This window comes from Streptomyces sp. NPDC091682 (assembly GCF_044756625.1).
Lineage (GTDB): Bacteria > Actinomycetota > Actinomycetes > Streptomycetales > Streptomycetaceae > Streptomyces.
Map to the genome: position 1 here is coordinate 1 of NZ_JBIVTH010000032.1, position 54,702 is coordinate 54,702.

At 71.2% G+C, this 54,702-nt stretch carries 57 protein-coding genes and 1 tRNA gene (1 of these 58 only partly in view); 31 read left to right on the plus strand and 27 right to left on the minus strand.

The window, feature by feature from the left end; all coding sequences use genetic code 11:
- The 4 genes from acs to ACIQK6_RS39385 all read left to right on the plus strand — a co-directional run.
- The coding region (gene acs, locus ACIQK6_RS39370) for an acetate--CoA ligase (RefSeq protein ID WP_402697254.1) at positions 1–1,368 on the plus strand (1,368 nt) is incomplete at its 5' end.
- Between the two features lie 243 nt (positions 1,369–1,611).
- The gene (nhaA, locus tag ACIQK6_RS39375) at positions 1,612–3,045 is read left to right on the plus strand and encodes a Na+/H+ antiporter NhaA (RefSeq protein ID WP_329099893.1); all 1,434 of its coding nucleotides are present in this window, start codon (positions 1,612–1,614) and stop codon (positions 3,043–3,045) included.
- 60 nt (positions 3,046–3,105) lie between these two features.
- Positions 3,106–3,564 (plus strand): phage holin family protein, encoded by a 459-nt coding sequence (locus tag ACIQK6_RS39380; RefSeq protein ID WP_329099894.1) that lies wholly within the window; start codon positions 3,106–3,108, stop codon positions 3,562–3,564.
- Complete coding sequence (locus ACIQK6_RS39385; protein ID WP_329099896.1) at positions 3,561–4,520, plus strand: alpha/beta hydrolase; 960 nt, start codon at positions 3,561–3,563, stop codon at positions 4,518–4,520. Before ACIQK6_RS39380 ends, ACIQK6_RS39385 begins: the two co-directional genes overlap by 4 nt.
- A gap of 380 nt (positions 4,521–4,900) precedes the next feature.
- Here ACIQK6_RS39385 and ACIQK6_RS39390 read toward each other — a convergent pair whose 3' ends face one another.
- The 3 genes from ACIQK6_RS39390 to nth form a co-directional block, all read right to left on the minus strand.
- Positions 4,901–6,103, minus strand: a complete 1,203-nt coding sequence (locus tag ACIQK6_RS39390; RefSeq protein WP_329099897.1) for a MarP family serine protease — start codon at positions 6,101–6,103, stop codon at positions 4,901–4,903.
- A 13-nt stretch (positions 6,104–6,116) separates the two neighbouring features.
- Positions 6,117–6,839 (minus strand): CoA pyrophosphatase, encoded by a 723-nt coding sequence (locus ACIQK6_RS39395; RefSeq protein ID WP_329099898.1) that lies wholly within the window; start codon positions 6,837–6,839, stop codon positions 6,117–6,119.
- Positions 6,840–7,038: 199 nt separating this feature from the next.
- Entirely contained in the window at positions 7,039–7,887 is an 849-nt protein-coding gene (gene nth / locus ACIQK6_RS39400; protein WP_329099899.1) for an endonuclease III, read from the minus strand.
- Between the two features lie 269 nt (positions 7,888–8,156).
- Between nth and ACIQK6_RS39405 the strand changes: the two genes are divergently transcribed.
- Both ACIQK6_RS39405 and ACIQK6_RS39410 read left to right on the plus strand, forming a co-directional pair.
- Complete coding sequence (locus ACIQK6_RS39405) at positions 8,157–8,831, plus strand: Crp/Fnr family transcriptional regulator (RefSeq protein ID WP_003981529.1); 675 nt, start codon at positions 8,157–8,159, stop codon at positions 8,829–8,831.
- A gap of 198 nt (positions 8,832–9,029) precedes the next feature.
- Positions 9,030–9,836, plus strand: a complete 807-nt coding sequence (locus ACIQK6_RS39410; protein WP_329099900.1) for a nucleotidyltransferase domain-containing protein — start codon at positions 9,030–9,032, stop codon at positions 9,834–9,836.
- A 28-nt stretch (positions 9,837–9,864) separates the two neighbouring features.
- On the opposite strand, the gene ACIQK6_RS39415 is transcribed toward ACIQK6_RS39410, so the two are convergent.
- The 5 genes from ACIQK6_RS39415 to ACIQK6_RS39435 form a co-directional block, all read right to left on the minus strand.
- Positions 9,865–10,164, minus strand: coding sequence for a hypothetical protein (locus tag ACIQK6_RS39415; RefSeq protein ID WP_402697259.1), 300 nt, complete (start codon positions 10,162–10,164; stop codon positions 9,865–9,867).
- Positions 10,161–11,006 (minus strand): MBL fold metallo-hydrolase, encoded by an 846-nt coding sequence (locus ACIQK6_RS39420; RefSeq protein WP_329099904.1) that lies wholly within the window; start codon positions 11,004–11,006, stop codon positions 10,161–10,163. Before ACIQK6_RS39420 ends, ACIQK6_RS39415 begins: the two co-directional genes overlap by 4 nt.
- Entirely contained in the window at positions 11,003–11,956 is a 954-nt protein-coding gene (locus ACIQK6_RS39425; protein WP_402697261.1) for an NUDIX hydrolase, read from the minus strand. The genes ACIQK6_RS39420 and ACIQK6_RS39425 overlap by 4 nt, the downstream gene beginning before the upstream one ends.
- Positions 11,957–12,166: 210 nt before the next feature.
- On the minus strand, positions 12,167–12,637 hold the full coding sequence (locus ACIQK6_RS39430; RefSeq protein ID WP_329099906.1) for a RidA family protein: 471 nt from the start codon (positions 12,635–12,637) through the stop codon (positions 12,167–12,169).
- Positions 12,634–12,795, minus strand: coding sequence for a DUF4177 domain-containing protein (locus ACIQK6_RS39435; protein ID WP_007264966.1), 162 nt, complete (start codon positions 12,793–12,795; stop codon positions 12,634–12,636). The genes ACIQK6_RS39430 and ACIQK6_RS39435 overlap by 4 nt, the downstream gene beginning before the upstream one ends.
- 241 nt (positions 12,796–13,036) lie before the next feature.
- On the opposite strand from ACIQK6_RS39435, the gene ACIQK6_RS39440 reads away from it, so the two are divergent.
- Together ACIQK6_RS39440 and ACIQK6_RS39445 are read left to right on the plus strand one after the other, a co-directional pair.
- Entirely contained in the window at positions 13,037–14,020 is a 984-nt protein-coding gene (locus ACIQK6_RS39440) for an ArsA-related P-loop ATPase (protein ID WP_329099907.1), read from the plus strand.
- 23 nt (positions 14,021–14,043) lie between these two features.
- On the plus strand, positions 14,044–15,384 hold the full coding sequence (locus tag ACIQK6_RS39445) for an ArsA family ATPase (protein ID WP_329099908.1): 1,341 nt from the start codon (positions 14,044–14,046) through the stop codon (positions 15,382–15,384).
- 29 nt (positions 15,385–15,413) lie between these two features.
- On the opposite strand, the gene ACIQK6_RS39450 is transcribed toward ACIQK6_RS39445, so the two are convergent.
- Positions 15,414–15,764 carry a WhiB family transcriptional regulator gene (locus tag ACIQK6_RS39450; protein WP_030009547.1) on the minus strand — a complete coding sequence of 117 codons (351 nt, stop codon included), beginning with the start codon at positions 15,762–15,764 and terminating at the stop codon, positions 15,414–15,416.
- Positions 15,765–16,149: 385 nt separating this feature from the next.
- On the opposite strand from ACIQK6_RS39450, the gene ACIQK6_RS39455 reads away from it, so the two are divergent.
- Positions 16,150–18,471: a transglycosylase domain-containing protein gene (locus ACIQK6_RS39455; protein WP_329099909.1), complete on the plus strand. Its 2,322-nt coding sequence runs from the start codon at positions 16,150–16,152 to the stop codon at positions 18,469–18,471.
- An 86-nt stretch (positions 18,472–18,557) separates the two neighbouring features.
- On the opposite strand, the gene ACIQK6_RS39460 is transcribed toward ACIQK6_RS39455, so the two are convergent.
- Positions 18,558–19,019 (minus strand): GatB/YqeY domain-containing protein, encoded by a 462-nt coding sequence (locus ACIQK6_RS39460; protein WP_030009270.1) that lies wholly within the window; start codon positions 19,017–19,019, stop codon positions 18,558–18,560.
- A 68-nt stretch (positions 19,020–19,087) separates the two neighbouring features.
- Here ACIQK6_RS39460 and ACIQK6_RS39465 point away from each other — a divergent pair, with 68 nt between their 5' ends.
- The 3 genes from ACIQK6_RS39465 to ACIQK6_RS39475 all read left to right on the plus strand — a co-directional run bounded on the left by ACIQK6_RS39465 (position 19,088) and on the right by ACIQK6_RS39475 (position 21,288).
- Positions 19,088–20,026, plus strand: coding sequence for a metallophosphoesterase (locus tag ACIQK6_RS39465; protein WP_329099910.1), 939 nt, complete (start codon positions 19,088–19,090; stop codon positions 20,024–20,026).
- 248 nt (positions 20,027–20,274) lie between these two features.
- Positions 20,275–20,348 (plus strand) — tRNA-Pro (locus ACIQK6_RS39470).
- 346 nt (positions 20,349–20,694) lie between these two features.
- Positions 20,695–21,288 (plus strand): DUF4352 domain-containing protein, encoded by a 594-nt coding sequence (locus ACIQK6_RS39475; RefSeq protein WP_329099911.1) that lies wholly within the window; start codon positions 20,695–20,697, stop codon positions 21,286–21,288.
- A 36-nt stretch (positions 21,289–21,324) separates the two neighbouring features.
- Here the strand turns inward: ACIQK6_RS39475 and ACIQK6_RS39480 are convergent, their stop codons facing one another.
- The 5 genes from ACIQK6_RS39480 to ACIQK6_RS39500 form a co-directional block, all read right to left on the minus strand.
- On the minus strand, positions 21,325–21,603 hold the full coding sequence (locus ACIQK6_RS39480; protein ID WP_189743857.1) for a hypothetical protein: 279 nt from the start codon (positions 21,601–21,603) through the stop codon (positions 21,325–21,327).
- Positions 21,604–21,659: 56 nt separating this feature from the next.
- Positions 21,660–22,175, minus strand: coding sequence for a DUF5956 family protein (locus tag ACIQK6_RS39485; protein ID WP_329099912.1), 516 nt, complete (start codon positions 22,173–22,175; stop codon positions 21,660–21,662).
- Positions 22,176–22,245: 70 nt separating this feature from the next.
- On the minus strand, positions 22,246–22,842 hold the full coding sequence (locus tag ACIQK6_RS39490; RefSeq protein ID WP_329099913.1) for an HD domain-containing protein: 597 nt from the start codon (positions 22,840–22,842) through the stop codon (positions 22,246–22,248).
- Between the two features lie 6 nt (positions 22,843–22,848).
- Entirely contained in the window at positions 22,849–24,150 is a 1,302-nt protein-coding gene (gene codA / locus ACIQK6_RS39495; protein WP_329099914.1) for a cytosine deaminase, read from the minus strand.
- Positions 24,151–24,186: 36 nt separating this feature from the next.
- Positions 24,187–24,354: a hypothetical protein gene (locus ACIQK6_RS39500; RefSeq protein ID WP_301368538.1), complete on the minus strand. Its 168-nt coding sequence runs from the start codon at positions 24,352–24,354 to the stop codon at positions 24,187–24,189.
- Positions 24,355–24,465: 111 nt separating this feature from the next.
- Here ACIQK6_RS39500 and ACIQK6_RS39505 point away from each other — a divergent pair, with 111 nt between their 5' ends.
- Both ACIQK6_RS39505 and ACIQK6_RS39510 read left to right on the plus strand, forming a co-directional pair.
- Positions 24,466–26,271, plus strand: coding sequence for a prolyl oligopeptidase family serine peptidase (locus ACIQK6_RS39505; RefSeq protein WP_329099915.1), 1,806 nt, complete (start codon positions 24,466–24,468; stop codon positions 26,269–26,271).
- A gap of 43 nt (positions 26,272–26,314) precedes the next feature.
- A complete protein-coding gene (locus ACIQK6_RS39510; RefSeq protein ID WP_329099916.1) occupies positions 26,315–27,079 on the plus strand; it encodes an SURF1 family protein in 765 nt (254 codons plus the stop codon).
- A gap of 95 nt (positions 27,080–27,174) precedes the next feature.
- Here ACIQK6_RS39510 and ACIQK6_RS39515 read toward each other — a convergent pair whose 3' ends face one another.
- From ACIQK6_RS39515 to ACIQK6_RS39545, 7 genes are all read right to left on the minus strand, one after another.
- Positions 27,175–28,260, minus strand: a complete 1,086-nt coding sequence (locus tag ACIQK6_RS39515; RefSeq protein ID WP_402697266.1) for a hypothetical protein — start codon at positions 28,258–28,260, stop codon at positions 27,175–27,177.
- Positions 28,257–28,856 carry a SigE family RNA polymerase sigma factor gene (locus ACIQK6_RS39520; RefSeq protein ID WP_402697267.1) on the minus strand — a complete coding sequence of 200 codons (600 nt, stop codon included), beginning with the start codon at positions 28,854–28,856 and terminating at the stop codon, positions 28,257–28,259. Before ACIQK6_RS39520 ends, ACIQK6_RS39515 begins: the two co-directional genes overlap by 4 nt.
- Positions 28,857–29,210: 354 nt before the next feature.
- On the minus strand, positions 29,211–30,284 hold the full coding sequence (locus tag ACIQK6_RS39525) for an aspartate-semialdehyde dehydrogenase (protein ID WP_329099918.1): 1,074 nt from the start codon (positions 30,282–30,284) through the stop codon (positions 29,211–29,213).
- Complete coding sequence (locus tag ACIQK6_RS39530; protein WP_030755832.1) at positions 30,281–31,555, minus strand: aspartate kinase; 1,275 nt, start codon at positions 31,553–31,555, stop codon at positions 30,281–30,283. Before ACIQK6_RS39530 ends, ACIQK6_RS39525 begins: the two co-directional genes overlap by 4 nt.
- A 129-nt stretch (positions 31,556–31,684) precedes the next feature.
- On the minus strand, positions 31,685–32,332 hold the full coding sequence (locus ACIQK6_RS39535) for a DUF5063 domain-containing protein (protein ID WP_329099919.1): 648 nt from the start codon (positions 32,330–32,332) through the stop codon (positions 31,685–31,687).
- A complete protein-coding gene (recR, locus tag ACIQK6_RS39540; RefSeq protein WP_030010802.1) occupies positions 32,325–32,924 on the minus strand; it encodes a recombination mediator RecR in 600 nt (199 codons plus the stop codon). The genes ACIQK6_RS39535 and recR overlap by 8 nt, the downstream gene beginning before the upstream one ends.
- Before the next feature lie 39 nt (positions 32,925–32,963).
- Entirely contained in the window at positions 32,964–33,308 is a 345-nt protein-coding gene (locus ACIQK6_RS39545) for a YbaB/EbfC family nucleoid-associated protein (RefSeq protein ID WP_094744798.1), read from the minus strand.
- 269 nt (positions 33,309–33,577) lie between these two features.
- On the opposite strand from ACIQK6_RS39545, the gene ACIQK6_RS39550 reads away from it, so the two are divergent.
- Entirely contained in the window at positions 33,578–34,324 is a 747-nt protein-coding gene (locus ACIQK6_RS39550; RefSeq protein ID WP_329099920.1) for an SLATT domain-containing protein, read from the plus strand.
- Between the two features lie 167 nt (positions 34,325–34,491).
- On the opposite strand, the gene ACIQK6_RS39555 is transcribed toward ACIQK6_RS39550, so the two are convergent.
- From ACIQK6_RS39555 to ACIQK6_RS39565, 3 genes are all read right to left on the minus strand, one after another.
- Positions 34,492–35,142, minus strand: a complete 651-nt coding sequence (locus ACIQK6_RS39555) for a hypothetical protein (RefSeq protein WP_030010934.1) — start codon at positions 35,140–35,142, stop codon at positions 34,492–34,494.
- A gap of 86 nt (positions 35,143–35,228) precedes the next feature.
- Positions 35,229–35,894: a GntR family transcriptional regulator gene (locus tag ACIQK6_RS39560; RefSeq protein WP_329099921.1), complete on the minus strand. Its 666-nt coding sequence runs from the start codon at positions 35,892–35,894 to the stop codon at positions 35,229–35,231.
- Between the two features lie 224 nt (positions 35,895–36,118).
- Complete coding sequence (locus tag ACIQK6_RS39565; RefSeq protein WP_402697270.1) at positions 36,119–37,480, minus strand: aspartate aminotransferase family protein; 1,362 nt, start codon at positions 37,478–37,480, stop codon at positions 36,119–36,121.
- A gap of 179 nt (positions 37,481–37,659) precedes the next feature.
- Here ACIQK6_RS39565 and ACIQK6_RS39570 point away from each other — a divergent pair, with 179 nt between their 5' ends.
- The 11 genes from ACIQK6_RS39570 to ACIQK6_RS39620 all read left to right on the plus strand — a co-directional run bounded on the left by ACIQK6_RS39570 (position 37,660) and on the right by ACIQK6_RS39620 (position 47,849).
- A complete protein-coding gene (locus tag ACIQK6_RS39570) occupies positions 37,660–38,289 on the plus strand; it encodes a type 1 glutamine amidotransferase family protein (protein WP_329099923.1) in 630 nt (209 codons plus the stop codon).
- The gene (locus tag ACIQK6_RS39575; RefSeq protein WP_329099924.1) at positions 38,282–38,863 is read left to right on the plus strand and encodes a MarR family winged helix-turn-helix transcriptional regulator; all 582 of its coding nucleotides are present in this window, start codon (positions 38,282–38,284) and stop codon (positions 38,861–38,863) included. Before ACIQK6_RS39570 ends, ACIQK6_RS39575 begins: the two co-directional genes overlap by 8 nt.
- A gap of 128 nt (positions 38,864–38,991) precedes the next feature.
- Positions 38,992–39,381 (plus strand): nuclear transport factor 2 family protein, encoded by a 390-nt coding sequence (locus tag ACIQK6_RS39580; protein WP_329099925.1) that lies wholly within the window; start codon positions 38,992–38,994, stop codon positions 39,379–39,381.
- Between the two features lie 5 nt (positions 39,382–39,386).
- Positions 39,387–40,037: a LysE family translocator gene (locus tag ACIQK6_RS39585; RefSeq protein ID WP_329099926.1), complete on the plus strand. Its 651-nt coding sequence runs from the start codon at positions 39,387–39,389 to the stop codon at positions 40,035–40,037.
- A gap of 230 nt (positions 40,038–40,267) precedes the next feature.
- A complete protein-coding gene (locus tag ACIQK6_RS39590) occupies positions 40,268–41,323 on the plus strand; it encodes an alpha/beta hydrolase (protein WP_329099927.1) in 1,056 nt (351 codons plus the stop codon).
- Positions 41,316–42,518 carry an acyltransferase gene (locus tag ACIQK6_RS39595; RefSeq protein ID WP_329099928.1) on the plus strand — a complete coding sequence of 401 codons (1,203 nt, stop codon included), beginning with the start codon at positions 41,316–41,318 and terminating at the stop codon, positions 42,516–42,518. Before ACIQK6_RS39590 ends, ACIQK6_RS39595 begins: the two co-directional genes overlap by 8 nt.
- A 22-nt stretch (positions 42,519–42,540) precedes the next feature.
- Complete coding sequence (locus ACIQK6_RS39600) at positions 42,541–43,860, plus strand: sensor histidine kinase (protein ID WP_329099929.1); 1,320 nt, start codon at positions 42,541–42,543, stop codon at positions 43,858–43,860.
- On the plus strand, positions 43,857–44,528 hold the full coding sequence (locus tag ACIQK6_RS39605; protein ID WP_030383691.1) for a response regulator transcription factor: 672 nt from the start codon (positions 43,857–43,859) through the stop codon (positions 44,526–44,528). The genes ACIQK6_RS39600 and ACIQK6_RS39605 overlap by 4 nt, the downstream gene beginning before the upstream one ends.
- Before the next feature lie 89 nt (positions 44,529–44,617).
- Positions 44,618–45,955 carry a histidine kinase gene (locus ACIQK6_RS39610; RefSeq protein WP_329099930.1) on the plus strand — a complete coding sequence of 446 codons (1,338 nt, stop codon included), beginning with the start codon at positions 44,618–44,620 and terminating at the stop codon, positions 45,953–45,955.
- Entirely contained in the window at positions 45,952–46,611 is a 660-nt protein-coding gene (locus ACIQK6_RS39615; protein WP_329099933.1) for a response regulator transcription factor, read from the plus strand. Before ACIQK6_RS39610 ends, ACIQK6_RS39615 begins: the two co-directional genes overlap by 4 nt.
- Positions 46,612–46,640: 29 nt before the next feature.
- Positions 46,641–47,849, plus strand: coding sequence for a cytochrome P450 (locus tag ACIQK6_RS39620; protein WP_402697274.1), 1,209 nt, complete (start codon positions 46,641–46,643; stop codon positions 47,847–47,849).
- Here ACIQK6_RS39620 and ACIQK6_RS39625 read toward each other — a convergent pair.
- Together ACIQK6_RS39625 and ACIQK6_RS39630 are read right to left on the minus strand one after the other, a co-directional pair.
- The gene (locus ACIQK6_RS39625) at positions 47,846–49,465 is read right to left on the minus strand and encodes an ABC transporter permease (protein WP_402697276.1); all 1,620 of its coding nucleotides are present in this window, start codon (positions 49,463–49,465) and stop codon (positions 47,846–47,848) included. The genes ACIQK6_RS39620 and ACIQK6_RS39625 overlap by 4 nt on opposite strands.
- Positions 49,462–50,355 (minus strand): ABC transporter ATP-binding protein, encoded by an 894-nt coding sequence (locus ACIQK6_RS39630; protein ID WP_329099935.1) that lies wholly within the window; start codon positions 50,353–50,355, stop codon positions 49,462–49,464. The genes ACIQK6_RS39625 and ACIQK6_RS39630 overlap by 4 nt, the downstream gene beginning before the upstream one ends.
- An 84-nt stretch (positions 50,356–50,439) precedes the next feature.
- On the opposite strand from ACIQK6_RS39630, the gene ACIQK6_RS39635 reads away from it, so the two are divergent.
- The 5 genes from ACIQK6_RS39635 to ACIQK6_RS39655 form a co-directional block, all read left to right on the plus strand.
- A complete protein-coding gene (locus tag ACIQK6_RS39635; RefSeq protein ID WP_329107753.1) occupies positions 50,440–50,970 on the plus strand; it encodes a MarR family transcriptional regulator in 531 nt (176 codons plus the stop codon).
- Between the two features lie 512 nt (positions 50,971–51,482).
- Positions 51,483–51,923, plus strand: coding sequence for a hypothetical protein (locus ACIQK6_RS39640; RefSeq protein WP_329099936.1), 441 nt, complete (start codon positions 51,483–51,485; stop codon positions 51,921–51,923).
- Between the two features lie 163 nt (positions 51,924–52,086).
- The gene (locus tag ACIQK6_RS39645; RefSeq protein ID WP_329099937.1) at positions 52,087–52,506 is read left to right on the plus strand and encodes a helix-turn-helix transcriptional regulator; all 420 of its coding nucleotides are present in this window, start codon (positions 52,087–52,089) and stop codon (positions 52,504–52,506) included.
- Positions 52,507–52,516: 10 nt separating this feature from the next.
- The gene (locus ACIQK6_RS39650) at positions 52,517–52,933 is read left to right on the plus strand and encodes a VOC family protein (RefSeq protein WP_266594534.1); all 417 of its coding nucleotides are present in this window, start codon (positions 52,517–52,519) and stop codon (positions 52,931–52,933) included.
- Between the two features lie 55 nt (positions 52,934–52,988).
- Positions 52,989–54,702 carry the 5' portion of an ATP-binding cassette domain-containing protein gene (locus ACIQK6_RS39655; RefSeq protein ID WP_402697279.1) on the plus strand. It continues 692 nt past the right edge of the window, so 1,714 of the gene's 2,406 nt are visible here — the first part of the coding sequence; its start codon is at positions 52,989–52,991; its stop codon lies beyond the right edge, outside the window.

Sequence of the window (54,702 nt, forward strand, 5' to 3'; positions counted from 1 at the left end):
CCCACCGCCTTGAAGCCCGCCATCGACGAGGCCGTCGCCAAGTGTCCGCAGGTCGAGCACGTGCTCGTCGTACGCCGCACCGGCCAGGACACCGCGTTCGCCGAGGGCCGCGACCTCTGGTGGCACGACGTGGTCGGCCGGCAGTCCGCCGAGCACACCCCGCAGCCGTTCGATGCCGAGCACCCGCTCTTCATCCTCTACACCTCGGGGACCACGGGTAAGCCGAAGGGCATCCTGCACACCTCCGGCGGCTACCTCACGCAGGCCGCGTACACCCACCACGCGGTCTTCGACCTGAAGCCGGAGACCGACGTCTACTGGTGCACCGCCGACATCGGCTGGGTGACCGGGCACTCCTACATCGTCTACGGGCCGCTCGCCAACGGCGCCACCCAGGTCATGTACGAGGGCACCCCGGACACCCCGCACCAGGGCCGGTTCTGGGAGGTCGTCCAGAAGTACGGCGTCACCATCCTCTACACGGCGCCCACGGCCATCCGCACGTTCATGAAGTGGGGCGACGACATCCCCGCGAAGTTCGACCTGTCGAGCCTGCGCGTGCTGGGCTCGGTCGGCGAGCCGATCAACCCCGAGGCCTGGATCTGGTACCGCAAGCACATCGGTGGCGACCGCTGCCCGATCGTGGACACCTGGTGGCAGACCGAGACCGGCGCGATGATGATCTCCCCGCTGCCGGGCGTCACCGCCACCAAGCCGGGCTCCGCTCAGCGCGCCCTGCCCGGAATCTCCGCCACCGTCGTGGACGACGAGGCGCACGAGGTCCCCAACGGCGGGGGCGGCTACCTGGTCCTCACCGAGCCGTGGCCGTCGATGCTGCGCACCATCTGGGGCGACGACCAGCGGTTCATCGACACCTACTGGTCGCGCTTCGAGGGCAAGTACTTCGCGGGTGACGGCGCCAAGAAGGACGACGACGGCGACATCTGGCTGCTCGGCCGGGTCGACGACGTGATGCTGGTGTCCGGCCACAACATCTCGACCACCGAGGTCGAGTCGGCCCTCGTCTCGCACCCCTCGGTCGCCGAGGCCGCCGTGGTCGGCGCCAACGACGAGACCACCGGGCAGGCCATCGTCGCCTTCGTCATCCTGCGCGGCAGCGCCTCCGAGACCGAGCACCTGGTCGCGGACCTGCGCAACCACGTGGGCAGCACGCTGGGTCCGATCGCCAAGCCCAAGCGGATCCTGCCGGTCCAGGAGCTGCCGAAGACGCGCTCGGGCAAGATCATGCGCCGTCTGCTGCGCGACGTGGCGGAGAACCGCGCGGTCGGTGACGTCACCACGCTCGCCGACTCCTCGGTCATGGACCTGATTCAGAGCAAGCTCCCGGCCGCCGGCAGCGAGGACTGAGGCACACCGCCCGGGGCGCACTGAGACACCTCGACCCACCGACTCACCAACACACCGAAAGGGGCACCCGGCGCGCCGCGCAGGGTGCCCCTTTCGCACTTAAAGTGACGATCACCGGATACGTCCTCGCGTGCACCCTGTAAAATATTCAAAGCGTAAAGAAAGACCACAGGGTGCGCCGGGAAGTCTGGTCGGCAATGAGTTCAGCCATGCCGTCCAACCGCCCCCCGGAGGTGTCCCCTCGTGGCCGCGCCCAGCCCCACCGACCACAAGAGCCCCAAGCTGCTCGGCCGTCTCTCACTGCCCGAGCTCCGCTTCGTCGGCGACGCCCTGCGTGCCGAGACCGTCGGCGGTGTGCTGCTGCTCGTGGCCGCGATCGCCGCCCTCCTGTGGGCGAACATCCCCGCCGTCTCGGAGAGCTACGACAGCGTCCGGTCCTTCCACATCGGCCCCGCCTCCCTCGGCCTGGACCTCTCGCTCCAGCACTGGGCGGCCGACGGACTCCTCGCCATCTTCTTCTTCGTTGCCGGCATCGAGCTCAAGCGCGAGCTCGTCGCGGGTGATCTGCGCGATGCCAGGGCGGCCGCGCTCCCGGTGATCGCCGCCCTGTGCGGCATGGCCGTACCCGCCGTGATCTACGTACTCGTCAACGTGCTGGGCGACGGCTCCACCGCCGGCTGGGCCGTCCCGACCGCCACCGACATCGCCTTCGCGCTGGCCGTCCTCGCCGTCATCGGCACCTCGCTGCCGTCGGCCCTGCGCGCCTTCCTGCTGACCCTCGCGGTCGTCGACGACCTCTTCGCCATCCTGATCATCGCGGTGTTCTTCACCAGCGAGATCGACTTCCTCGCGCTCGGCGGCGCGTTCGTGGGCCTCGCCCTCTTCTGGTTCCTGCTCCGCCGCGGTGTCCACGGCTGGTACGTCTACGTTCCGCTCGCCCTGGTCATCTGGGGCCTGATGTACAACAGCGGCGTCCACGCCACCATCGCCGGCGTCGCCATGGGACTGATGCTCCGCTGCACCCGTCAGGAGGGCGAACGGCAGTCCCCCGGTGAGCGCATCGAGCACCTGGTCCGGCCCGTGTCGGCCGGTCTCGCCGTGCCGCTCTTCGCCCTCTTCTCCGCCGGCGTCTCCCTCTCCGACAAGGCCATCGCCCAGGTCTTCACCCGGCCCGAGACCCTCGGCGTGGTGCTCGGCCTGGTCATCGGCAAGGCGCTGGGCATTTTCTGTGGCACCTGGCTGGCCGCCCGCTTCACCAAGGCCGAGCTGAACGAGGACCTCGCCTGGCCGGACGTGGTTGCCGTGGCCACGCTCGCCGGCATCGGCTTCACCGTCTCCCTCCTGATCGGCGAACTCGCCTTCGCCGGCGACTCGGTCCTCACCGACGAGGTCAAGGCGGCCGTCCTGATCGGCTCCCTGATCGCCGCCGTGGTCGCGTGCGTCATGCTCAAGCTCCGCAACCGTACGTACCGGGCGCTCACCGAGGCCGAGGAGCGCGACGAAGACCACGACGGCATCCCGGACATCTACGAGGAGCACAACCCCGCGTACCACCTGCGGATGGCCAAGATCTACGAGGACCGGGCCGCGGAACACCGCCGCAAGGCCGAGAACGGGGCCGCCACCCCGCTCCAAACCACGGCCGGGTCCACCACCGACGGCGACCGTCCGGCATGATCTGACTGACGACGCAGGACAGCCGCGCCGACCGGCAGCAGACGACAGAGGGAGAGAGCGATGAGCGCAGTGGACCAAGAGGCGCAGGGAGCCGAGCTCACACTCGGCCAGCTGGTCGCCTCGGCCACCGCCGAGATGTCCGCACTGGTGCACGACGAAATCGCCCTCGCCAAGGTGGAGATCAAGCAGGACGTCAGGCGCGCGGGCATCGGCAGCGGTGCCGCGATCGCCGCCGGGGTGTTCGTGCTCGCCTCCGTGCCGATGCTGAGCTTCGCCCTGGCTTACTGGATTCACACCTCCGGGCTCGGGCTCGCGTGGTGCTTCCTCATCGTCGCCGGGGTGTTCTGGCTGCTCGCGGGCGTGGTCGGGCTGCTCGCCTACGTCAAGTTCAAGAAGGTGAAGCCGCCGGTGAAGACCATCGAGGCCGTCAAGCAGACCGCCGCGCTGGTCGGGACCGTCAAGCCGCACCCGCGGCCGGTGAGTGACAAGGCTGTGGGTGTGGCACGCTCGTCCTCATGACAGCGCCCACGCCGGACTCCAGCGTTCCTCCCACAGCTGCCACGGCGGTACGGCTCGACCTCCCCGACGGGCAGGCGGTGACGCACCGGGACGTCGCAGCGAACGGCGCCCGCTTCCACGTCGCCGAGCTCGGTGACGGGCCGCTGGTGCTGCTGCTGCACGGCTTCCCGCAGTTCTGGTGGACCTGGCGGCACCAGATGACCGCGCTCGCCGACGCCGGGTACCGGGCGGTCGCGATGGACCTGCGCGGGGTCGGCGGCAGCGACCGCACCCCGCGCGGATACGACCCCGCCAACCTGGCGCTCGACATCACCGGGGTCGTACGGTCCCTCGGCGAGCCGGACGCCGCGCTCGTCGGACACGACCTGGGCGGGTACCTCGCCTGGACGGCCGCCGTGATGCGGCCCAAGCTGGTGCGCCGGCTCGTGGTCTCCTCCATGCCGCATCCGCGCCGCTGGCGCTCGGCGATGCTGTCGGACTTCGGTCAGACCCGGGCCAGTTCACACATCTGGGGCTTCCAGCGGCCGTTCGTTCCCGAGCGGCAGCTCGTCGCCGACGGCGGGGCGCTCGTAGGGGAGCTGATCCGGGACTGGTCGGGGCCTCGGCCGCCCGAGGACGAGGACCTGGCCGTGTACCGGCGGGCCATGTGCATCCCGTCCACCGCGCACTGCTCGATCGAGCCGTACCGCTGGATGATGCGGTCGATGGCCCGGCCCGACGGGATCCAGTTCAACCGGCGGATGAAGCGTCCGGTGCGGGTGCCGACGCTGCACCTGCACGGTTCGCTCGACCCGGTGATGCGCACGCGCAGTGCGGCCGGTTCCGGCGAGTACGTCGAAGCCCCCTACCGGTGGAGGCTGTTCGACGGGCTCGGGCACTTCCCGCACGAGGAGGACCCGGTCGCCTTCTCGTCCGAGCTGGTGAACTGGCTCAAGGACCCCGAGCCGGACCGCTGACGAAACGACCGGTCCGTTCCCACTGCCGAACGGACGCTGACGGCCGCGGACCCGGCGACCGTCCCTGCAAGGGGCGGGAGTTCGATCGCGCGCTCGCCTTACGAGCATTCAATTGCCTGGCGCATAGGCCAATTGGCCGCCCCTGACGGGATTACGGACCTTGGGCCACGGGCAGAGCACGGAGTATGAGCTGGACGCACGACTACGGTGACACCGCGCACGAACGCCGCTCGGCAGCTACGCCGGGCACCCACGAGAGGGCCGGCCGACACGGCCACGACCCCCGCCTCGGGATTCCGCTCATCCTGCGCCGACGGGCCCGCTGGGTCTCCGCGCGCCTGCGCCATCCACGGACGTAGGGACCCGGCGGGAGCGGCGCCTCAGAGCGCGCAGCCCTGGGTGTCGACGCGGCGCACTGCGTCCTTGCCGACCCGGATGTCGTCGCGGATCTCGTCCGCCGTCAGCACGTAACCGGTGTTGGGGTCGTCGAGGGACTTCGCGAAGACGACTCCGTACACCTTGCCGTCGGGCGTGAGCAGCGGTCCGCCGGAGTTGCCCTGGCGGACCGTCGCGAACAGCGAGTAGACGTCCCGTCGGACCGTACCCCGGTGGTAGATGTCCGGGCCGTTGGCGTTGATCCGCCCGCGGACCCGGGCCGACCGGACGTCGTACCCGCCGTTCTCCGGGAAGCCGGCGACGATCGCGTCGTTGCCGCTCGCCGCGTCCCTCTCCGAGAACTCCAGCACCGGAGCCTTCAGCTTCGGCACGTCCAGGACGGCGATGTCGCGCGCCCAGTCGTAGAGCACGACCTTGGCGTCGTACAGCCTGCCCTCGCCGCCGATCTGGACGGTCGGCTCGCTGACCCCGCCGACGACGTGCGCGTTGGTCATCACCTTGCCGGGTGCGAAAACGAAGCCCGTGCCCTCCAGCACCTTGCTGCAGCTGGGCGCGGTACCGACGACCTTAACGATCGAGCGCTTCGCGACGTCGGCGACGGGGCTGCTGACGAGCGTCGGATCGGGCGCCTGCACCTCGGTGATGGGCTCGTTGGAGAACGGGCTGAACACCTGGGGGAAGCCGTTGCGCGCGAGGGTGGAGCTGAAGTCCGAGAACCAGGTGTTCGCCTGCTCCGGCAGCACCCGTGACACGCCGAGGAGGACCTTGGAGTTGCGGACCTCCTTGCCCACGCTGGGCAGCGCGGTCTGGGCGACCAACAGCCCGATCAGCCATGCCACGAGCAGCATCGCGACCACGTTGACCAGGGCGCCGCCGGTCGCGTCGAGCGCGCGCGCCGGCGACCAGGTGATCTTGCGGCGGAGTCTGCTCCCGAGATGGGTGGTCAGGGCCTGGCCGATCGAGGCGCAGATGATGATCACGACCACGGAGATCACGACGACCGTGGTGGATACCTGGGTGCCGTTGTCCGTCACCCGGTCCCAGATCAGCGGGAGCAGGGACACGGCGACGAGACCACCGCCGAGGAAGCCGATCACCGACAGGATGCCGACGACGAACCCCTGGCGGTAGCCGACGATCGCGAACCATACGGCGGCGAGCAGCAACAGGATGTCCAGCACGTTCACGTGGGCCACCGTCTCATGCGCGCCAGTCGAGCGGGACCTGTCGTGAGCGGTCCCACGGACGCTCCCAGCCCGCGAAGTGCAGGATCCTGTCGATCACTCCGGCGGTGAAACCCCAGACCAGAGCCGATTCCACGGTGAATCCCGGTCCCAAGTGGCCGCTCGGATGGACGGTCGTGACCCGGTGTTCGGGGTTCGTGAGATCGGCCACGGGAACCGTGAAGACCCGCGCCGTCTCGGCGAGGTCCACGGCTCCGACCGGGCTGGGATCGCGCCACCAGCCGAGGACCGGGGTCACGACGAACTTGCTGACCGGGATGTAGAGGCGGGGCAGAACGCCGAAGAGCTGAACACCGGAAGGATCCAGTCCGGTCTCCTCCTGGGCTTCGCGCAGTGCGGCAAGCAGCGGGCCGGTGGTGTGCGGATCACCGTCCTCGGGGTCCAGCGCGCCGCCGGGGAAGGACGGCTGGCCCGCGTGCGAGCGCAGGGTGCCGGCACGCTCCATCAGGAGCAGCTCGGGGCCGCTGGCGCCCTCCCCGAAGAGGACGAGCACGGCGGACTGCCGCCCGCGACCGTCTTCGGGCGGCAGGAAGCGGCTCAACTGCCCCGGCTGGACGGACCGGGCCGCCTCGACGACGGGGTCGAGCCAGTCCGGCAGGCCGTCGGTGGTCACCGCCGGGCCGTCGCCCCGGCGGGCTTCCACCCTGATTCCGGTCTCGTCCGGTGTACCGCGCGTCATAGGCACCCCTGTCCGCGTTGTCCTGTCCAGCGCCGTCTCCCACACCGCAAACGCGGTTCGGGTACCGATTCGTTCCTAAGTCCCCAAGTCCGCAGGCTTTCACGCCCCCGCACCCCTGCGCCCCCGTCCCCGCCCGTCCGCCGTCCGACCCCCGTCCGCCCCCTGTTCGCCCCCCGCCCCGCCGTCCTCCGGAGGCCCGCTAGGGCGCCGCCACGGCCCCTCCCAGCGGCGGCGCCGGAAGGCCCGGGTAGTCCGGGGGCGGGGTGAGCCGCTGGCCCGGCTGGCCGCCCTTCTCGTACTTGAGCAGCTTCTTCGCCTTCTCCGGATCCGTCTCGCCCTCCCCGTACGCCGGGCAGAGCGGGGCGATCGGGCAGGCTCCGCAGGCGGGCTTGCGCGAGTGGCAGATGCGGCGGCCGTGGAAGACGACCCGGTGCGAGAGCATCGTCCACTCGTTCTTCGGGAAGATCGCGCAGATCTCCGCCTCGACCTTTTCCGGATCCTCCTGCTCGGTCAGCTTCCAGCGGCGCACCAGTCGGCCGAAATGGGTGTCCACCGTGATCCCGGGCACACCGAACGCATTGCCGAGGACCACGTTGGCGGTCTTGCGGCCCACTCCGGGCAGCTTCACCAGGTCCTCGATCCGGCCCGGCACTTCCCCGCCGAAGTCGTCCCGCAGGGCCTGCGACAGCCCGAGCAGGGACTTCGACTTGGCCCGGAAGAACCCGGTCGGCCGGATCAGCTCCTCCAGATCCTCGGGGGCGGCCGCGGCCATGTCCTCGGGGGTCGGGTAGGCCGCGAAGAGGGCCGGGGTCGTCTGGTTCACCCGCAGGTCGGTGGTCTGGGCGGACAGCACCGTCGCGACGAGCAGCTCGAACGGATTGCGGAAGTCGAGCTCCGGATGGGCGTACGGATAGATCTCGGCCAGCTCGCGGTTGATGCGCCGCGCCCTGCGCACCATGGCCAGGTGCGATTCCCGTTTGACCGACTTCGGTTTCTTGGCCGAAACTTTGCCCTGAGGGGTGGCCGCGGCCCTCCCGGGCGTCTTCACTGGGACATGTTCGCCCACGGCAGAATTTTGGGGCTCCGTCACTCCGGCGGACCCCTTGGCCTGTGCTCTCACCGGCTTATTGGACACCCGGCCAGCCTAAGGCCGGCCGCTGACACCCGCCCGGACCTCAGGTAACACCACTCCGATTGGCCTCTCGCCGCACAGCACGCCCGTCCGTCCGGCATCCTTGTGATTGATCGCACTGTTTGAGCCGTCCGGCAAAATGGGGAGCACGGTCCCCTGAGCTGGTCGACATAGGAGAGAGACTCGTGGACGACGTTCTGCGGCGCGCCCCGCTCTTCGCGGCGCTCGATGACGAGCAGGCCGCGGAGCTCCGCGCCTCCATGGGCGAGGTGACCCTCGCACGCGGTGACGCCCTGTTCCACGAGGGCGACCCCGGCGACCGGCTGTATGTCGTGACCGAGGGCAAGGTGAAGCTCCACCGCACCTCCCCCGACGGCCGCGAGAACATGCTGGCCGTCCTCGGCCCCGGCGAGCTGATCGGCGAGCTGTCGCTCTTCGACCCGGGCCCGCGCACCGCCACCGCCACCGCGCTGACCGAGGTCAAGCTCCTCGGCCTCGGCCACGGTGACCTCCAGCCCTGGCTCAACGCCCGGCCCGAGGTCGCGACCGCGCTGCTGCGCGCCGTCGCCCGCCGCCTACGCAAGACCAACGACCAGATGTCCGACCTGGTCTTCTCCGACGTTCCCGGCCGTGTGGCGCGGGCGCTCCTCGACCTGTCGCGCCGCTTCGGCGTGCAGTCGGAGGAGGGCATCCACGTCGTGCACGACCTCACGCAGGAGGAGCTCGCCCAGCTCGTCGGCGCCTCGCGCGAGACCGTGAACAAGGCCCTGGCCGACTTCGCGGGTCGCGGCTGGCTGCGCCTGGAGGCGCGTGCGGTCATCCTGCTGGACGTGGAGCGCCTCGCGAAGCGCTCCCGCTGACGCCGGCCACAGCCGTTCGAAGGGGTCCTGCCCGACCGGGCACGGGCCCCTTCGCGTTTCCCCGGGCCCGACAGTGCCTGCGGAGCGGTCCGGGGCCTGCGCGGCGGTCCGGGGCCTGCGCGGCGGTCCGGCCGACGCACGGCGTTCGGTCAGCGTTCGGTCCGCCGCCCCGGGCGGCCGGCCGGGCACAGTGGAGCCATGGAGCACAGAGGGATGGACGCGTACGGGTACTTCGAGCGGGAGGGGTCCCTCGGTCGGGTGCAGGGCGAGTTCAAGGGCCTCGTTGCGGCCGCGCGGGCCCGGACCGGCGAGGCGTACGGCCGACGGCTGCACAGCGCTTACCTCTACGGGTCAGTGCCGCGCGGGACGGCCCGGCCCGGGCGGTCGGACCTGAACCTGCTGCTCGTACTGCACCACGAGCCCTCCGAGGAGGACCGGGACACCGCCGAGGTGCTCGCCCGCGGGCTCGACGAGGACTTCCCGGAGGCCGACGGGGTCGGCATCCTGCTCCGGGACAAGGTCGCCGTGCTGAGCGAGGCGGAACGCTTCGACCTGGGCTGGTTCCTCGCCTGCCTGTGCACACCGCTGCTCGGCGCGGACCTGGCCGAGCACCTGCCGCGCTACCGGCCGGACAGCCTGCTGGCGCGCGAGACCAACGGCGACCTGGCCGACCTACTGCCCGCGTGGCGGACGCGGGTGCGGGAGGCTTCGACCCCTCAGGAGTACCGGAAGCTGAGCCGCTGCTTCTCCCGGCACCTGGTGCGCACCGCCTTCACGCTGGTCATGCCGCGGTGGAGCGGCTGGACCAGCGACCTCGGCGAGTCCGCGGAGATCTTCGGCATGTACTACCCGGAACGCGCGGCGCAGGTGGAGGCCGCGGCCGCCGTCGCACTGGATCCCGTCGCGGACCCGGAGGTGCTGCGCAACTACGTCGAGGACCTCGGGCCGTGGCTGGCGGACGAGTACACGGCCCGGCACGGGACGAGGCCGCCGCACCGGGGCTGAGCGCCGGGAACGTCGGCCCCGGGCCGGCTCAGGCCTTCTCGGCCGCGGCGAGGGCGTCGACGGCCAGCTTGGCCTCCGCCAGGCCCGCGCCGGTGATCCGTCGGTACTCCTTGATCGCCGAGATGTGCCGGTCGGCCCTCAGGTGGGCCCGTACCTCGTCCATCCCGGCCGGCTCCGGTTCCTCGATGCCGAAGTGGTCCAGCACCAGGGCCAACCGGCGCTCAATGCGGTCGGCCTTGTGCTGGAGGCTCTGCACCCGGAGGGTCACCGTCGAGGTGATCCATCCCGCCGTCGCGACCAACACCACCAGCAAGAACACGGTGTTCATTCGGGCCCTCCCGGGATCAGTCCGTGATCTTGAAGGTACTCCAGCTGCGCCCGAACGGACCATTCCGCGGCCGGCCACAGGGAGCGGTCCACGTCCGCGTAGACCTGGGCGACGACCGCCTCCGGGGTCAGGCAGCCGTTCTCGACGGCGGTCTCGACCTGGGCGAGCCGGTGCGCGCGGTGGGCCAGGTAGAACTCGACGGCGCCCTGTGCGTCCTCCAGGACCGGCCCGTGGCCCGGCAGGACCGTGTGCACCCCGTCGTCCACGGTCAGCGAGCGCAGGCGGCGCAGGGAGTCCAGGTAGTCGCCGAGACGACCGTCGGGGTGGACGACGACGGTGGTGCCGCGGCCCAGGATGGTGTCGCCGGTCAGCACGGCCCGGTCGGCGGGCAGGTGGAAGCAGAGCGAGTCGCTGGTGTGGCCGGGGGTCGGCACCACGCGCAGCTCCAGCCCACCGGTCCGGATCACGTCCCCCGCGGCCAGGCCCTCGTCGCCGAGGCGCAGTGCCGGGTCCAGGGCGCGGACCTTCGTACGGGTGAGCTCGGCGAAACGGCCCGCGCCCTCGGCGTGGTCCGCGTGACCGTGGGTGAGCAGGGTGAGGGCGATCCGCTTGCCCGCCTGCTCGGCGGTGGCGATGACCGCCCGCAGGTGCGCGTCGTCCAGCGGACCGGGATCGATCACGACGGCGAGGTCGGATCCGGGCTCGGACACCAGCCAGGTGTTGGTGCCGTCGAGGGTCATCGCGGAGGCGTTGGGAGCCAGGACGTTCACCGCGCGGGCGGTCGCGGGCCCGGAGGTGACGACTCCGCGGGGCTGTCCGGGCAGTGCGGCGGCGTCGGTCATGTGGTGCCTCCGGGAGCTGCGGGATCGGCGGGGCCTGCGGGAGCTGCGGGGTCCGCGGGACCTGCGGTGCGGACGCGCTTGGTGAACTCGTCGTGCCCCGGCCAGCTGAGCACCACCTCGCCGTCCTCCAGCGTGGCCCGGGCCAGCACCGGGGCGAGGTCCTGCTCGGCCGCGGCGGCGAGCGCGCGCCCCGCGCTCCCGTACGGCTCCAGCGACCGCAGCGTGGAGATGGTCGGCGGCATCATCAGCAGCTCGCCCTTGTCGTATCCGGCGGCCGCGTCAGCCGGGCGGATCCACACGGTCCGGTCGGCCTCGGTCGAGGCGTTGCGGGTGCGCTGGCCCTCGGGGAGGGCGGCGACGAAGAACCAGGTGTCGTAACGGCGCGGCTCGAACTCGGGAGTGATCCAGCGGGCCCAGGCCCCCAGCAGGTCGGAGCGCAGCCGCAGGCCGCGACGGTCGAGGAACTCCGCGAAGGACAGCTCCCGCGCCACGAGGGCCTGCCGGTCGGCCTCCCAGTCGTCGCCGGTGGTGTCACCGACGATCTCGTCCGGGGTCTGCCCGGCGAGCAGGACGCCCGCCTCCTCGAAGGTCTCCCGTACGGCACCGCAGACGATGGCCTGGGCGGTACGGGGGTCGGTCCCCAGCCGGGCCGCCCAATCCTCCTGTGAGGGGCCCGCCCAGCCGACCTGGTGCTCCTCGTCGCGAGGATCGACCCCGCCGCCCGGATAGGCGTACGCGCCCCCGGCGAAGGCCATGGAGGCCCGCCTGCGCAGCATGTGCACGGCGGGGCCGTCGGGGGTGTCGCGCAGGAGCATCACGGTGGCGGCGCGCCGCGGCTCCACCGGGACGAGCGAGCCGTCCGCGAGCGCGCGGATGCGGTCGGGCCACTCCGGCGGGTACCACTGGCCTCCGGCGGGGGCCTGCTGCTGACCATGCTGACCATTCGACATGGCCGGATGCTACGACCATCCGGCCCGATGTTCGAGGGTCCCCCGTCACGGGTGGCGGACACGGTGACCGACACGCGCAGCCGGCACCGGTGATCCGGCCCTGGGAAAGCACCCGGAACGGACCGGGGACGGACCGTGAAGCAGGCGGGACGGACCGGGAAGCACGCGGTGCGCGATTCGGCCCGTCCCGGCGGAACCCACCCCGAGGGGTCAGGCTCCGGCGACCAGCTCCACCTGGATCTCGACCTCGACCGGGGCGTCGAGCGGCAGGACCGCCACGCCGACCGCGCTGCGGGCGTGAACGCCCTTGTCGCCGAGGACCTCGCCCAGCAGCTCGCTCGCACCGTTCAGCACGCCCGGCTGGGCCGTGAAGTCGGGGGCGGAGGCGATGAAGCCGACGACCTTCACGACACGCGCGATCTTGTCGAGGTCACCGACGACGGACTTGACGGCGGCCAGGGCGTTCAGCGCGCAGACCGCCGCCAGCTCCTTGGCCTGCTCCGGCGAGACCTCGGCACCGACCTTGCCGGTGATCGGCATGCTGCCCTTGACCATCGGGAGCTGGCCCGCGGTGAAGACGTACGAGCCCGACCGCACGGCGGGCTGGTACGCGGCCAGCGGCGGGACGACGCCCGGGAGCGTCAGGCCGAGCTCGGCCAGCTTCGCCTCTACGGCGCTCATGCCTTCTCCCGCTTGAGGTAGGCCACGAGCTGCTCGGGGTTGTTCGGGCCGGGCACGACCTGGACGAGCTCCCAGCCGTCCTCGCCCCAGGTGTCCAGGATCTGCTTGGTGGCGTGAACCAGCAGCGGGACCGTCGCATATTCGAACTTCTTGGTCATGGGAGCGAGGGTAGTGCCTGGAACGCGGGGCGCACGCCGCCCCCGGAACCGCCGGTCGGACACCTCACCCGGGCAGGCGCGGCACCGACCCGGCCGGGGCCCGGGCGAGGCCCGAACGGGGCCCGAACGGGACCCGGACCGGACCGAGCCGGGTCGAACGTAACGGAGCTCACCCCCGAACACTCCGGCAGAACCACCCGGCACCACCGGAGTCGAACCCGAGGAATTAGGCTCGGACGCTGTGAGCAGGCTCCAGGTGGTCAGCGGCAAGGGCGGCACCGGCAAGACCACGGTCGCCGCAGCACTCGCGCTTGCCCTCGCGCGCGAGGGCGGACGGACTCTTCTCGTGGAGGTCGAGGGCAGGCAGGGGCTCGCGCAGCTCTTCGGTGCCGAGGCGCTCCCGTACGAGGAACGGAAGATCGCCGTGGCGCCCGGCGGGGGCGGTGAGGTCTACGCGCTCGCCATCGACGCCGAACGGGCGCTGCTGGACTACCTCCAGATGTTCTACAAGCTCGGATCGGCGGGCCGCGCGCTCAAGAAGCTCGGCGCCATCGACTTCGCGACGACCATCGCCCCCGGGCTGCGCGACGTACTGCTCACCGGCAAGGCGTGCGAGGCGGTGCGGCGCAAGGACAAGTCAGGCCGCTACGTCTACGACCACGTGATCATGGATGCGCCGCCGACCGGGCGCATCACCCGGTTCCTGAACGTCAACGACGAGGTGGCGGGCCTGGCCCGGTTCGGTCCGATCCACAACCAGGCCCAGGCCGTCATGAAGGTCCTCAAGTCCCCCGAGACCGCCGTACACCTGGTCACCCTCCTGGAGGAGATGCCCGTCCAGGAGACCGCGGACGGCATCGAGGAACTGCGCCAGGCCGGACTGCCCGTCGGGCGGGTCGTCGTGAACATGGTCCGACCGCACCATCTCGACGAGGACACCCTGCGCACCGCGGCCGGCGACCACCGCGCCGGGGTGGCGAAGTCGCTGTCCCGGGCGGGCCTCGGCGGCGCGCGGCGCGGCGGGCTGGCCGAACGGCTGGTCGACCCGCTGCTCACGCAGGCGGCCGAGCACGCGAGCCGGGTGGAACTGGAACGGGCGCAGCGCTCCGTACTGGCGGGTCTGGACCTGCCGACGTACGAACTGCCCCTGCTCGGCGCGGGAATGGATCTGGCCGGGCTGTACACGCTGGCCAAGGAACTGCGGAAGCAGTCGGTGGCCGAATGAGCGAGGGGGTGGACACCGTGAGCATGGACACTCCGCCGCGGCTGGCGGTCGACCGGCTGTTGGACGACCGGGAGACCCGGATCATCGTGTGCTGCGGTGCAGGTGGGGTCGGCAAGACCACCACGGCCGCGGCGCTCGGCGTACGGGCGGCCGGGCGCGGGCGCAAGGCCGTCGTGCTCACCATCGACCCGGCGCGGCGGCTCGCGCAGTCGATGGGGATCGATTCGCTGGACAACACCCCGCGGAAGGTGGCGACCGTGGGGGCGGGCGACGGCGAACTGCACGCCATGATGCTGGACATGAAGCGCACCTTCGACGAAATCGTCGAGGCGCACGCGGACGGCGAGCGGGCCCGGGCCATCCTCGCCAACCCCTTCTACCAGTCCCTGTCGGCCGGCTTCGCGGGCACGCAGGAGTACATGGCGATGGAGAAGCTGGGGCAGCTGCGGGCCCGGGACGACTGGGACCTGATCATCGTCGACACTCCGCCGAGCCGGTCCGCGCTGGACTTCCTGGACGCGCCGAAGCGGCTCGGGTCCTTCCTGGACGGGAAGTTCATCCGGGTGCTGATGGCTCCGGCGAAGGTGGGCGGCCGCGCCGGGATGAAGTTCCTGAACGTCGGCATGTCGATGATGACCGGCACCCTCAGCAAGCTGATGGGGGCCTCCCTGCTGAAGGACGTCCAGACCTTCGTCGCCGCGATGGACACGATGTTCGGCGGCTTCCGCACGCGCGCGGACGCCACCTTCCGATTGCTCCAGGCTCCCGGCACGGCCTTCCTGGTGGTCGCCGCGCCCGAGGCGGACGCCCTGCGCGAGGCGGCGTACTTCGTGGAACGGTTGGCTGCCGAGAACATGCCACTGGCCGGCCTGGTACTGAACCGGGTGCACGGCAGTGGCGCCGACCAGCTGTCCGCCGAGCGGGCGTTGGCCGCTGCAGAGAATCTTGAAGAAGGCGGCATTGTCGATCAGGAGTCCGGGAAAGCTGGACTTCGTGACTCGGGCGCGGAAGCCACCGAGGCCATCGAAACTGCCGAGACCGCCGGGTCCGCCGAGACTGCGCGGACCGCACACAGCACACCGACCACACTCACCACCCGGACCGCGAACACTCCCGAGACAGGCTCCCCCGGCACCGAAGGCGATACCGCGGTCGTCGACCGGATCACGGCAGGACTGCTGCGCCTGCACGCCGAACGCATGCAGGTGATCGCGCGTGAACAGCGCACACGCGATCGGTTCACCTCACTGCACCCCGAAGTGGCGGTGGCTGAAGTGGCCGCCCTGCCCGGCGATGTGCACGACCTCGCCGGGCTGCGGGCCATCGGAGAACGACTCGCGACCGGGGTACCGGCCGGAGCTTAGGCGTTCGTACGTCGTGGCGGCCGCGTGGTCTACCCGGCTGCCGCGTACGTCTCGTACGACACGTCGATCTCCGCGTCTGCATCCATGGTGAGGATGCCCGTACTGCGCTCGTACTCCGTACGTGCGGTTTCGAGCAGCCGTCGCCACGAGGTGACGGTGGGACGCCGGCGCAGCAGCGCACGTCGTTCCCGCTCGGTCATTCCGCCCCATACGCCGAACTCGACACGATTGTCGAGCGCGTCGGCCAGGCACTCGGTCCGCACCGGACATCCGGTGCACACCGCCTTGGCCCTGTTCTGTGCCGCTCCTTGAACGAATAGTTCATCCGGATCGGTAGTGCGGCAGGCTGCCTGCGCACTCCAGTCGGTAACCCAGCCCATCCCGGCGCCGTCCTCTCCCGAATCGAGGCTCCCCCACGGCGGTAGCGGCATATTCACCGCTGCCAGTTGAGGACGTTACGGAAGGCGAGCACAGTGCAACACCCCCGACGGGCCCAATCTTGAATGGTCCGAACGGACTATGGGTAAGCGGCAGATCACCCGACGGAGTGATCCGGCGACATGCCCGGCCATTGCGGCAATTCGGGTGTAATCGTCGGTTCGGCTTCAGCAGAGGGGCAAGATTCGGACATACGTCCACCCCGTTCGGGAAGGGTGAAAATCAAGCCGAGGGGTTGATGTCGCACCACACTGCTGTGACAGTTGGGGACAGCTTAGGCCAAGGCATTCGCATGTGTCCGGCGAATGAGAACGTAGGCTGCCCCCTATGGGAAAGAAGCGCTCGGGCGGCGGGCTCACGGGGAGCCAGCAGGCCGCCAAGTTCCTCGGAGTGTCCGTCCTCTCCGGGGTTGTACTGGCCGGCATGGCGATTCCGGCCGCAGGCGCCCTGGGCCTGGCGGCCAAGGGGACGGTCGAGGGATTCGATGAGATCCCGGCCAATCTCAAGACTCCGCCGCTGAGCCAGCGGACCACGATTCTAGACGCCGAGGGTGGCCCGATCGCCACCATCTATTCGCGCGACCGTCAGGTGGTCCCGCTCACGGCGATCTCCCCGTACATGCAGAAGGCGATCGTCGCCATCGAGGACTCGCGTTTCTACGAGCACGGTGCGGTCGACCTCAAGGGCATCCTGCGCGCGGTCAACCGCAACGCACAGGAGGGCGGCGCCGCACAGGGCGCCTCCACCCTCACCCAGCAGTACGTGAAGAACGTGTTCGTCGAAGAGGCCGGTGACGACGAGACCAAGGTGCGCGAGGCCCAGGAGAAGAGCCTCGGCCGCAAGATCCGCGAGCTGAAGTACTCGATCCAGGTCGAGGAGGAGCTCGGGAAGAAGAAGATCCTCGAGAACTACCTCAACATCACTTACTTCGGGCAGCAGGCGTACGGAATCGAATCCGCCGCCCAGCGCTACTTCAGCAAGCCGGCCAAGGACCTGACGCTGGAGGAGTCCGCGCTGCTCGCGGGCGTCGTGCAGTCGCCGAGCCGGTACGACCCGGTGAACGACGCCCAGGAGGCCACGAAGCGCCGCAACATCGTCCTGCAGCGGATGGCCGACACCAAGGACGTCTCGCAGGCGGAGGCGGACGCGGCGAAGGCCAAGCCGGTCACCCTCAAGGTGACCAAGCCGAAGAACGGTTGCATCACCGCCGTCAAGGGCGCGGGCTTCTTCTGCGACTACGTGCGCAACTCCTTCCTGACGGACCCGGCCTTCGGCAAGACGCGCGAGGAGCGGGCGAAGATCTGGAACCAGGGCGGCCTGACGGTACGCACCACCCTGGACCCCCAGTCACAGGACGCGGCCAACGAGTCGATCAAGGACCACGTCTACCAGGAGGACTCGATCGCGACGGCCGTGACCATGGTCCAGCCGGGCACCGGCCGGGTGCTGGCGATGGGGCAGTCCAAGCCGTACGGCTTCGGGAAGAACGAGACGCAGATCAACTACTCCGTGGACAAGCGGATGGGCGGCTCGAACTTCGGCTTCCAGGTCGGCTCGACCTTCAAGCCGTTCATCGCGGCGGCCGCCATAGAGCGGGGCATGCCGCCGACCAAGGTGTACCAGGCGCCGAACAAGATCGACTATCCGACGCCAATCTCCAAGTGCGACGGCACGCAGTGGCTGAACCTGCCGATCGACGGCAAGATCCAGACGGCGAAGAACGAGACCGAGGACGAGATCGGCCCGTACGCGCTGCGGACGGCGATGGAGAAGTCCATCAACACGTACTTCGTCGAGATGATCGGCGAGATCGGCCTCTGCCCGGTGACGGAGATGACGCAGAAGCTCGGCGTGGTCCCGGCCGACGGCTCCAAGCTCCCCGAAGCCCCGTCGATCGCGCTCGGCTCCGCGGAGCTCTCCCCGCTGACGATGGCCAACGCGTACGCGACCTTCGCCAACCGCGGTGTCTTCTGCACGCCCGTCGCCATCGAGTCGATCACCGACGCACACGGCAAGGCGCTCGCCGTGCCGAAGTCCAAGTGTGACCGGGCGATGTCCACCGAGACGGCCGACACCATCAACACCCTGCTGCGCGGAGTGGTTGACTCCGGTACCGGTGAGCGGGCCGGTCTCAGCGACCGCGACAGCGCCGGCAAGACCGGTACGACGGACTCCCGTTACAACGCCTGGTTCGTCGGCTACACGCCGAACGTCTCCGGCGCCGTGTGGGTCGGCTCCGGCGGCGCGAAGAAGATCACGATGGAGAACATCGTGATCGGCGGCAGGCCCTTCGACAAGGTCTTCGGTGGCGGTCTGCCCGGCCCGATCTGGAAGGACGCGGTCAGCGGCGCGCTCTCCGGCCGCGAGTCGGGGAACTTCGTCACGGTCGGCATCCCGGAGCCGACCGTCCCCTCCGGCGGCCCGCGCGGCAACAAGCCGTCCACGACCCCGACCCGGCCCGGCAAGCCCGGCGGTGACGGCAAGCCCGGCGGCCGTCCCGGCGGTCAGACCGGCGGCAACAACGGCGGGAACAACGGCGGCGCCAACGGGGGCGGCACAGGAGCCACGGGAGCCACCGGTGACGTCCAGCCGCAGCCCCCGTTCCCCGGACTGACCGAGGGCTTGATCGGCGGCCGGGACGACCAGTAGCGGTCGGCCCGCAGCAGGAGCGGAAAAAGGGGGAGGGCCCCGGCCGACACCGGCCGGGGCCCGCCCCCTTTTTCCGCTTCGCGGTCCTACGAGAGCTGCTGCTTGACGACGGCGGCGACGCGCCCGCCCTCCGCCAGCCCGGCGACCTTCGGGTTCACGATCTTCATGACGGCGCCCATGGCACGCGGCCCCTCGGCACCCGCGGCCTTGGCCTCCTCGACGGCCGCCGCCACGATCGCCACGAGCTCGTCGTCGCTGAGCTGCTTGGGCAGGTACGTGTCGAGGAACTCGCCCTCCGCGGTCTCGCGCGCGGCCTGCTCGGGACGGCCGCCCTGGGCGAAGGCCTCCGCGGCCTCGCGGCGCTTCTTCGCCTCCTTGGCGATCACCTTGAGGACTTCCTCGTCGGAGAGCACGCGCGCTTCCTTGCCCGCGACCTCCTCCTTGGTGATGGCGGAGAGGGTCAGGCGCAGCGTGGACGAGTGGAGCTCGTCGCGCGCCCTGATGGCGGTCGTGAGGTCTTCCTGGAGCTTGGCCTTGAGCGTGGTCATGCAGGTGAGTCTGCCAGGTGCGGGGGCAGTGGCGCTCATCTGTTTTGCGGGTCTGCGACGATGGGTCCATGCGTGCGCGTTACGGAGTACCCCTGAAGGCGGCTGCCGGAATCGCTGCGGTGGGGGCCGCAGGTGTGGCCTATGCCGCCGGATTCGAGGCGCGGTCCTTCCGCCTGCGCCGGGTCACGGTGCCTGTCCTTCCCCAGGGGATGCGCCCGCTGCGCGTGCTCCAGGTGTCCGACATCCACATGGTCGGCGGACAGCGCAAGAAACGTGCCTGGCTGCAGTCCTTGGCCGGCCTGCGCCCCGACTTCGTCGTGAACACCGGCGACAACCTCTCCGACACCGAGGGCATCCCCGAGCTGCTCGACGCGCTGGGGCCCCTGATGTCCTTCCCGGGCGTGTACGTCTTCGGGTCCAACGACTACTACGGGCCGCGGCTGCGCAACCCGGGGCGCTACCTGATCGAGCGGACCCAGGGCCGGCACGGGTTGAACGGCAACAAGCCGGTCGTCGGCGCCGTCCACAACCCGTGGGAGGAGATGCGGGACGCCTTCGACGCGGCCGGCTGGCTGAACCTCACCAACACCCGGGCCCGGCTGAAGTTGGACGGCCTGGAGCTGGCCTTCACCGGGCTCGACGACCCGCACATCAAGCGGGACCGCTACGCGAGCGTCGCCGGCGGCCCGGAGGCGGACGCGGACTTCTCGATGGCGGTAGTGCACGCCCCGTACCTGCGCGTCCTGGAGTCCTTCACGACCGACCGGTACCCGCTGATCCTGGCGGGCCACACCCACGGCGGACAGCTGTGCATCCCCTTCTACGGGGCGCTCGTCACCAACTGCGACCTCGACACGAAGCGGGTGAAGGGGCTCTCCACGCACGAGGCGGCGGGCAACCGCGCGTACCTGCACGTCTCGGCCGGCTGCGGCACCAACCGGTTCACTCCGGTCCGCTTCGCGTGCCCGCCGGAGGCGACGCTCCTGACGCTGACCGCGAAGGGGTAACACGTTGCGGGGATGACCACCCCGTCGCGCCCCGTCCCGGTACGGCCGTGCCCACACGATCCTGAACATGCTGGTCCTGGGCGCGGCCTTGCCCGCACTCGGCCTCGCCCTGGTCACGTCGGACCGCTTCCGCCCGACGGCCTCCCCCGGGCCCGCGGCCACTCCGCGAAAACCGGATTTCGTCTCCGGCGAGAGGTCCGCTAAAGTAATCGATGTCGCCAGGACAGCAAGTGCTGCAAGGCGGCGATCGGGGTGTAGCGCAGCTTGGCAGCGCGCTTCGTTCGGGACGAAGAGGTCGTGGGTTCAAATCCCGCCACCCCGACTTCGTAAGACCAGTTCAGGGGCCTGATCCACTCAGTGGATCAGGCCCCTGAGTGGTTTCCGGAGACTTCTCTGAAGAGTCAGCCCGGAGATCCCGGTCTACTTCCAGCGCGTGGCTGCCTGCACGAGCGCCGGCAAGTCGCGGTCGTCGACCGGCGGTCGCCGCGCGACTGGGCATCGCAGACGAAGTCCGCCAGTAGCCTTCGCGAGCTGATTGCGCCGGGGTTCCCGGCACCCAGCCGAAGATGATTAAATGTTCGATTATTACGGTTTGAACATTGTCGCACCTGTGCGCACAGATCCCCCTACGGTGGCCGGATTCGTACCCGTCGTCCTGGGGGTTTCCCATGTCTCAGCAGTTTCCGGCGCCCGGTCAGCCCCAGCCCGGGATCGGCTATCCGCCCCCGCAGCAGCCACAGAAGTCCAGCGCGGGAAAGATCGTCGGATTCTCCTGTCTGGGCATCGTGGGGTTAATCGTGCTCCTCGCCGTCGTCGGGGCGGTCCTCGGCGGTGGGAGCGGCGACAAGACGGCGAAGGAACCTTCGCCGCCAGCCGCCGCGGCGCCGGCGGACGCGCCCGGTGCCAAGCCGTCGTCCGCCGCGCCGGAGAAGAAGGCCGCGGTCGAGGTGGCGGCGAAGAAGACGCAGTTCAAGAAGAGCGTCATCGCGGGGGACGATGACTACACGAGCGTGTCGGTCACGATCACGAACAACAGCACCGACGCGATCGACGTGAACCCGCTCTACTTCGCGATCACCGATACGAACGGCACCAAGCACACGGCCGAACTCGGGGCCGACGAGAACCAGATCGCCACGGTGGAGCTCGCCCCGGGCGAGAACGTGACCGGCACGATCACCGGCAAGGGATCGTTCACCGCGAAGACCGTGACGTACACGGACGGCCTGATCGGCAAGGCCGTGCGGGCCGACCTGCCCTGACGCCCGCGGGCCGACGCACCACCTCACCCGCCGCCGTCAGTAGGGGCGGGGGGACATGATGTGCGGCTCGATGGCCGGGGCCTCGAAGATGCAGCGGGGGACGCCCGGCCCGGGTGTCGCGCGGACGGAGACCTGCGTCGGTGGATCCGTCGGCAGCTCGACGTGCACGGTCACGGGGTGGTCGTCGTGCGTCGTGGCGTGTCCGGTCTCCTTGCCGTCGACCAGTACCTCCACGACGGCGGTGTGCCCGGTCTGGACCGTGGCGCTGACCGAATGCCCGTCGTGGTCGATGTGGAAGTGATGGCGCCGACCCATGAGCTCGCCTCCCTGCGGTACCCCCTCACGACAAGCGTAGCCACACCCTCCGCACCTCACCGCTCCTCGGGGGTGGCGAGTGCGGCGAGTTCGGCCCGGGCCAGGGCGAGGAAGGCCGCGGAGGGCCGGGCCTCCACGGCCCGTGCCACGGCCAGGCCGTCGAGGTGGTCGAGGAGCGCGTCGAGGGTGGTGAAGGGGCCGACCGGGCGCAGCAGCCACAGGCGCCCCCGCGGGCGGGGCGGGAGCCCGAGCCCGGCGAGGGCGTCGTCGGCCTCGCGGTCGAGGTCCCGGAGGTCGGGCTCGGGCAGCGGGGCGCACTCCACGCCGGTGATGTGGCCGTGGCCGTCGAGGGCGGTGTCCACCGCCCAGTGGGTGGACCGGTCGGGGATCCAGGTGCGGTCCGCGGGGGGCCAGACGTACGGGAGGAACACCCAGCGCAGGTCCTCGGGGGCCGGCTCCCAGCCGAGCACCTCCAGCTCCCGCATCTCGGGCAGCCGGTCCGGCTCCAGTTCGCTGCGGCCGGTGCGGCGCAGTGCGAGCGGGTGCGGCGTTCCGTCCTCGTCCCACGACATGCGGGCACGTTATCCGACACGGTGACCGATGTGCGTGACCCGCAGCGGTGCGAAGCCCCCGTGGCACCCCCTACGACCGCATCCGCTCCAGCGGGTTCGCGGCGATCCGGTTGACCGCGCCGCCGGCCACGTACGCGGCTGCCGCGCAGTCGGGCTTGCGGGCGGCCTGGTCCTGGACCAGTGCGAGGAACGCGGCGCCGAAGTCGCCCCGGGGGTAGGCGGCGAGCAGGTCGGCCGTGAAGGCGGGATCGAACTCGGCGACGCGCAGGCCCGAGACGTCCGCGCTCGTCCCGACCTGCAGCAGGTGGCTCTCCACGTCCTCGGCCGCGCTCACGTCGTCCCGCATGTGCAGGACGATGACCTCCTCGGCGCGCGCCCGGCGGGCCGCCGGCCAGCCCAGGCCCGCCGTCAGGACGCGCGCGACATGACCGCCCGCCTCCTCGAAGGGCAGGGTGTGGCTGTCGAAGGGGGCGGTCAGACCCAGATCGTGCAGCAGGGCGCTGACGTAGAGGAGTTCCGCGTCGTACGCCAGCCCGTGCTGCTCCGCGTACCGGGCGCCGAAGGCGTAGGAGCGGACCGAGTGGTTCAGCAGGGTCGGGTCCGCGTACTCCGCGGCGATCTCGTGGGCGGCGCGGGCCGATGCGGTGTCAAGTGTCCACGTCTTCATGGGGCGTCAGCGTAGGCGGCGGCTGAAGTCGATCTCGGACGGGGGCTCCCCCGGCCAGTTCAGCCGGGTCGGGGCGGGCGGGGTCTCGGCGAGGACGGTCCCGCGCGAGACGACGTACCGCGGGCGGACCTGGCGGCGGATCGCCTCCTCGGGCGACGGGGCCGGGAGCAACACGAAGGAGGCGGGGGCACCCGCGGTGATGCCGTACTCCGTCTCGGCGAGGCCGAGCACCCGCGCCGCGCGCTCCGTCACCATCGAGAAGGCCAGCGGGATCTCGTCGGCGCCGGTGAGCTGGGCGGCGTACAGCCCGACGAGGGCGGTCTGCAGCGGGTTGGCGGTGCCCAGCGCGTTCCAGGGGTCCATCACGTCGTCGTGGCCGAAGGCGACGTTGACCCCGGCCGCCAGCATCTCCTTGACCTGGGTGAGTCCGCGCCGTTTGGGATAGGCGTCGAAGCGGCCCTGGAGGCCCAGGTTGGCGAAGGGGTTGGAGACCAGGTTGATGCCGGAGCGGGCGAGCAGGCGCTGGAGTTTGAAGCTGTACGCGCCGTTGTAGGAGCCCATGGCCGTCGTGTGCGAGGCGGTGGCGCGCCCGCGCAGTCCCGAGCGCAGGGCGAGGGTGGCCAGCACCTCCACGAAGCGGGACTGCTCGTCGTCGATCTCGTCGCAGTGCGCGTCCACCCGCAGGCCGTGCTCCTCGGCCAGCGCGAAGGCCGTGCGCAGCGAGGCGAGGCCGTCCTCACGGGTGTCCTCGAAGTGCGGGATCGCACCGACGACGTCCGCCCCGCGGGCGACGGCCTCGCGCATCAGCCCCTCGCCGCCCGGGAAGGAGACGATGCCCTCCTGCGGGAAGGCCACGATCTGCAGGGTCATGAAGTCCCGCACCCGGTCGCGCACCTCCAGCAGCGCCTCGAGCGCGGTGAGGTCCGGGTCGGTGACGTCGCAGTGGGTCCGCACGTGCAGCACCCCGTGGGCGGCCTGCCAGCGCAGCACCTCGGTGGCCCGCGCGACCACGTCCGCGCGGGTCAGGGTCCGTTTGCGTTCGCTCCAGCAGGCGATGCCCTCCCAGAGGGTGCCGGAGGCGTTGGGGCGGGGCTCGCCAACGGTCAGCGCCGTGTCGAGGTGGATGTGCGGCTCGACGAAGGGGGGCGCGAGCAGGCCGCCGTGGGCCTCGATGAGGATGCCGGTGACCGGTGGTTCCTTCTGATCGTCGTACGGAATGACCCGCGCGATGCGGCCGTCCTCCGCGACCTCGACGTCGGACAGGCCGTGGGTGTGCAGCAGCCGGGCGCCCCGGACGATCATCCGCATGGCGCCAGCCTAGACAGCCCCTTCGCCGGAGCGGGTCTAGCCGCGCTTGGCCTGGGCCTTCTGCTGCATGCCGCGCGTCTTCGCGGCGGTGCTGTGGACGTCCCGGACCGCGGCCTTGGCACGGGCCTCGGCGGCCGTGTTCTTGGCCAGCGCGCGCTCGGAGTCCTGGTGGCTGTGGTGGCCGGTGCGGGCCTTCTTGGCCATGATCGTTCCTCCTCGGACGGAACGGCCGACGCGTTCCACTGTGCGCCCGTTCCGAGCGGTCGGCATCCCGGGGAGCGCTGCTCCCGGACCGCTGCGGACACAATGGGGCTCATGACCAGCGACAGTGAGATGACCCCCGACATGCCCGACTGGGAGAAGCGGTTCCGGGCTCCGCGCGTCGGGCTCCCCGACTGGGCCGAGGACGCCCCGGACCGTTCGCTCTTCGTGTCCAACGCGACCGGGACCTACGAGCTCTACGCGTGGGACCGCGCCACCGGCGAGCAGCGGCAGGCCACGGACCGCCCCAACGGCACCACCGACGGAACCCTCTCCCCCGACGGCGAGTGGATCTGGTGGTTCTCCGACACCGACGGCGACGAGTTCGGCACGTGGCTGCGCCAGCCCTTCGGGGGCGGCCCCGACGAGCCGGCCACCCCGGGCCTGGAGCCCTCGTACCCCGCCGGGCTGGCCATCGGGCGGGACGGGACGGCCGTCGTGGGGCGCTGCACCGACGAGGACGGCTCGACGGTCCACGTGGTCCGGCCGGACGGCTCCGCGCCCACCGTGATCTACCGGCACCGGGAGTCGGCCGGCGTCGGCGACCTGTCCCGCGACGGAACGCTGGTGGCCGTCGAGCACACCGAGCACGGCGACGCGATGCACTCCGCCCTGCGCGTCCTGACCTTGGACGGGACCACCGTCGCCGAGCTGGACGATTCCCTGGGCGGGTCGAAGGAGCTGGGCCTGGAGGTCCTCGGTTTCGCGCCGGTCGCGGGTGACACCCGGCTGCTCGTCGGCCACCAGCGGCGCGGCCGCTGGGAGCCGATGGTGTGGGACGTGGCCACCGGCGCCGAGCAGGAGCTCGCGATCGACCTGCCGGGCGACGTCAGCGCCGAGTGGTACCCGGACGGGTCCGCGCTGCTGGTCGCGCACAGCTTCGAGGCGCGCAGCGAGCTGTGGCGCTACGACCTGGCCGCTCGGGAGCTCGTACGCGTGGACACGCCCGCGGGGTCGGTGTCGGGGGCCACCGCGCGCCCCGACGGGACGGTGGAGTACCTGTGGTCCTCGGCCGCCGAGCCCTCGGCGGTACGGTCCACCGCGGGCGGGATCGTCCTGGACCCGCCCGGTTTCCGGGCGCCCGGCTCGGTACCGGTCGAGGACGTGTGGGTGGAGGGCCCGGGCGGGCGGATCCACGCGCTCGCGCAGCGGCCGACGGGCCACGGCGAGGGCCCCTTCCCGACGGTCTTCGAGATCCACGGTGGGCCGACCTGGCACGACAGCGACTCCTTCGCGTCGGCCCCGGCGGCCTGGCTGGACCACGGCTTCGCCGTGGTGCGGGTCAACTACCGCGGCTCGACGGGGTACGGCCGCGAGTGGACCGACGCCCTCAAGCACCGGGTCGGGCTGATCGAGCTGGAGGACATCGCGGCGGTCCGGGAGTGGGCGGTCGCCTCCGGCCTCGCGGACCCGGCCCGCACGGTGCTGTCGGGCGGTTCCTGGGGCGGGTACCTGACGCTGCTGGGCCTGGGCACGCAGCCCGGAGCCTGGGCCGTGGGCCTGGCCGCCGTACCGGTCGCGGACTACGTGACGGCGTACCACGACGAGATGGAGGCGTTGAAAGCACTGGACCGCACCCTTTTCGGCGGTACGCCGGAGGAGGTCCCGGACCGCTTCGAGGCGTCCTCGCCGCTGACGTACGTGGACGCCGTGCGGGCGCCGGTCCACATCGCGGCCGGCGTGAACGACCCGCGCTGCCCGATCCGCCAGATCGACAACTACGTGGACCGACTCGCCGCGCGCGGGGCGGTGCACGAGGTGTACCGGTACGACGCCGGTCACGGTTCGCTGGTGGTGGAGGAGCGGATCAAGCAGGTCCGGATGGAGTTGGAGTTCGCGCTGAAGCACCTGCCGCACTGACCCTGCGGGAGGGCGACCGGTGCACCCCCCGTACGGTGGTGGGGTGCACCGGTTTCTCCTGACCCCGCGCTGGTGGGGGATCAACGTCTTCGTCGCGCTCGCCGTTCCCTTCTGCCTGTTCATGGGGTCGTGGCAGCTCGGCCGGTTCGAGGACCGCGTCGACAGCCACCGGGAAGCGGGCGCGGAGCGGCCGGTCGACCAGGTGGCCGCACCCCTGGACTCGCTGCTTCCGGTCGACAAGACGACCTCCGGACGGCTGGCCTCCACGGCCGGGGAGTACGGCGATCAGCTGCTGGTGCCCGAGCGACGGCTGGACGGTCGGTCCGGGTTCTACGTGCTGACGCTGTTGAAGACCGACTCCGGCAAGTCCGTCCCGGTGGTCCGGGGCTGGCTGCCGGGGGTCGCGGATCCCGCGAAGGCGCCGGTCCCGCCGACCGGCCGGGTCGAGGTCAGCGGCGCGCTGCAGGCCTCGGAGAACGCCGGCACGAAGGGGGTCCACTCCCAGGGCGGGCTGCCGGCCGGGCAGCTCGGGGTGATCAGCGCGGCCTCGCTGGTCAACATCGTCCCGTACGACCTGTACGACGCCTGGCTGACCGTGCAGACCCCGTCGGAGGGCATGGTTCCGGTGCCCGCGCAGGCGCCCACCAACACCGGGCTCGACCTGAAGGCCTTCCAGAACCTCGGCTACACCGGCGAGTGGTTCGTCTTCGTCGCCTTCGTGCTCTTCATGTGGTTCCGGCTCTACCGTCGCGAGGTGGAGACCATCCGCGACGCCGAGGCGGGCCTGCTGGAGCCCGCCGCGCGCTAGCCCTGCCGTCCCCGTCCGGGACGGCGTCTCCGGGCGGCGTCTCCGGGCGGCGTCTCCGGGGCAGCGTCTCGCGGCACGCCCCGAGCAGCGTCTCGCTAGGACAGCGGGATCGCGCCCGTCCGGTAGACCGTTCCGCCGCAGGCCTCGGGGATCGTCGTCCGCGTGGTCGTGGCGCCCGACTGCGGGGTGTGCGAGACGGCCACGCCGCCCGGGGCCGGGGAGGCGCCCGCCTGCGGTTCGACGGCCGGTCCGCTCCCCGTGCCGCCCGCGGCGCCCGCCGGCTCGGTCTGCGGGGACTTCGCGCCCGTGTCCGTGTTCGCCGGTGCGCAGGTCCGCCCCGACGGCACCCACGCGAAGCGGACCTCGTACGCCGTGTTCGGGGGGAGCACCAGCGCCGGAGCCGCCGCCGCCGGGTCGGGCAGCAGGCCGGTCGCCGGATCGCCCGCCGTGTGGCCGACCACGGCGACCCCGGGGCCCGTGCCGGCCCCGGTACCGGGCGCCGCGGCCGCCGTCAGCGTGTCCTGTCCGTTGACCGAGCAGCCCTGCGCCGAGACGTTGGTGACCCGGAAGCTGCCGTACACCCTGCCGTCGGTCTCCGGGGCCCGGGCCGAACCCACCACCCCGAGCTGGTCCGCTCCGCACCCGGGCACTCCCGGCGCCGCGACCGGCGGCAGCGGGCCCGAGCCCGCCGCCGAGCCGCCGGTACCGGCCGGTCCGGCGGAGGTCCCGGCGCCCGACGGGCCTACCGTCAGACCGTTCGCCGACGGGCCCGCCGTGGCGTTCGGCTGCCCGGTGCCCCCGCCCGCGGACGGAACCTCACCGAAGGGGTCGGTCGCCCTCGGCAGGGAACCGAAGCCGTTCTGGTGCGGGTTGGAGGCCGGCGAGTCGTGCTTGTCGCCCGTGGACTCGCCGTGCCCGGCCATCGCCGGGTGGTCCGGGGCCGCGCCCTCGGCAGCGGACAGGTGCAGTGCGGCCGGGATCGCCGTCCCGGCGAGCAGCACGGCCGCGGCGGCGCCGACGAGGGCGGCCCGGCGGTTGCGGGTCCGGCGCGCGGGGACGGCGTCGCGCAGTCGCTCCAGCGCGTCCGCGGAGGGCTGCAGGCCCTCGACGGCCCCGCGCAGGAGGACGCGCAGTTCTTCTTCCCCGCTCGCCCCGCCCGGCGGTGTGTGGTCGTCCATCATGACTGCGCAGCCTCCATCGCCACCCGCAGCGCGGCAATGCCCCGCGATCCGTACGCCTTCACCGAACCGAGCGATATGCCGAGCGTCTCGGCGACCTGGGCCTCCGTCATGTCGGCGAAGTAGCGCAGTACCAGCACCTCGCGCTGGCGGCGTTGCAGTCCGCGCATCGCCCTGATCAGATCGTCCCGCTCCAGCTGGTCGTACGCGCCCTCTTCGGCGCTGGCCATGTCCGGCATCGGCTTCGAGAGCAGCTTGAGGCCGAGGATGCGGCGGCGCAGTGCGGACCGCGAGAGGTTCACGACGGTCTGGCGCAGGTACGCCAGGGTCTTCTCCCGGTCGCGGACCCGGTTCCGGGCGGAGTGCACCCGGATGAAGGCCTCTTGGACCACGTCCTCGCAGGAGGCGGTGTCGTCGAGGAGCAGCGCTGCCAGGCCCAGGAGCGAGCGGTAGTGCGCCTGGTAGGTCGCGGTGAGGTGGTCGACGGTGGTGCCGGCCACCACCTCGGCCGTCTCGGCCGTCTCGGCTGCCTCAGCCGTCTCGACCGCCTCGCTCTTGCTGCTCCCGTCCGTCTCAGCGCTGTCGCGCGGCGCGGGCACGAGACCGCCCCGGATCGGTACGGAGGTCCGCGCGGGCGCGGCCGACGGTCCCGCTGGGGGCCCCGCCGGCGGGACGGGAACGATCACGGGAAAACCGCCACCGGGCGTGCGAGGACCCCGGCGCGACGGGATGATCCCGATCTGCGCCGGCCGGACGGCCGGGTCGAGCAGTGTGTCTGCCACGCCGGTTGGACACGCGTCCCCCCATCAGGGTTGTACGCGCGAGGCGGCCTCACCAGCAAAATCCCTATTGCCCTCATGCGCACCCGCTCTTCCCGATTGCCCCGTCTTTATCGAGACGGCAGTCGGGCCATCACCTTGATCAAGGGATCAGCACCGATCCTACAAAGCGAATTACGCAAATTCACCTGCGATCAGTTCCGCAATCTGTGTGGCATTCAGCGCTGCGCCCTTGCGGAGATTGTCGGCGCACACGAAGAACTCCAGGGCGTGACGGTCGTCGAGCGAGGCCCGCACCCGCCCCACCCAAGCAGGATCCGTCCCGGCGGCGTCCACGGGGGTGGGGAACTCCCCGGCCGCCGGGTCGTCCACGAGCACCACGCCGGGCGCGGCCTCCAGGATCTCCCGGGCGTGCACGGCCTCCACCTCGCGCTCGAAGCGGGCCCGCACCGTCAGCGAATGCCCGGTCAGCACGGGCACCTGGACGCAGGTCACCGACACCGGGAGCTGCTCCAGCTCCAGGATCCGGCGCGTCTCCCCGCGTACCGCCAGCTCGTGCGAGGACCAGCCGTCCGCGCGCAGCTCGCCCGACCAGGGCACGACGTTGAGGGCGAGCGGGGCCGCGAAGGGGCCGGTGTCCTCGCCCACGGCACGGCGGACGTCACCGGGCTGCTCGCCCAGGGAGGTCCCGGCGACCAGCGACTGCTGGCGGCGCAGCACCTCGGAACCGGCCCGACCGGCGGCGCTCGCGGCCTGGTACGAGGAGACGACCAGGTCGCAGAGGGAGTACTCGGAGTGCAGCGCGCCCAGGGCCGCGATCATGGTGGCGGTCACGCAGTCCGGGCCGGCGATGATCCCGCGCGGCCGGATCCGTGCGGCGTGCCCGTTGACCTCGGGCACGACCAACGGGACCTCGGGGTCCTCCCGGAAGGCGGCGGACAGGTCGATGACGACCGAGCCGCGCGTGGTGACCACGGGGGCCCACCGGGCCGAGACGTCGGCCGGGGTGAGGAAGAGGGCGACGTCGCCCGGTCCGAGGCCGTCGAAGGCGTCCTCGGTGAGGGCGATCACCTCGGTCTCCTCCGCGCGGACGGCCAGCATGCGGCCGGCCGAGCGCGCGGAGGCGATCAGGCGGATCTCGCCCCAGACGTCGGCCCGCTGGGACAGCATCTGGAGCAGGACCGAACCGACTGCTCCGGTCGCCCCGACCACGGCGAGTGCCGGGCCGGAGGACCGGGTGCGGGTCATCGTCCGGTGCCTCCGTAGACGACCGCTTCGGCGCTGTCGGAGTCGAGGCCGAAGGCCGTGTGCACGGCGCGGACGGCTTCGTTGACGTCGTCCTGGCGGGTGACGACCGAGATGCGGATCTCGGAGGTCGAGATCAGCTCGATGTTCACGCCCGCGTCGGACAGCGCCTGGAAGAAGGATGCGGTGACGCCCGGGTTCGTCTTCATGCCCGCGCCGACCAGGGAGATCTTGCCGATCTGGTCGTCGTAGCGCAGGGAGTCGAAGCCGATCGCGCCCTTCGCCTTCTCCAGCGCCTCGATGGCCTTGTGACCCTCGGCCTTGGGGAGCGTGAAGGAGATGTCCGTGAGGCCCGTGGAGGCCGCGGAGACGTTCTGCACGATCATGTCGATGTTGATCTCGGCGTCCGCGATGGCGCGGAAGATCGCCGCGGCCTCGCCCGGCTTGTCCGGGACACCGACGACCGTGATCTTGGCTTCGGAGACGTCGTGCGCGACTCCGGAGATGATGGCGTGCTCCACCTGCGCGTCCCCTTGCGGATTCTCGTTGCTGACCCAGGTGCCCGGCAGTCCGGAGAAGGACGAGCGGACGTGGATCGGAATGTTGTAGCGGCGCGCGTACTCGACGCAACGGTGCAGCAGCACCTTGGAACCGGAGGCCGCGAGCTCCAGCATGTCCTCGGAGGAGATCCAGTCGATCTTCTTGGCCTTCTTCACGACGCGGGGGTCCGCGGTGAAGACGCCGTCGACGTCGGTGTAGATCTCGCACACCTCGGCGTCCAGCGCCGCGGCGAGCGCGACGGCGGTGGTGTCCGAGCCGCCCCGGCCGAGGGTGGTGATGTCCTTGGAGTCCGCGGACACCCCCTGGAAGCCCGCGACGATGGCGATGTTGCCCTCGTCCAGCGCGGTGCGGATCCGGCCCGGCGTGACATCGATGATGCGCGCTTTGTTGTGGACCGAGTCGGTGATCACGCCTGCCTGGCTACCGGTGAACGACTGGGCCTCGTGGCCCAGGTTTTTGATCGCCATGGCCAGCAGGGCCATGGAGATCCGCTCCCCGGCGGTCAGCAGCATGTCGAATTCGCGTCCGGCAGGCATCGGCGATACCTGCTCGGCGAGATCGATCAACTCGTCCGTCGTGTCGCCCATCGCGGAAACCACGACGACCACCTGGTGGCCGTTCTTCTTGGCATCCACGATCCGCTTGGCGACGCGCTTGATGCCCTCGGCATCGGCTACGGAGGAGCCTCCGTACTTCTGCACGACAAGGCCCACGTGCGCTCCTCGCTCAGTCCGTCTCATTGCTGGTGCAGTGTAACGAGCGACCGGGATCCGACCGCCTCGTACCACATCATGAGACGAGAAGATCAGAGAATGAGTTCCTGGTCCGGCCGCTGCGTTCGCTCAGGTGCGGCCGAGGCCGCCGAGCTCCTCGGCCATCACCTTTCCGGCCTGTTCCGCGAGGTCGTCCTCGGCCAGGTCCTCGTCCGTGTCCAGGCCGTCCAGCGCCGCCAGCGGCTGGTCCAGACGTACATGGGCCACCAGCGACTGCAGTGCGCGCAGGGTCGCCGAGGCCGTCGGACCCCAGTTGGTGAAGTACGAGAACTGCCACCACCACAGCGCCTCGGTGGTCCGCCCCGCCCGGTAGTGCGCCAGCCCGTGCCGCAGGTCCGCGACCACGTCGGCCAGGTCGTCGGAGATCCGGTGCGCGACCGGGGCCTTGCGCGGCTCGTAGGGGTCGAAGACCTCCGAGTACACGTCGACCGGCTCCAGCATGTAGGCGAACCGCTCGCGCAGCTCGTCGACGTCCGGCTCCGGTCCGAGGTCGGGCTCGTAGCGCTCGTCGGGCAGCACGTCCTGGTACGCGCCCAGCCGACCGCCCGCCAGCAGCAGCTGGGACACCTCCAGGAGGAGGAAGGGCACCGCGCTGTCCGGGTCCTCGCCCTTGGCCACTTCGGTGACCGCGACGATGAAGGACTCGATCTGGTCCGAGATCTGGACGGCGAAGTCGTCCGGATCCTGACCCAGGGCGTGCAGCGTTGCGTCAGACATCGAGAAGTCGCCTTCCTTCAAAGGCCCGCCCGAGCGTGACCTCGTCCGCGTACTCCAGATCTCCCCCGACGGGGAGTCCGCTGGCCAGGCGGGTGACCTTCAGGCCCATGGGCTTGATCATGCGGGCGAGGTAGGTGGCCGTCGCCTCGCCCTCCAGGTTCGGGTCGGTGGCGAGGATCAGCTCGGTCACCTCGCCGTCCGCCAGGCGCGCCAACAGCTCGCGGATGCGCAGGTCGTCGGGGCCGACGCCTTCGATCGGGCTGATCGCGCCGCCGAGGACGTGGTACTTCCCCCGGAACTCGCGCGTCCGCTCGATCGCGACGACGTCCTTCGGCTCCTCGACGACACAGATGACCGTGGTGTCCCGGCGCGGGTCGCGGCAGATGCCGCACCGCTCCTCCTGTGCCACGTTCCCGCAGACCGCGCAGAACCGGACCTTGTCCTTGACCTCCAGCAGCGCGTGCGCGAGGCGGCGGACGTCGGTGGGTTCGGCCTGCAGGATGTGGAAGGCGATCCGCTGCGCGCTCTTGGGCCCGACGCCGGGCAGCCTGCCCAGTTCGTCGATCAGGTCCTGAACCACGCCTTCGTACAACGGACTGCCTTCTTTCGTCTTTCGTCGGGTGGGGGAGGGTTAGAACGGGAGGCCGGGGATACCGCTGCCGCCGCCCAGGCCCTGGGCCAGGGGGCCCAGCTTCTGCTGCTGGAGCGCCTGGGCATTCTCGTTGGCCGCCTGCACCGCGGCGACCACCAGGTCGGCGAGCGTCTCCGTGTCTTCGGGGTCCACGGCCTTCGGGTCGATCACCAGCGCCCGCAGCTCACCGGATCCGGTAACGGTCGCCCTCACCAGACCGCCGCCGGCCTGGCCCTCGACCTCGGTCCGTGCGAGCTCCTCCTGCGCGGCCGCGAGATCCTGCTGCATCTTCTGGGCCTGCTGGAGCAGCTGCTGCATGTTGGGCTGGCCACCACCGGGAATCACAGGGCACTCACTCCATACGTTGTACGTCGAGACCTTCGGAACGCTGGTCAATCTGAGCCTACGTGCTCCCCGGGCCCCGCGCCCTACGCCGTGAGGACCAACTCTTTCGAGTGAGAGACGAGGCGTGCGCGTACCTGATGGAGACCTCCTTGCGGGCGGAAATCCCGGGAATCGTCGCCCATCGCCCGTCAATCGAAGGTAGGAAGAGCATGCGCATCATTGCGCACACGCGCACCACCACACGTCAGCGCAGGCAGAGGGAGTGCCGGGTGAGCCAGCCGGAGATGCAGCCCGAGGGGCCACCCCGGGATCCCCGGGAGGAAGGCGGCGGACCGATGGCGGCGGGCGATCTGACCGGCCGGCCGTTCCCCCTCGGGGACTGGGGCGAGCCCGCCGAGCGGCTCGACGAGCTCTACCGGCGGGTCGAGGCCGATGCGCTGCGCACCGCCGAGTGGTACCTGTCCGACCGGGCCTGGAAGCGGCGCGGTGCGCGCGTGCTGCGCGCCGGGGCGGCCGTGGGCGCCCTCACGGGTGCCTCGATGCCGCTGCTGGAGCTGACGGGCTCGATCCCGGGCGCCTCCACGTACGGCTACCTCGCGCTGCTGCTGGGCGCGGCCGCGCTGGCCTGCGACCGGTTCTTCGGGCTGACGTCCGGGTGGATGCGGAACGTAGCCACGGCCCAGGCCGTGCAGCGCCGGCTCCAGACCCTCCAGTTCGACTGGGCCTCGGAGAACGTGCGCGAGGTGCTCGGACCCACCGAGGGCACGGCCAGCGAGGCAGCGGAGCGGTGCCTGACCGTGTTGCGCCGCTTCTCGGAGGACGTCACCGAGCTGGTGCGCTCGGAAACGGCGGACTGGATGGTGGAGTTCCGGGCCGGGCCCGCGCCCCTGGTGATGCAGTCGCTGGGAGCCCCCGGCGGGCGCCCGGACGCGAGCGTCCCGCCCGCCCGCTTCCCGCTGCCGCCGGGCACCAGACCGAACATGCCCCGGCAGCGGCCGCCGGAGCAGCCGCGCTGAGGCGCGAGCAGGTCCAGCGGGGGTCGCGGGGGCACGGGCGGAGCCGGAGGGCACGGGCGGGGGCCGGTGCCGCCGCGGGACACGGGCGGGGGCCGGGGTTCCGCGCAGCGGAACCGTACCCGGACCCGGACCCGTACCCATACCCGTACCTCGCCCACCGGCGCCGTTCAGCTGAAGATGATCATCGACCCCTGGCCGAGGCTCCGCGTCGCGGCCGCGTGCAGTCCCAGCCACACGTGCCGCTCACGGGCGAAGGGGCTGTCGTCGTACGGAATCGGCCCCGCCGGCTCCTCCAGCAGCGTCGGCCGCCCCGGCGGCGCCGGTGCGGCGGGCGGGTTCCCCGGGTCTATCCCGATGGCGGGGGCCACGAACAGCAGCTCCCGCAGCAGCCCCTGCCCGGACCCCAGCGGCCCGCCACCGGCCAGCAGCTCCTCGTTCGCCAGCGGAGCCGCGAAGTCCACCGGGACGTAGGCCCCGGCGTGGTCGTAGTGCCACACCAGGTGCGACTGCTGGGCCGTGGGCTCGAACATCTCCAGCAGTTGCTCGTAGTCCCCGCCGAGCTCGTCCACCGGGGTCACGGGCAGTCCGCAGAGCTGGAGCATGTACGCCCGCCGCAGGAAGTGCAGGGCGTCGTAGTCGAAGCCGGCGACCGGGGCGACGTCCCCGCTCAGGCCCGGCATGTACGCGAACACGGGCACGGACGGCAGGCCGGCCGCGCCCAGCGCCCTGTCGTACGAGGCGATCTCTTCCGCGAAGGGATTGTCGGGGCTGTGGCACAGCACGTCGACAAGGGGGACCAGCCACAGGTCACAGGCCACTCGGCCTCCGATCAGTCGTTGTCGCCGATCCGGCCAGCGTAGTGGGCCGGACACCCTCCGCGAAGGGGTGCGCAGAACCTCGACCTTCAGAGGCGGGCGGCCCAGGCCAGCGCGTGCTCGTTGTAGCCGTGCACGATGCCGCGCACCGCGTCGGCGTCGGCCAGCGTCACCGCGTCCACCAAGTCACTGTGGCCGTCCCACAGCGCCGCCCGCAGCTGCGGCTCGCGCTGGAGGTGGGGGACGGCGAAGACCCAGCATTGCACGCGGATGCGGTGCAAGAACTCGGAGATGTAGGTGTTGGCGACCAGCCCGCTCAACTCCCGCCAGAAGCGCAGGTCGTAGCCGATCAGCACTTCGAGCGAACCGCTCTGCGCGGCCCGTCGGGCCTCTTCGCCCCGGCGGCGCACCGACACCAGCAGCTCGGCGGAGCCGGGGGTGGTGCCGCGCTCGGCGAGGCGGCGGAAGATCCCGTCCACGACGAGCGAGCGGGCCTCGACCATGCCCCGGAAGTCGTCCACGGAGAAGACCCGCACCCGGAAGCCGCGGTGCTGGACCAGTTCGAGCAGCCCTTGGGCCGAGAGGTCCACGAGCGCCTCGCGCACCGGGGTCGCGGAGACCTCGTACTGCTCGGCGATCTGCTTGACGGTGAACTCGGTCCCCGGAGGCAGGCGTCCCGCGAGCACCTCGTCACGCAGCGCGTCCGCGATCTGCTGGCGGAGCGTGTTGCGGGTGACAGCTCCGCTGCCTGGCATAGGGGTCCGTCTCCTGTCGTAGAGCTCCGGACACCATAGGCCAGACAGCGCGGCTGAAAACCGATCGGTAGCTAACCGATATCCGACGTCCGCACCCGGCGCCCGGGTGCGGATGTCGATGCGGGCGCCGGATGCGGATCCGGTGCGGGGGCAGATGCGGATCGGGTGCGGATCCGGTGCGGGGCGGATGGCTGACCGGACCCGTTCCCTCCGGGCGGGCGGGTCTAGCCGGCCGTGGTGTGGCGGTCGGCTACCGTCAGCGCCTCGTCCAGCAGGGCCAGGCCCTCCTTGGCCTCCGCCTCCGTGACGTTGCAGGGCGGGACCACGTGGGTGCGGTTCATGTTCACGAAGGGCCACAGGCCCGACGCCTTGCAGGCCGCCGCGAACTCGGCCATCGGCGCGTTGTCCGCGCCGGCCGCGTTGTACGGCACGAGCGGCTCGCGCGTCTCCTTGTCCCGTACGAGTTCCAGGGCCCAGAAGGCGCCCAGCCCGCGGACCTCGCCGACCGAGGGGTGGCGCTCGGCGATCTCGGCGAGGGCCGGGCCGATCACGTTCTCACCGAGGTGGGCGGCGTGCTCCACGATGCCCTCCTCCTCCATCGTGTTGATCGTCGCGACGGCGGCGGCGCAGGCCAGGGGGTGGCCGGAGTACGTGAGTCCGCCCGGGTAGGGGCGGGTGGCGAAGGTCTCGGCGATGGCGGCCGAGATGGCCACGCCGCCGAGCGGGACGTAGCCGCTGTTCACGCCCTTGGCGAAGGTGATCAGGTCGGGGGTGACGCCCCAGTGGTCGGCCGCGAACCACTTGCCGGTGCGGCCGAAGCCCGACATGACCTCGTCCAGGATGAAGACGATGCCGTAGCGGTCGCAGAGCTCGCGCACGCCCGCGAGGTAGCCGGCGGGCGGGGTCATGATGCCTGCGGTGCCGGGCACGCTCTCCAGGATGATCGCCGCGATGGTCTGCGGCCCCTCGAAGGCAATGGTGTCGGCGAGGTGGGCGAGGGCGCGGGCGCACTCCTCGGCCTCGGTGGTGGCGTGGAAGGCGGAGCGGTAGAGGTACGGGCCCCAGAAGTGGACGACGCCGGCGGCGGCCGTGTCGGAGGGCCAGCGGCGCGGGTCGCCGGTCAGGTTGATCGCGGCGGCGGTGGCCCCGTGGTAGGAGCGGTAGGTGGAGAGCACCTTGGCGCGACCCGTGTGCAGACGGGCCATGCGCACGGCGTTCTCGACAGCCTCGGCGCCGCCGTTGGTGAAGAAGACCTTGTCCAGGTCGCCCGGGGTCCGCTCGGCGATGAGGCGTGCGGCCTCGGAGCGGACGTCGACGGCGAAGCCGGGCGCGAGGGTGCAGAGCCGGGCGGCCTGCTCCTGGATCGCGGCGACGACCTTGGGGTGCTGGTGGCCGATGTTGGTGTTGACCAACTGGGAGGAAAAGTCGAGGAACCGCTTGCCCTCGTAGTCCCAGAAGTACGACCCCTCGGCCCCGGCGACGGCGAGGGGGTCGATCAGGGCCTGGGCGGACCAGGAGTGGAAGACATGCTTCCGATCTGCGTCCTTCACGGTGGCAAGGGTGTGCGGGGTGACATGAGGGGTCATGTCGTCACGCTAGAAGTGCGCAGGTGGAGCGGGATATCGGCGGACTGTATGGGGGTGGGGGGCCGCTCTCGGCAGTCTGTCTGCGAGGGGGCTCCAACCCCTCCCTTGGATTGACAGCATCCTGTCGTTATGACAGTCTATTGTCATAGAGCAGGAACCACGCTGGAGGCGAAAGCACCATGAGCGAGACCCCGCGCAAGCCCGTCCACCTCGCGGTCTACGACACGTACGCGGACTGGGAGACCGGCCACACCACCGCGCACCTCACCCAGCGCGGCCACACCGTGCGCACGGTCGGCCCGAGCGCGGCGCAGCCGGTCACCACCATGGGCGGCGTCCGCATCCAGCCCGACCTGGCCCTGGCCGACCTGCGACCGGAGGACTCCTCGCTGCTGATCCTCACGGGCGCGTCCCTGTGGGACACGAGCGACGACCTGGCGCCGTTCGCGGCCAAGGCGCGGGAGTTCCTGGCCGCCGGAGTGCCGGTCGCGGCGATCTGCGGAGCCACCGCGGGCCTCGCCCGCGAGGGGCTGCTGGACGGCCGGACCCACACCAGCGCCGCCTCCTTCTACCTCGCCGAGCAGCCCGGCTACGGGGGCGCCGAGCGCTACGTCGAGGCCGATGCGGTGACCGACGGCAACCTGATCACGGCGGGGCCGACGGAGCCGGTGGCCTTCGCCCGCGAGGTCTTCGCCCGTCTGGACGTCTACAAGCCGGACGTCCTGGACGCCTGGTACGGGCTCTTCCACGACTCGGACGTCAGCGCGTACCCGGTCCTGATGGCGGCATCGGCGGCCGGCGATGCGTGAGGCGACGCACGAGCTGCTGCCCGCCGGGGACCCTGGGGCCGCCCGGGGCCCGACCGACCTGGGGGACCTCGGCGGGCCGGGGGACCTCACGGACGCCCGTACCCAGCAGGACCTGCTGAGCCGCACCGCGCTCGGGGTGTTCCGGCTGAACGGCCAGTTCCTCGCCATCTCGGAAGAGCTGGCCAAGCCGGCCGGGCTGACGGCCGCCTGGTGGCAGGTCCTGGGCGCGGTACTGCGGGAGCCGCTGCCCGTCGCGGGCATCGCCCGGAACATGGGCATCACCCGGCAGAGCGTGCAGCGCATCGCGGACCTGCTGGTCGCCAAGGGGTTGGCGGAATACGCCCCGAACCCCGCCCACCGGCGGGCGAAACTGCTGCGTCCCACGGAGGACGGACGGGGCGCGGTGGACCGGATCGGCCCGGGGCACGCGGCTCTGGCGGCCCGCCTCACGGCGGAGCTGGGCGACGCCGCCTTCGCGGAGACGGTCCGCGCACTGGAACGGCTGGCCACGGCACTGGACGCGCTGGAGTCCGCCACACCGTCCACCGCCGTTTCCGCATCCGCGCCGGAATGAGCCCGGACGACACCGCCCGCGGCACCGTGCCCACGCCGCGCAGGCCCGCGGCGAACGATTGTGTCGAAGTCAATAAGCCTGCAAGCAAAGCTTGTTACGTATAACGGGGCTGTCGGACACTGCGGCACATGGAGCCGTTGAAGGTAGTGGCACAACTGTGGGAGCGAATCGAGGCACGTGACTGGGACGGCGTGGCCGGGCTCATCGCCGAGGACGCGGTCATCGAATGGCCCGTGAGCGGTGAGCGCATCGTGGGGCGCGCCAACTTCATAGCCGTGAACAGCGACGACGGCTACTCGGACGAGAGATCCGTGGAACTGCTGCGGATCCTGGCCGATGGGAACCTCGTGGTCACCGAGGTGGAGATACCTCAGGACCACGTCGTCTACCGGGCCGTCTCCCTCTGGACCGTGCGGGACGGGGAGATCGTGGGGGCGAGGGAGTACTGGACCAGCCCCGGCCAGGACCCGGCACCCCGCTGGCGGGCGGGGTACGTCGAACCCCTGGTGGCAGACTGAGCCGCGTGCTCACCGCTCTTCTCGGCGCGACCGGCATCCTGGCGCTCCTCACCCTCGTCCCCGGCCCGGACATGGCGATCGTTACTAAACGGGCCATCACCCGGGGGCGCGGTGACGGGCTGCGCACCGTCGCCGGGATCGCCGTCGGGCTGTTGATCTGGGGCGCCCTCACCGTGGCGGGGCTCGCTGCGCTGCTCGCCGCCTCGGCCGAGGTGTACCTGGTGGTGAAACTGGCAGGTGCCGCGTATCTGTGCTGGCTCGGCGTCCGGGCCCTGCTACGGCCGGGGGCGGGGTCGGTGGAGCCCGGGGAGCGCGGGGAGCCCGGGGAGCGCAAGGAGCGCGCGCAGGTACGGCCCGGAACGGGCGGCGGCGGAGCCTGGCGGACCGGTCTGGTCGCCAACGTCCTCAATCCCAAGATCGCCGTCTTCTACACGGGGCTGCTGCCCGCCCTCGCCCCGCCCGGCCTGCGCCCGGCGGTCGGCATGGCGCTGCTGGTCCTGCTCCATGTGCTGCTGACGGTGGTCTGGCTGGGTACGTACGTGTACGTGCTGTCGCGCGCCGGGCGGTTCTTCGCGCGGCCGCGGGTCCGGCGGGCACTGGACCGGACGACGGGTGTCGTCCTGATCGGCTTCGGTGTGCGGGTGGCGACGACGTGATGGTCGTTGCGCAGTGATGGTCGTGACGTCACGACGTCACGACGTCGTGACGTCGTGACGTCGTGACGTCGTGACGGTCGTGCTCCTGGCTCTTAGGTATCCCCCGTCATACCTGAGAGCCAAGTGCGAACACGGCTCCATGGCGTGACGCCGACCACGGGCCCGGATTCCTAACTTCGGTAGCAGAGAAGAGCGTTCACGGCTCTTCCGGCAACCGAAGGAAGAGGACCATGGCAACGGGGACGGGGACGGCGACGGGGGCGCAGGCAGGGGCGGGGGCGCAGGCAGGGACCTTCGGAAGGACCTGCGGGTCGGGCACGGCGCTCTCCACGGGCAGGGCGGGGTCCGGTGGTGGCCGGCTGCGCCGCGGCCTGCTGGCCGCACTGGTCGCCGCGGCCGTGGTGGTCCCTGTGTCCGCCGCGGCCTCCCCGAACGTCCCGGCTCCCGCGCCCGCCACGTTCTCCGAGGACGCCACCCCCCACAGCCGGTACGCCGCCAACAGCGCCAACCTCGCCGAGGCGGCCCGTACCGCCGAGGACGCCGACCGCCCCGGCCGGGCGGCCAGGCTGCGCGTCATGGGGTCGGACGGAGCAGCCCGGTTCCTCACCTTCGACGGCCGCGGCAGGGGCCGCGCCGTCGAGGTGTTCGGCGAGTTGGAGAGCGCCGACCGGGTCGCCGTCCTGGTGCCCGGGTCCGATACCACCCTGGACACCTACGAGCGGTTCCGGGCCGGAGCCGTCTCCCTCCAGCAGCGCCTGCAAGCCGAGCATCCACGCTCCGCCGTGGTCGCCTGGCTCGGGTACGACACCCCCGGAACGGTGAGCACCACCGTCCTCAGCGCCGACCGCGCCGACGCGGCCGCTGCCGAACTTGCCCCCTTCCTGCAGCGGTTGCGCAACATATCGGGACCCGGCGCCCGGCTCTCCTTGCTGTGCCACTCCTACGGCTCCGTGGTCTGCGCCCGGACGGCTACCGGGTCCGTGGTCAGCGACATGGTGCTGTTCGGCAGCCCGGGCACCGGGGCCGGATCCGCCCGTGAGCTGCCGACCCGGGCCCGGGTCTGGGCCGGCCGGGGCAGCGGCGACTGGATAGGCAACGTCCCGCACGTGCGGTTCGGCGGGATCGGCTTCGGCACCGACCCGGTCGACCCCGCCTTCGGGGCCCGGTCCTTCACCGCCGGCGCCGTCGGGCACAGCGACTACCTCAAGCCGGGCACCGAATCCCTCGACGGCCTGGCCTCCATCGTCCTGGGCACCACCACCTCATCGGAGGCCGACCATGGTTGAGTTCCGGGCCCGGTGGTCCACCCTGGCCGCGGGCATCGACGCCGCCACCCCGAACGACCGTGACCGGGCCGTGGACGCGCTGCGGGCCTTCGCGATCCTCGGCGTGGTCCTCGGCCACTGGTTGGTCACCGCGCTGACCGCACGCGACGGCGGTCTGAGCACCACCAGTCCGCTGGCCCACATGCCGTGGCTGGCCCCGGTGTCCTGGGTGTTCCAGACGCTGTCCGTCTTCTTCCTGGTGGGTGGTCATGTCGCCGCCCGTGGGTACGCGTCGGCGCGCGAGCGCGGGCTCTCGCACGGCGCGTGGGCCCGGCAGCGACTGGGGCGGCTGTTCCGTCCGGTCGCCGCGGTGCTGGTTCTCTGGACGGTCGTCGCCGCAGGGATGCTGATCGGCGGGGCGGAGTTCGCCACCGTCCGGTCGCTGGTCAAACTGGTGCTCTCCCCGCTGTGGTTCCTGCTGGTATTCGCAGCGCTCACCGCCGCGACCCCGTTCGTGGCCCGGCTCAGCCCGCTGTGGCCACTGGCCGTGGTGGCCGCCGTCGACATGTGGCGCTTCGGACTGGACGGCCCCGAGTGGATCGGTTGGGTCAATGTGGCCGCGGGTTGGCTCGTCCCCTTCACCCTGGGCGCCGCCTGGTCCCGCGGAGCGTTCGTCCGGCGCGACCAGGCGCTGCTCCTGCTCGGCGCGGGCGTCCTGGCCACGGCCGCGCTGATCCTCTGGGGCGGGTACCCGGCGTCGATGGTGGGTGTCCCCGGGGCCGCCGTATCGAACCTGAACCCGCCGACGCTGGCTGCGGCCGCCTTCGGGCTGGCCCAGTGCGGGCTGGCGCTCCTGGTGCGCGACCCGCTGGCCCGGGCCATGCGACGGCCGACGGCTTGGGCGAAGGTCGCCCTGGTGAACCTCTCCGCCATGACCGTCTTCCTGTGGCACCAGACCGCCATGATGGCCGTCACCGCCCTCGGACTGCTGGTCTCGGCCGACCTGCCCGGGCTGCACACGGTGCCCGACTCGGCCGGCTGGATAGCAGCCCGGCTGCTGTGGCTGCCGGTGTTCGCCGCCGCGCTGTCGCTCTGCTGGGCCGCGTTCCGCATCCACGAACAGGCCACCGGCCGTTCGAAGCCGTCCCGTACCGCCCGTGCTGCCGCGGTCCCCCGCCCCAGGACGGACCCCGCCGAGGAGATCAACCATGTCTAGCGCCCGCCTTAGCCTGGACGGCGTGAACCAGCAGACCGAGCCACCTGCCGCCGACGTCCGCATCCGCCTGCCGCTCGGCCTGGCCCGGGAGTTGTTCACCCTGCGGCGGGACCCCCTGCCGAGGATGGCGCGGCCACGCTGGCTGGCATGGCTGCCGCATGCGGTCCTCTGTTACGTGGCCATTCCCTGCGGTGTCCTCACCGCGATGGTGATGAACGACCATTACGAGGTACGTGGTTCGGCCCTGGTGGTGCTGTCACTGTTGACCTCCGCGTCCGTCGTGCTCAGCATGTTCCGGCCGATCGCCGCCTGGTGGCTCGGGCTCGTCGCCTCCGGCCTGGTCGCCTGGGCCATCCACGGCCATGTCGGCCCGGGGCAGTCCTGGCCCTGGACGCCCGCCGGGCCGTTCACGCTCGCGCCCGTGATTCTGATGGTCGCCCTGCGGGTGCCGCCCCGGGTGACCGCCTCGGTCATCGGCATCACGCTCACCCTCAACGGGCTGGCCGACATCGTCCTCAGGCCGCCGCAGAGCCAGACCATCATCGGCGGCGTGACCCTCCTCTTCGCGTTCGTGGGGATCCTCGGTTACGCCCTGCGGGCCACCCGCCTCGCCCACGGCAAACTCGCCCGGCAGGAGACCCTCACCGAGGAGGAGCGGGCCCGGCGCGCCCTGCTGGAGGAGCGCAGCCGGATCGCCCGGGAACTGCACGACGTCGTCGCCCACCACATGTCGGTGATCTCCATCCAGGCGCAGGTCGCCCCGCACCTGGTGGAGAACCCGTCCGAGGAGCTCAAGGAGAACCTGGCCGGCATCCGGGAGAACGCGCTGGAGGCGCTGACGGAGCTGCGGCGGGTGCTGGGCGTGCTGCGGTCCGAACGGCCAGACGACCCCGCGAACCCCCATCATCCGCAGCCCACCCTCGGCGAGCTCGACGGCCTCGTGGACAACGTGCGGGGGGCCGGCCTGGACGTCACGACCGAGATCGCGGGGATACGGCGACCGCTGACTCCGGGCGTGGAGCTCACCGCGTACCGGATCGTGCAGGAGGCGCTGAGCAACGCTCTTCGTCATGCGCCCGGTTCACGGGTGGAGGTGGGCATCGCGTACGGGCCACGTGATCTGCACCTGTGCGTCGCGAACAGCGCCCCGACCCGGCCGGCCCCGCCCTCGCCCGGTGCGGGGCACGGGCTGCTGGGGATGCGGGAGCGGGCGGGCATGCTGGGGGGCGAACTGGCCGCCGGCCCGCGCCCCGACGGGGGGTACGAGGTGAGCGCCGTACTCCCGATGGACCCGCAGGACATGCCCGCGGTCCCCGACTCCGAGACGAAGAGGGCTTCATGAGCACCCCGATCAAGGTGATGATCGCCGACGACCAGATGATGGTCCGGCAGGGCTTCACCGTGCTTCTCAACGCGCAGCCCGACATAGAGGTCGTCGGGCAGGCGGTGGACGGGGCGGACGCGGTCGCGAAGGTGGCCGAGCTGGCCCCGGACGTGGTGCTGATGGACATCCGTATGCCCGGGATGGGCGGGATCGAGGCCACGTCCGTCATCACCGCGGTACCGGACGCCGCGGTGAAGGTGCTGGTGCTGACCACCTTCGATCTCGACGAGTACGTGTACGAGGCGCTGCGGGCCGGAGCCTCCGGGTTCCTGCTCAAGGACGCGTCGGCCGACCAGCTCGCCGAGGCGGTGCGGGTGGTGGCGGCCGGCGAGGCGCTGCTCTCGCCGAACATCACGAAGCGGCTGATCACGGAGTTCTCCCGGCTGGGAGCGCCGCGCGCGCCGTCACGGGCCCGGATCGAGGCACTGACCGAGCGGGAGACGGAGGTGCTGTCGCTGATCGCCCAGGGCCTGTCGAACGCCGAGATCTCGGAGCACCTGGTGCTGGCCGAGCAGACGGTGAAGACGCATGTGAGCCGGATCCTGGTGAAGCTGGGTCTGCGGGACCGCACGCAGGCGGCGGTGTTCGCGTACGAGACGGGTCTGATCCGCCCGACGGGCTATTGAACGGACCCTCGTAGTACTTGAGAGGGACCCCGGGAAATCCCCATCAGCGGCGACGCGGACGAGGGCGGTACGGACCTACGGTGGTGTGTATGACCGAGACGACCACCGGGGGGACATCCCGGGCACCTGAGTTCCGAGTGGCATCGGAGGTGATAGCGACCCTTCGCCGGGATCTCGTCACCGATGCCTTCGCCTACCGGCCGCTGCCGCTGGCGAAGACCTCCGGGCGCTTCGTGCGCCGACTTCCCGGGGTGCTGCGCCGGTACGCGCCGTGGCGGCGGTATGCGGCGGTGGGGTTCCTGGCCTTCTTCGTCGGAATGGTCGCGCTCAACACGCAGTCGGCGGCCTGGGGCGACCTGGGGCCGATCGCCATGGCGGTGCTGACCGCGACCCCGGTCCTGATGACACTGGTGCGGCCGGTCGGCGCTTGGTGGGCGGCCATCGCGATGACGGTGGTGACGGCCGGTATCGGGGGCGGCTACAACTGGCCGTGGACCGAAAGCAGTTTCTTCGCGTACATCGTGGTCATGTTCCTCGTCACGCTGCGGACCGGGCCCCGGGTGGCGGCCTGGATGTGGGCGCTCACCCTCGTGCTGGGAACCGTGATCTCCGTGCTGTTCAACGGCCGCTGGGGGTCGAACCTGCCCGAAATGGCGGTGGCCTCGGCCTTCGCCCTGGTGATTGCCAGCAGTATCCGGATACGCCGCGATGCCCGGGCCGAGGTGAGCGCGCAGCAAGAGGTTACGGCCGTCGAGCGGGACAAGCGGACGCTGCTGGAGGAGCGGACCACGATCGCGCGGGAGTTGCACGACGTGGTGGCCCACCACATGTCGGTGGTGGCGATCCAGGCGGAGGCCGCGCCGTACCGGGTGAAGAACCCGCCGCCGGAGCTGGAGGCGGCGTTCGTCACCATCCGGGAGAACGCGGTGGCGGCCCTGACGGAGCTGCGGCGGGTGTTGGGTGTGGTGCGCTCCGCGGACTACGAGGCCCCGGACGCCCCGCAGCCGACGCTGGCCTCGCTGGAGGGGCTGCTGGCCAATGTGCGGGATGCCGGCCTGAGCGTGCAGAAGACGATCACGGGCTCGGTGCGGGAGCTGCCGCAGGGCGTGGAGCTGTCGGCGTACCGCATCGTTCAGGAGGCCCTCAGCAACACGCTGCGGCACGCGCCGGGAGCCGCAGCCGAGGTAGAGGTCTCCTATGTGCTGGGCGGCCTGGGCATACGGATCGTCAACGACCGGGCGACCGGGGACGCACGGCCCTCGCCGGGGGCCGGGCACGGAATCACCGGCATGCGGGAGCGGGTGGCGATGCTGGAGGGTGAGATGACGGCCGGCCGGACGTCGGCGGGCGGGTATGAGGTGGCGGTGTTCATACCAGTGCCCCACCGTGCGGAGTCGGCACCGGAGCCGCGGGAGGGGACGGTATGACGATCAGGGTCCTGATCGTCGACGACCAGGCGATGGTGCGCGAGGGGTTCTCCGTTCTGCTGAACGCGATGGACGGCATCGAGGTGGTCGGCGAGGCGGTTGACGGTCGGGAGGCCATCGAGCAGGTGGCGGCGTTGCAGCCGGATGTGGTGCTGATGGACATCCGGATGCCGCGGATGAACGGGCTGGAGGCCACGCGGGAGATCGTGGCCGCCGACACGGACGCGAAGGTGCTGGTCCTGACGACCTTCGACCTCGACGAGTACGTGTACCAGGCACTGCGGGCCGGAGCCTCCGGGTTCCTGCTCAAGGATGCGTCGGCCCGTCAGCTGGCTGACGGGGTAAGGGTGGTGGCTGCCGGGGAGGCCCTGCTGGCGCCGTCGGTGACCAAGCGGCTGATCGTGGAATTTTCGAAGATATCCCAGGCCCGCAAGCTGGCGGACCCGTCGGGTGCGGGGGAGCTGACGGAGCGGGAGACGGAGGTGCTGGTACTGATCGCGCAGGGGCTGTCCAATGCGGAGATAGCCGACCGGCTGGTCGTCGCCGAGTCCACCATCAAGACCCATGTGAGCCGGATCCTGGTCAAGCTGGGCCTGCGGGACCGGACACAGGCGGCCGTGTACGCGTACGAGACCCGCTTGGTGACACCCGCCTGATCGGGCGCGGCTGCGTTTAGGGTGCAGGGATGGGTTTTGATCCGTGGGATGCCGCGTTCGTCGCCGATCCGTATCCGGCGTACAAGGAGTTGCGGGAGCAGGGGCGGGCCGTGTGGTGCGAGGCCACCGGGCAGTGGCTGGTGCCGCACTACGCGGATGTGAGTGCGCTGCTGAGGGACCGGCGGCTGGGGCGGACCTACCTCCACCGGTTCTCACACGAGGAGTTCGGCCGCGAGGCGCCGCCGCCGGAGCACGAGCCCTTCCACGTGCTCAACGGCAACGGCCTGCTGGACCTGGAGGATCCCGCGCACGCGCGGGTGCGCAGGCTGGTGGCGAAGGCCTTCACCCCGCGGACCGTGGAGCAGCTCGTGCCCGCGGTGCAGCGGATGGCCGGGGAGTTGGTGGGGCGGCTGCGTGCGGACGGGGGCGGGGATCTACTCACCGTCGTCGCCGAGCCGCTGCCGGTGGCGGTGATCGCGGAACTGCTGGGCGTGCCCGAGGCGGACCGCACATTGCTGCGGCCCTGGTCGGCGGACATCTGCGGGATGTTCGAGCTCCGGCCCGACGAGGAGACGGCGCGGCGCGCGGTGCGGGCGAGCATCGAGTTCAGCGCCTACCTGCGGGGGCTGATCGCCGAGCGGCGGAGCCGCCCGGGGGAGGATTTGATCTCCGGGCTGATCGCCGCCCACGATGAGGAGGGGCGGCTCAGCGAGCAGGAGATGATCTCCACCTGTGTGCTCCTGCTGAACGCCGGGCACGAGGCCACCGTCAACACGACCGTCAACGGGTGGTGGGCGCTGTTCCGCAACCCCGATCAGCTCGCCGCGCTCCGTGCGAACCGCGATCCCGAAAAGTTGTCCACAGCTGTGGACGAACTCATGCGCTACGACACTCCCCTCCAGATGTTCGAGCGCTGGGTGCTCGACGACATCCGGATCGGTGACACCGTCATCCCCCGCGGTGCCGAGGTCGCGCTGCTCTTCGGGTCTGCGAACCGGGATCCCGCGCGCTTCGACGATCCCGACGCGCTGGACCTCGTACGGGCCGACAACCCGCACCTGACCTTCGGGGCCGGGATCCACTACTGCCTCGGCGCGCCGCTGGCGCGGCGGGAGCTGGAGGCTTCCTTCGGGGCCCTCCTGGCGGACGGAGTCCCGCCGCTGCGGCTCGTCGAGGAGCCGCAGCGGCGGGACGGGTACGTCATTCGGGGGCTGGAGCGAATGCTGGTGGAGTTCTAGGCGACCATGTCGCGGCGGCGCAGGGCGCCGAGGCCCGCCGCCGTCAGGGCCACCGCCAGCACGGTCAGCACCAGCAGCGGCGCCGGGTCCATGGCCTGCGCTCCCGGGAGCCGGGGCAGGTGGGCGAAGGGCGAGAGGTTCAGGGCGGCCTGCGGAAGGTTCAGCGCCGGGCCGATCCAGCCCAGGGCCAGCACACCCCCGGCCACCGCCCAGGCGGCCGCCGCGTACTGCGGAACCGCGCCGTACAGCAGCGCCGCCAGCGCCCCGATCAGCCACACCGCCGGGAGCTGGGCGAGCGCGGCGCCGATCGCCGCACCCGGCTCGCGGCCGTGCCCGAGGCCGAGACCGAGGCCCGCCAACAGCAGGATCAGCGCCGAGCCGCCGAAGGCCACGGCCAGGTGGCCGCCGGCCCAGCGCAGCCGGCCGACCGCGTTCGCGAGCAGCGGTTCCGCGCGCCGGCCCGACTCCTCACCACTCAGGCGGAGCACGGAGGAGACTGCGTACAGGGCGGCGACCATGCCGAACATGCCGGTCATCGTGGCGAGGAAGGCATCGGTGAGCGCACCCTGCGCGACCTGCGCACCCGCCCCGCCCGACCCGCCCTGCCCGCCCTGCCCGCCCATCCGCTCGATGATCTCGCGGGTCCGGTCGTTGTCGCCGACCAGGTCCGCGGCGCCGTCCGCCATCCCGCCGAAGACGACGCCGGCGATCAGGAAGCCCGCGCCCCAGCCCAGCACGCTGCCGCGCTGCAGCCGCCAGGCCAGCGCACCCGCCGTGCCCAGGCGCCCCTCGGCCGGCCCCGGCCGTGAGGGCAGGAAGCTCATGCCCAGGTCACGGCGCCCGGCCAGGGCGTACGCGGCGCCCGCCTGCACCGCGGTGGCGGCGGCGAGCAGGAGGAGCACCCACCAGCGTTCGGCGGCGAAGGCCCGTACGTTCTCCACCCAGCCGAGCGGCGAGGCCCAGGTCAGGGCCGACCTCCCGCCCCCCGTACCGGCGTCGCCCGCGGCCTTCAGGACGAAGGCGGCGCCGAGCACGGCAGCCGTGATCCCCTTGGCGGCGCGGGCGCTCTCGGTCAGCTGGGCGGCGATGGCTGCCGTGCAGGCGAAGAACGTCCCGGTGGCCGCGACGGCCAGGCCGAGGGCGACCGCGCCCGGTACGCCCTGCCCCGCGAGACCACCCGCCACGAACAGGGCGATACAGGCGTTGGCCACGAAGGCAGTGAGCAGGGCGGCGGTCAGCGGGGCACGCCTGCCCACCATCGCTGCGGAGAGCAGCTCCTGACGGCCCGTCTCCTCCTCCTCGCGAGTGTGTCGGACGACGATGATCAGGCTCATGGCGGCCGCGAGGACGGCGGCGTAGACACCGCCCCGCCAGGCGGTCAGGGCGCCGAGCGAATCACCGAAGACCGGTCCGTACAGGGCGCGCATCGAGCCGTTGGCGTTCATCGAGGCGGCGGCCCGGGCGCGTTCGGCGGCGGTGGCGTACACGCTCCCCAGCGAGCCGGGCATGCTCACGACCATGAGCGTGGTGACCAGGGTCCACACCGGCATCATCACGCGGTCGCGGCGCAGGGCGAGTCGCAGCAGCGCCCCGGTACCGGCCAATTGGTTCTTCATCGGGACGCCTCTTCGGTGTAGTGGCGCAGGAAGAGCTCTTCGAGGGTGGGCGGGGTCGAGGTCAGCGACCGCAGCCCGGACGCGGTGAGGGAGCGGAGCACCGCGTCCAACTTGTCCGTGTCGGCCTGCAGGCGGACCTTCAGCCCCTGCACCTGGACGTCGTACACGCCCGGCAGGTGCGTGAGGCCGTTCGGCGGGCCGGCGAGCTCGGCGCTGATCGACGTACGGGTGAGGTGGCGGAGTTCGGCGAGGGTGCCGGTCTCCACCGTGCGGCCGTTGCGGATGATGCTGACCCGGTCGCAGAGGGCCTCGACCTCGCTGAGGATGTGCGAGCTGAGCAGGATGGTGCGTCCGGCGGCGCGGGCCTCGGTGACGCAGTCCTGGAAGACCTCCTCCATCAGCGGGTCGAGGCCGGAGGTGGGTTCGTCGAGGACGAGCAGTTCGACGTCGGAGGCGAAGGCGGCGACGAGGGCGACCTTCTGCCGGTTGCCCTTGGAGTACGTGCGCCCCTTCTTGGTGGGGTCCAGCTCGAACCGCTCGACGAGCTCGGCGCGCCGGGTCCGGTCGAGGCCGCCGCGGAGTCGTCCGTAGAGGTCTATGACCTCGCCGCCGGAGAGGTTGCGCCACAGGGTGACGTCTCCGGGGACGTAGGCGACGCGGCGGTGGAGGGCGACCGCGTCGGCCCAGGGGTCGCCGCCGAGGAGCTCGGCGGCGCCGGAATCGGCGCGCAGCAGGCCCAGCAGGACCCGGATGGTGGTGGACTTGCCGGCACCGTTCGGGCCGAGGAAGCCGTGGACCTCGCCGGTGGTGACCGAGAGGTCGAGTCCGTCCAGTGCGCGGGTGCGGCCGAATGCCTTGTGGAGGCCGGCAACGCTGATTGCCTTCGTCATACTTCCGAACGTACGCTAGTTTCACAAATTTGTGAAGCTTGAGAATCTCAGGAATCGCGTAAAATCGGGAAGGTGGCAGACGACATGGTGAATGTGGACGCGGGGACCGATGCGGGAACCGATGGTGCGGGCACCGCCGGCACCCGGGACGGGGACGGGGTCTCCCGCTTCGTCGAGCGGTTCGCCGCGCAGCTGACCGAGGCCGGGATGCAGCGGATGGCCGCGCGCGTCTTCGCCCAGCTACTGGCCAGCGACGGCGGCGCGATGACCTCGGCGGAACTGGGCGAGGCCCTGCAGATCAGCCCGGCCGCGGTGTCGGGCGCCGTGTCCTACCTGACCCAGGTCAACATGGTCAGCCGCGAACGCGAACCGGGCTCGCGCCGCGACCGGTACGTGCTGCACAACGAGCTCTGGTACGAGACCTTCACGCGCCGCGACCAGGTCCTGACCCTGTGGGAGAAGACCCTGCGCGAAGGGGCGGCCACCCTCGGTACGGACTCCCGCGCCGGGGCGCGCGTCGCGGAGACGGCGGCCTTCTTCGAGTTCATGCAGGGCGAGATGCTGGGCCTCATGGACCGCTGGCGGGCCCACAAGGCGACGATCGGCCTGGGCTGAGCCGGCTCGGGCCTGCTCGAGCAGGCCCGAGCCGGCAAGGATTCGGCGGCCCACGGAGCACAAAGCCCTCGATCACCCCGGCCGAGGATGACTATGGTGATCCTCCGTCAGCTGCGTCGTCCGGAGGGGACATGGGGACAGACCCGACGCCAGGTGTGCCACCGAGACCGGCCTACGCTCCGACCGTACCCACACCCACCGAACCTCCCCGCCCCGGACCTCCCCGCTGGGCTTGGTGGGTCGCGGGGATCGTCGTTCCTCTTGCGGGCATCGCGGCCAGCGTCTTCGTCACCACCACCAACAACCCGGCGCCTGCGACCAAAGCTCCGCCGGCGCCGGTAGCGACTACGGGCAACAGCTCTCCTGGGAGCCAGGCGAACGGTCCCGCCCTGAGCACCTCTCCGCCGACGTCCGGCATCGCCCCTCCCCCCTCGATCTCACCCTTACCTTCCAAGACGTCACCCCCCGCGGCCGACCTCGCGTCCCCCGCCGGGTACACGCTGAACCAGACGATGTTCGGCATCACTCCCGGCCAGTGCACCAACTTCGAGGAACAGCTGACCGACCTCGACACAGGCCAGAGCCGGATCGTCGTGCCGCAGAACGTCACCAGGCCGACAGAAGTCGAAGCGGGGGGCGCGGAACTCCTCTACTGGAACGAAAGCTGCGACTACCACCTCCGGGCGATGCCCCAGGCCACGGTCGGGATCCTGCGGAAGAGCACCCCCCAGTCTTTCGCCTCGTGCAAGGCCGCGGCCAACACCGGCCTGGGCCCCGTAAACATGACAAGGATCGCCGACCGGGAGGCTAGAGGGATCGTTGTAGGGGCCTCCCTCTGCTCCGTCACCGACCGGGGAGCCATCGCCATGGCGGTGATCGAGCACATCGCAGCCAGTAACGGCGGTGATCCGACCGTGACGGGCACCCTCTACGTGTGGTCGAAGACGACCTGAAGGGTCGTGCAGAACACCCGGCGCAGAGCGATGCGCCTGGTGGCGCCGCCGTTCGGGACCCCTGCGGCCACGGTCTGCCGGTCCGCGCGCCGTCCCCGCGCAAAAGATCCGGAAGCACCGATACCCGCAGACGGAAAACCTCCCGCGTGCCATGCTGGAACGCATGAACCTGGAGGACCTGGTACGGCTGCGCCGCGCCCGGGACATGATGGACCGCGCGTACGCGGAGCCACTGGACGTCCAAGCACTCGCGAACGTCGCCCTCATGTCGCCGGGACACTTCTCCCGCAGCTTCCGCACCGCCTTCGGGGAAACCCCGTACAGCTACCTCATGACCCGCCGCGTCGAGCGCGCGAAGGCGCTGCTGCGACGCGGCGACATGAGCGTGACGGACGTCTGCTTCGCCGTCGGATGTACCTCGCTGGGGTCCTTCAGCTCGCGCTTCACCGAGCTCGTCGGCGAGACCCCGAGCGCCTACCGGGCCCGCAACCACGACGACGGCGCGGCGATCCCGGCCTGCGTCGCCAAGATCCACACGCGACCGGTCAGGATCGGAGAAGCGAAATCCGCACCCTCCTCGTAGCGTCGACGGCATGGACATCAACCTCTCGCAGTGCTTCATCGCAGTCGACGACCACGACAAGGCGCTCGCCTTCTACCGCGACGTGCTCGGCCTGGAAGTCCGCAACGACGTCGGGTTCGAAGGGATGCGCTGGGTGACCGTCGGCTCCCCCACCCAGCCGGACGTGGAGATCGTCCTCGAACCGCCGCTCGCCGACCCGGGCGCCTCGGCGGCCGACCGGCAGGCCATGGCGGAGCTGCTGGCCAAGGGCCTGCTGCGCGGCGTGATCTTCTCCACGGACGACGTCGACGCCACCTTCGAACACATCCGGGCCGCCGGCGGGGAGGTGCTGCAGGAGCCCGTCGACCAGCCGTACGGCGTCCGCGACTGCGCCTTCCGGGACCCGGCGGGCAACATGCTGCGCTTCAACCAGCCCCGTAAGTCCTGACCGCCGACTGCCGCAGGAGTCCGCGCAGGCGGCCCGCCCGAGAGATGGAGACACGATGAGCAGGGCCACCGAGCCGGACCCCACGTCGCCCGCACCGCAGACGCCGCACGCTGCCGACAGCCACGGTCTGATCCGCGTGCACGGTGCACGCGTGAACAACCTCAAGGACGTCAGCATCGAGATCCCCAAGCGCCGGCTGACGGTGTTCACCGGAGTCTCCGGTTCGGGCAAGAGCTCCCTGGTGTTCGACACGATCGCCGCCGAGTCCCAGCGGATGATCAACGAGACCTACAGCACCTTCGTCCAGGGCTTCATGCCCACGCTGGCCCGCCCCGAAGTCGACGTACTCGACGGACTCACCACCGCGATCACCGTCGACCAGCAGCGCATGGGCGGCGACCCCCGCTCCACCGTCGGCACCGCGACCGACGCCAACGCCATGCTGCGCATCCTCTTCAGCCGGCTCGGCAAGCCGCACATCGGCCCGCCCAGCGCCTACTCCTTCAACGTCGCCTCCGTCCGGGCCAGCGGCGGCATCACGGTCGAGCGCGGCGCCGCCAAGACCAAGACCGTGAAGGCGACCTTCTCCCGCACCGGCGGCATGTGCGTGCGCTGCGAGGGCCGCGGCTCGGTCTCCGACATCGACCTCACCCAGCTCTACGACGACTCCAAGTCGCTCGCCGAGGGCGCGTTCACCATCCCCGGCTGGAAGTCCGACAGCTTCTGGACCGTGCGGGTCTACGCCGAGTCGGGCTTCCTCGACCCGGACAAGCCGATCCGCAAGTACACCAAGAAGGAGATGCAGGACTTCCTCTACCGGGAACCCACCAAGGTCAAGGTCGAGGGCGTCAACCTCACCTACGAGGGCCTCATCCCCAAGATCCAGAAGTCCTTCCTGTCGAAGGACAAGGAAGCGATGCAGCCGCACATCCGGGCCTTCGTGGAACGGGCGGTCACCTTCACCGTCTGTCCCGAGTGCGAGGGCACCCGGCTCAGCGAGGGCGCCCGGTCCTCGAAGATCAAGAAGATCAGCATCGCCGACGCCTGCACCATGCAGATCAGCGACCTCGCCGAGTGGGTGCGCGGCCTCGCCGAGCCCTCGGTCGCCCCGCTGCTCACCGCACTGCAGCTCACCCTCGACTCGTTCGTGGAGATCGGCCTCGGCTACCTCTCGCTCGACCGGGCCTCCGGCACCCTGTCGGGCGGCGAGGCGCAACGCGTCAAGATGATCCGCCACCTCGGCTCCTCGCTCACCGACGTCACCTACGTCTTCGACGAGCCCACCATCGGCCTGCACCCGCACGACATCCAGCGCATGAACGACCTGCTCCTACGGCTGCGCGACAAGGGCAACACCGTGCTCGTCGTGGAGCACAAGCCGGAGACCATCGCGATCGCCGACCACGTCGTCGACATCGGCCCCGGCGCGGGCACCGCGGGCGGCACCGTCTGCTACGAGGGCACCGTCGAGGGGCTGCGCTCCGGCGGCACCATCACCGGCCGCCACCTCGACGACCGGGCCAAGCTCAAACCGTCGGTGCGCAAGCCCACCGGCGCGCTGGAGATCCGCGGAGCCACGGCGAACAACTTGCGCGACGTCGACGTCGACGTCCCGCTCGGGGTGCTCACGGTCGTCACCGGCGTCGCCGGTTCCGGCAAGAGCTCGCTGCTGCACAAGTCGCTCTCCCCCGACGCGGACGTGGTCTCCATCGACCAGGGCGCGATCCGCGGCTCGCGCCGGAGCAACCCGGCGACCTACACCGGGCTGC

Excerpts from the sequence above, each read along its gene's own strand:
- ACIQK6_RS39640 (WP_329099936.1), top strand. The coding sequence starts at position 51,483 with ATGTTCGGCATCACTCCCGGCCAGTGCACCAACTTCGAGGAACAGCTG.
- ACIQK6_RS39500 (WP_301368538.1), bottom strand. The coding sequence starts at position 24,354 with ATGGCCAAGAAGGCCCGCACCGGCCACCACAGCCACCAGGACTCCGAG.
- ACIQK6_RS39645 (WP_329099937.1), top strand. The coding sequence starts at position 52,087 with ATGAACCTGGAGGACCTGGTACGGCTGCGCCGCGCCCGGGACATGATG.
- ACIQK6_RS39620 (WP_402697274.1), top strand. The coding sequence starts at position 46,641 with ATGGGTTTTGATCCGTGGGATGCCGCGTTCGTCGCCGATCCGTATCCG.
- ACIQK6_RS39475 (WP_329099911.1), top strand. The coding sequence starts at position 20,695 with ATGTCTCAGCAGTTTCCGGCGCCCGGTCAGCCCCAGCCCGGGATCGGC.
- ACIQK6_RS39490 (WP_329099913.1), bottom strand. The coding sequence starts at position 22,842 with ATGAAGACGTGGACACTTGACACCGCATCGGCCCGCGCCGCCCACGAG.
- ACIQK6_RS39435 (WP_007264966.1), bottom strand. The coding sequence starts at position 12,795 with ATGACCAAGAAGTTCGAATATGCGACGGTCCCGCTGCTGGTTCACGCC.
- ACIQK6_RS39420 (WP_329099904.1), bottom strand. The coding sequence starts at position 11,006 with ATGACCGACGCCGCCGCACTGCCCGGACAGCCCCGCGGAGTCGTCACC.
- ACIQK6_RS39465 (WP_329099910.1), top strand. The coding sequence starts at position 19,088 with ATGCGTGCGCGTTACGGAGTACCCCTGAAGGCGGCTGCCGGAATCGCT.
- ACIQK6_RS39485 (WP_329099912.1), bottom strand. The coding sequence starts at position 22,175 with ATGTCGTGGGACGAGGACGGAACGCCGCACCCGCTCGCACTGCGCCGC.
- ACIQK6_RS39430 (WP_329099906.1), bottom strand. The coding sequence starts at position 12,637 with ATGAGCGCCGTAGAGGCGAAGCTGGCCGAGCTCGGCCTGACGCTCCCG.
- ACIQK6_RS39565 (WP_402697270.1), bottom strand. The coding sequence starts at position 37,480 with ATGACCCCTCATGTCACCCCGCACACCCTTGCCACCGTGAAGGACGCA.
- ACIQK6_RS39425 (WP_402697261.1), bottom strand. The coding sequence starts at position 11,956 with ATGTCGAATGGTCAGCATGGTCAGCAGCAGGCCCCCGCCGGAGGCCAG.
- codA (WP_329099914.1), bottom strand. The coding sequence starts at position 24,150 with ATGCGGATGATCGTCCGGGGCGCCCGGCTGCTGCACACCCACGGCCTG.
- ACIQK6_RS39460 (WP_030009270.1), bottom strand. The coding sequence starts at position 19,019 with ATGACCACGCTCAAGGCCAAGCTCCAGGAAGACCTCACGACCGCCATC.
- ACIQK6_RS39575 (WP_329099924.1), top strand. The coding sequence starts at position 38,282 with ATGCGTGAGGCGACGCACGAGCTGCTGCCCGCCGGGGACCCTGGGGCC.
- ACIQK6_RS39630 (WP_329099935.1), bottom strand. The coding sequence starts at position 50,355 with ATGACGAAGGCAATCAGCGTTGCCGGCCTCCACAAGGCATTCGGCCGC.
- ACIQK6_RS39480 (WP_189743857.1), bottom strand. The coding sequence starts at position 21,603 with ATGGGTCGGCGCCATCACTTCCACATCGACCACGACGGGCATTCGGTC.
- ACIQK6_RS39560 (WP_329099921.1), bottom strand. The coding sequence starts at position 35,894 with ATGCCAGGCAGCGGAGCTGTCACCCGCAACACGCTCCGCCAGCAGATC.
- ACIQK6_RS39595 (WP_329099928.1), top strand. The coding sequence starts at position 41,316 with ATGGTTGAGTTCCGGGCCCGGTGGTCCACCCTGGCCGCGGGCATCGAC.
- ACIQK6_RS39445 (WP_329099908.1), top strand. The coding sequence starts at position 14,044 with ATGGACACTCCGCCGCGGCTGGCGGTCGACCGGCTGTTGGACGACCGG.
- ACIQK6_RS39380 (WP_329099894.1), top strand. The coding sequence starts at position 3,106 with ATGAGCGCAGTGGACCAAGAGGCGCAGGGAGCCGAGCTCACACTCGGC.
- ACIQK6_RS39580 (WP_329099925.1), top strand. The coding sequence starts at position 38,992 with ATGGAGCCGTTGAAGGTAGTGGCACAACTGTGGGAGCGAATCGAGGCA.
- ACIQK6_RS39505 (WP_329099915.1), top strand. The coding sequence starts at position 24,466 with ATGACCAGCGACAGTGAGATGACCCCCGACATGCCCGACTGGGAGAAG.
- ACIQK6_RS39525 (WP_329099918.1), bottom strand. The coding sequence starts at position 30,284 with ATGACCCGCACCCGGTCCTCCGGCCCGGCACTCGCCGTGGTCGGGGCG.
- ACIQK6_RS39515 (WP_402697266.1), bottom strand. The coding sequence starts at position 28,260 with ATGATGGACGACCACACACCGCCGGGCGGGGCGAGCGGGGAAGAAGAA.
- ACIQK6_RS39395 (WP_329099898.1), bottom strand. The coding sequence starts at position 6,839 with ATGACGCGCGGTACACCGGACGAGACCGGAATCAGGGTGGAAGCCCGC.
- ACIQK6_RS39415 (WP_402697259.1), bottom strand. The coding sequence starts at position 10,164 with ATGAACACCGTGTTCTTGCTGGTGGTGTTGGTCGCGACGGCGGGATGG.
- ACIQK6_RS39605 (WP_030383691.1), top strand. The coding sequence starts at position 43,857 with ATGAGCACCCCGATCAAGGTGATGATCGCCGACGACCAGATGATGGTC.
- ACIQK6_RS39535 (WP_329099919.1), bottom strand. The coding sequence starts at position 32,332 with ATGTCTGACGCAACGCTGCACGCCCTGGGTCAGGATCCGGACGACTTC.
- ACIQK6_RS39455 (WP_329099909.1), top strand. The coding sequence starts at position 16,150 with ATGGGAAAGAAGCGCTCGGGCGGCGGGCTCACGGGGAGCCAGCAGGCC.
- ACIQK6_RS39610 (WP_329099930.1), top strand. The coding sequence starts at position 44,618 with ATGACCGAGACGACCACCGGGGGGACATCCCGGGCACCTGAGTTCCGA.
- ACIQK6_RS39590 (WP_329099927.1), top strand. The coding sequence starts at position 40,268 with ATGGCAACGGGGACGGGGACGGCGACGGGGGCGCAGGCAGGGGCGGGG.
- ACIQK6_RS39570 (WP_329099923.1), top strand. The coding sequence starts at position 37,660 with ATGAGCGAGACCCCGCGCAAGCCCGTCCACCTCGCGGTCTACGACACG.
- ACIQK6_RS39635 (WP_329107753.1), top strand. The coding sequence starts at position 50,440 with ATGGTGAATGTGGACGCGGGGACCGATGCGGGAACCGATGGTGCGGGC.
- ACIQK6_RS39615 (WP_329099933.1), top strand. The coding sequence starts at position 45,952 with ATGACGATCAGGGTCCTGATCGTCGACGACCAGGCGATGGTGCGCGAG.
- ACIQK6_RS39385 (WP_329099896.1), top strand. The coding sequence starts at position 3,561 with ATGACAGCGCCCACGCCGGACTCCAGCGTTCCTCCCACAGCTGCCACG.
- ACIQK6_RS39450 (WP_030009547.1), bottom strand. The coding sequence starts at position 15,764 with ATGGGCTGGGTTACCGACTGGAGTGCGCAGGCAGCCTGCCGCACTACC.
- ACIQK6_RS39650 (WP_266594534.1), top strand. The coding sequence starts at position 52,517 with ATGGACATCAACCTCTCGCAGTGCTTCATCGCAGTCGACGACCACGAC.
- ACIQK6_RS39410 (WP_329099900.1), top strand. The coding sequence starts at position 9,030 with ATGGAGCACAGAGGGATGGACGCGTACGGGTACTTCGAGCGGGAGGGG.
- ACIQK6_RS39625 (WP_402697276.1), bottom strand. The coding sequence starts at position 49,465 with ATGAAGAACCAATTGGCCGGTACCGGGGCGCTGCTGCGACTCGCCCTG.